Source organism: Pseudomonas sp. BF-R-24, assembly GCF_019947335.1.
Classification (GTDB): Bacteria; Pseudomonadota; Gammaproteobacteria; order Pseudomonadales; family Pseudomonadaceae; genus Aquipseudomonas; species Aquipseudomonas jessenii.
The window spans coordinates 1-57,671 of the sequence record NZ_JAGYGG010000016.1; the positions used below are offsets into that span (position 1 = coordinate 1).

At 60.0% G+C, this 57,671-nt stretch carries 46 protein-coding genes and 1 pseudogene (1 of these 47 running past the window's edge); 29 read left to right on the forward strand and 18 right to left on the reverse strand.

Annotation, left to right across the window (positions count from 1 at the left end; all coding sequences use genetic code 11):
* Positions 1 to 59: 59 nt before the first annotated feature.
* On the reverse strand, positions 60 to 1,100 hold the full coding sequence (locus KGA98_RS14495) for an Ldh family oxidoreductase (RefSeq protein WP_223502640.1): 1,041 nt from the start codon (positions 1,098 to 1,100) through the stop codon (positions 60 to 62).
* A gap of 234 nt (positions 1,101 to 1,334) precedes the next feature.
* On the opposite strand from KGA98_RS14495, the gene KGA98_RS14500 reads away from it, so the two are divergent.
* Together KGA98_RS14500 and KGA98_RS14505 are read left to right on the forward strand one after the other, a co-directional pair.
* Positions 1,335 to 6,167, forward strand: a complete 4,833-nt coding sequence (locus KGA98_RS14500) for a dermonecrotic toxin domain-containing protein (protein WP_223502641.1) — start codon at positions 1,335 to 1,337, stop codon at positions 6,165 to 6,167.
* 216 nt (positions 6,168 to 6,383) lie between these two features.
* Entirely contained in the window at positions 6,384 to 7,385 is a 1,002-nt protein-coding gene (locus tag KGA98_RS14505) for a FecR family protein (protein WP_223502642.1), read from the forward strand.
* 56 nt (positions 7,386 to 7,441) lie between these two features.
* Here the strand turns inward: KGA98_RS14505 and KGA98_RS14510 are convergent, their stop codons facing one another.
* The gene (locus tag KGA98_RS14510) at positions 7,442 to 9,790 is read right to left on the reverse strand and encodes an acylase (RefSeq protein ID WP_223502643.1); all 2,349 of its coding nucleotides are present in this window, start codon (positions 9,788 to 9,790) and stop codon (positions 7,442 to 7,444) included.
* A gap of 248 nt (positions 9,791 to 10,038) precedes the next feature.
* Here KGA98_RS14510 and KGA98_RS14515 point away from each other — a divergent pair, with 248 nt between their 5' ends.
* Entirely contained in the window at positions 10,039 to 10,410 is a 372-nt protein-coding gene (locus KGA98_RS14515) for a hypothetical protein (protein ID WP_057714705.1), read from the forward strand.
* An 8-nt stretch (positions 10,411 to 10,418) separates the two neighbouring features.
* Here the strand turns inward: KGA98_RS14515 and KGA98_RS14520 are convergent, their stop codons facing one another.
* Entirely contained in the window at positions 10,419 to 10,607 is a 189-nt protein-coding gene (locus tag KGA98_RS14520) for a hypothetical protein (protein WP_102670389.1), read from the reverse strand.
* 818 nt (positions 10,608 to 11,425) lie between these two features.
* Between KGA98_RS14520 and KGA98_RS14525 the strand changes: the two genes are divergently transcribed.
* The 8 genes from KGA98_RS14525 to KGA98_RS14560 all read left to right on the forward strand — a co-directional run bounded on the left by KGA98_RS14525 (position 11,426) and on the right by KGA98_RS14560 (position 17,677).
* Complete coding sequence (locus tag KGA98_RS14525) at positions 11,426 to 11,872, forward strand: DUF411 domain-containing protein (protein WP_150814035.1); 447 nt, start codon at positions 11,426 to 11,428, stop codon at positions 11,870 to 11,872.
* A complete protein-coding gene (locus tag KGA98_RS14530; RefSeq protein WP_154909127.1) occupies positions 11,872 to 12,306 on the forward strand; it encodes a YqaA family protein in 435 nt (144 codons plus the stop codon). Before KGA98_RS14525 ends, KGA98_RS14530 begins: the two co-directional genes overlap by 1 nt.
* Positions 12,307 to 12,391: 85 nt before the next feature.
* The gene (locus KGA98_RS14535; RefSeq protein WP_223502644.1) at positions 12,392 to 13,417 is read left to right on the forward strand and encodes an alpha/beta fold hydrolase; all 1,026 of its coding nucleotides are present in this window, start codon (positions 12,392 to 12,394) and stop codon (positions 13,415 to 13,417) included.
* A 13-nt stretch (positions 13,418 to 13,430) separates the two neighbouring features.
* Positions 13,431 to 14,384, forward strand: coding sequence for a D-2-hydroxyacid dehydrogenase family protein (locus KGA98_RS14540; RefSeq protein ID WP_223502645.1), 954 nt, complete (start codon positions 13,431 to 13,433; stop codon positions 14,382 to 14,384).
* A gap of 263 nt (positions 14,385 to 14,647) precedes the next feature.
* Positions 14,648 to 15,190: a tetratricopeptide repeat protein gene (locus KGA98_RS14545; RefSeq protein ID WP_057714697.1), complete on the forward strand. Its 543-nt coding sequence runs from the start codon at positions 14,648 to 14,650 to the stop codon at positions 15,188 to 15,190.
* A gap of 66 nt (positions 15,191 to 15,256) precedes the next feature.
* The gene (locus KGA98_RS14550) at positions 15,257 to 15,739 is read left to right on the forward strand and encodes an RNA polymerase sigma factor (protein WP_371318492.1); all 483 of its coding nucleotides are present in this window, start codon (positions 15,257 to 15,259) and stop codon (positions 15,737 to 15,739) included.
* Positions 15,739 to 16,500 (forward strand): transcriptional regulator, encoded by a 762-nt coding sequence (locus tag KGA98_RS14555; protein WP_223502646.1) that lies wholly within the window; start codon positions 15,739 to 15,741, stop codon positions 16,498 to 16,500. Before KGA98_RS14550 ends, KGA98_RS14555 begins: the two co-directional genes overlap by 1 nt.
* A gap of 130 nt (positions 16,501 to 16,630) precedes the next feature.
* On the forward strand, positions 16,631 to 17,677 hold the full coding sequence (locus KGA98_RS14560) for an RHS repeat-associated core domain-containing protein (RefSeq protein ID WP_223502647.1): 1,047 nt from the start codon (positions 16,631 to 16,633) through the stop codon (positions 17,675 to 17,677).
* 8 nt (positions 17,678 to 17,685) lie between these two features.
* On the opposite strand, the gene KGA98_RS14565 is transcribed toward KGA98_RS14560, so the two are convergent.
* Together KGA98_RS14565 and KGA98_RS14570 are read right to left on the reverse strand one after the other, a co-directional pair.
* Positions 17,686 to 18,987: an ATP-binding protein gene (locus KGA98_RS14565; RefSeq protein ID WP_223502648.1), complete on the reverse strand. Its 1,302-nt coding sequence runs from the start codon at positions 18,985 to 18,987 to the stop codon at positions 17,686 to 17,688.
* Between the two features lie 4 nt (positions 18,988 to 18,991).
* Complete coding sequence (locus KGA98_RS14570; RefSeq protein WP_223502649.1) at positions 18,992 to 19,693, reverse strand: response regulator transcription factor; 702 nt, start codon at positions 19,691 to 19,693, stop codon at positions 18,992 to 18,994.
* Positions 19,694 to 19,986: 293 nt separating this feature from the next.
* On the opposite strand from KGA98_RS14570, the gene KGA98_RS14575 reads away from it, so the two are divergent.
* The 10 genes from KGA98_RS14575 (at position 19,987) to KGA98_RS14620 (ending at position 32,166) form a co-directional block, all read left to right on the forward strand.
* A complete protein-coding gene (locus tag KGA98_RS14575) occupies positions 19,987 to 21,144 on the forward strand; it encodes an efflux RND transporter periplasmic adaptor subunit (RefSeq protein ID WP_057714692.1) in 1,158 nt (385 codons plus the stop codon).
* 15 nt (positions 21,145 to 21,159) lie between these two features.
* On the forward strand, positions 21,160 to 24,258 hold the full coding sequence (locus KGA98_RS14580; RefSeq protein WP_223502650.1) for an efflux RND transporter permease subunit: 3,099 nt from the start codon (positions 21,160 to 21,162) through the stop codon (positions 24,256 to 24,258).
* A 192-nt stretch (positions 24,259 to 24,450) separates the two neighbouring features.
* Positions 24,451 to 25,092 carry a DUF1345 domain-containing protein gene (locus KGA98_RS14585; protein ID WP_223502651.1) on the forward strand — a complete coding sequence of 214 codons (642 nt, stop codon included), beginning with the start codon at positions 24,451 to 24,453 and terminating at the stop codon, positions 25,090 to 25,092.
* A gap of 75 nt (positions 25,093 to 25,167) precedes the next feature.
* Positions 25,168 to 26,007, forward strand: a complete 840-nt coding sequence (locus tag KGA98_RS14590) for an AraC family transcriptional regulator (protein ID WP_223502652.1) — start codon at positions 25,168 to 25,170, stop codon at positions 26,005 to 26,007.
* 53 nt (positions 26,008 to 26,060) lie between these two features.
* Positions 26,061 to 26,669: a LysE family translocator gene (locus KGA98_RS14595; RefSeq protein ID WP_223502653.1), complete on the forward strand. Its 609-nt coding sequence runs from the start codon at positions 26,061 to 26,063 to the stop codon at positions 26,667 to 26,669.
* A gap of 132 nt (positions 26,670 to 26,801) precedes the next feature.
* Positions 26,802 to 27,827 (forward strand): LacI family DNA-binding transcriptional regulator, encoded by a 1,026-nt coding sequence (locus KGA98_RS14600; RefSeq protein WP_317848879.1) that lies wholly within the window; start codon positions 26,802 to 26,804, stop codon positions 27,825 to 27,827.
* Between the two features lie 182 nt (positions 27,828 to 28,009).
* Positions 28,010 to 28,792: a sugar phosphate isomerase/epimerase family protein gene (locus KGA98_RS14605; RefSeq protein ID WP_223502654.1), complete on the forward strand. Its 783-nt coding sequence runs from the start codon at positions 28,010 to 28,012 to the stop codon at positions 28,790 to 28,792.
* Positions 28,785 to 29,804 (forward strand): sugar kinase, encoded by a 1,020-nt coding sequence (locus KGA98_RS14610; RefSeq protein WP_223502655.1) that lies wholly within the window; start codon positions 28,785 to 28,787, stop codon positions 29,802 to 29,804. The genes KGA98_RS14605 and KGA98_RS14610 overlap by 8 nt, the downstream gene beginning before the upstream one ends.
* 70 nt (positions 29,805 to 29,874) lie before the next feature.
* A complete protein-coding gene (locus KGA98_RS14615; RefSeq protein WP_223502656.1) occupies positions 29,875 to 31,167 on the forward strand; it encodes an MFS transporter in 1,293 nt (430 codons plus the stop codon).
* Between the two features lie 21 nt (positions 31,168 to 31,188).
* The gene (locus KGA98_RS14620; protein ID WP_223502657.1) at positions 31,189 to 32,166 is read left to right on the forward strand and encodes a 2-hydroxyacid dehydrogenase; all 978 of its coding nucleotides are present in this window, start codon (positions 31,189 to 31,191) and stop codon (positions 32,164 to 32,166) included.
* A 168-nt stretch (positions 32,167 to 32,334) separates the two neighbouring features.
* Here KGA98_RS14620 and KGA98_RS14625 read toward each other — a convergent pair.
* The 5 genes and pseudogenes from KGA98_RS14625 to KGA98_RS14645 all read right to left on the reverse strand — a co-directional run.
* Positions 32,335 to 33,084 (reverse strand): annotated as a pseudogene (locus KGA98_RS14625) (pyridoxal phosphate-dependent aminotransferase); the annotation flags it as partial.
* A gap of 218 nt (positions 33,085 to 33,302) precedes the next feature.
* A complete protein-coding gene (locus tag KGA98_RS14630; protein ID WP_057714682.1) occupies positions 33,303 to 33,518 on the reverse strand; it encodes a hypothetical protein in 216 nt (71 codons plus the stop codon).
* A 352-nt stretch (positions 33,519 to 33,870) separates the two neighbouring features.
* Positions 33,871 to 36,078: an autotransporter outer membrane beta-barrel domain-containing protein gene (locus KGA98_RS14635; protein ID WP_223502658.1), complete on the reverse strand. Its 2,208-nt coding sequence runs from the start codon at positions 36,076 to 36,078 to the stop codon at positions 33,871 to 33,873.
* Positions 36,079 to 36,318: 240 nt separating this feature from the next.
* Positions 36,319 to 38,346 carry a hypothetical protein gene (locus KGA98_RS14640; RefSeq protein ID WP_223502659.1) on the reverse strand — a complete coding sequence of 676 codons (2,028 nt, stop codon included), beginning with the start codon at positions 38,344 to 38,346 and terminating at the stop codon, positions 36,319 to 36,321.
* A 258-nt stretch (positions 38,347 to 38,604) separates the two neighbouring features.
* Complete coding sequence (locus KGA98_RS14645) at positions 38,605 to 39,792, reverse strand: pyridoxal phosphate-dependent aminotransferase (protein WP_057714678.1); 1,188 nt, start codon at positions 39,790 to 39,792, stop codon at positions 38,605 to 38,607.
* Positions 39,793 to 40,207: 415 nt separating this feature from the next.
* On the opposite strand from KGA98_RS14645, the gene KGA98_RS14650 reads away from it, so the two are divergent.
* On the forward strand, positions 40,208 to 40,567 hold the full coding sequence (locus KGA98_RS14650) for a DUF6124 family protein (RefSeq protein ID WP_223502660.1): 360 nt from the start codon (positions 40,208 to 40,210) through the stop codon (positions 40,565 to 40,567).
* A 104-nt stretch (positions 40,568 to 40,671) separates the two neighbouring features.
* Here KGA98_RS14650 and KGA98_RS14655 read toward each other — a convergent pair whose 3' ends face one another.
* Positions 40,672 to 41,826: a glycerate kinase gene (locus KGA98_RS14655; protein ID WP_223502661.1), complete on the reverse strand. Its 1,155-nt coding sequence runs from the start codon at positions 41,824 to 41,826 to the stop codon at positions 40,672 to 40,674.
* Positions 41,827 to 42,066: 240 nt separating this feature from the next.
* Positions 42,067 to 43,188 (reverse strand): sugar diacid recognition domain-containing protein, encoded by a 1,122-nt coding sequence (locus KGA98_RS14660; protein ID WP_223502662.1) that lies wholly within the window; start codon positions 43,186 to 43,188, stop codon positions 42,067 to 42,069.
* A 170-nt stretch (positions 43,189 to 43,358) separates the two neighbouring features.
* Between KGA98_RS14660 and KGA98_RS14665 the strand changes: the two genes are divergently transcribed.
* The 3 genes from KGA98_RS14665 to rarD all read left to right on the forward strand — a co-directional run bounded on the left by KGA98_RS14665 (position 43,359) and on the right by rarD (position 46,967).
* Positions 43,359 to 44,669, forward strand: a complete 1,311-nt coding sequence (locus KGA98_RS14665; RefSeq protein ID WP_223502663.1) for an MFS transporter — start codon at positions 43,359 to 43,361, stop codon at positions 44,667 to 44,669.
* Positions 44,670 to 44,864: 195 nt separating this feature from the next.
* Positions 44,865 to 45,875 carry an aldo/keto reductase gene (locus KGA98_RS14670; protein ID WP_150814057.1) on the forward strand — a complete coding sequence of 337 codons (1,011 nt, stop codon included), beginning with the start codon at positions 44,865 to 44,867 and terminating at the stop codon, positions 45,873 to 45,875.
* A gap of 210 nt (positions 45,876 to 46,085) precedes the next feature.
* Positions 46,086 to 46,967: an EamA family transporter RarD gene (rarD, locus tag KGA98_RS14675; RefSeq protein WP_150814059.1), complete on the forward strand. Its 882-nt coding sequence runs from the start codon at positions 46,086 to 46,088 to the stop codon at positions 46,965 to 46,967.
* Between the two features lie 126 nt (positions 46,968 to 47,093).
* Here rarD and hppD read toward each other — a convergent pair whose 3' ends face one another.
* Together hppD and KGA98_RS14685 are read right to left on the reverse strand one after the other, a co-directional pair.
* Positions 47,094 to 48,170, reverse strand: coding sequence for a 4-hydroxyphenylpyruvate dioxygenase (hppD, locus tag KGA98_RS14680; protein WP_057714671.1), 1,077 nt, complete (start codon positions 48,168 to 48,170; stop codon positions 47,094 to 47,096).
* Positions 48,171 to 48,421: 251 nt separating this feature from the next.
* Positions 48,422 to 49,366 carry a DMT family transporter gene (locus KGA98_RS14685; RefSeq protein ID WP_223502664.1) on the reverse strand — a complete coding sequence of 315 codons (945 nt, stop codon included), beginning with the start codon at positions 49,364 to 49,366 and terminating at the stop codon, positions 48,422 to 48,424.
* A gap of 77 nt (positions 49,367 to 49,443) precedes the next feature.
* On the opposite strand from KGA98_RS14685, the gene KGA98_RS14690 reads away from it, so the two are divergent.
* From KGA98_RS14690 to KGA98_RS14700, 3 genes are all read left to right on the forward strand, one after another.
* On the forward strand, positions 49,444 to 50,316 hold the full coding sequence (locus KGA98_RS14690) for a LysR family transcriptional regulator (RefSeq protein WP_223502665.1): 873 nt from the start codon (positions 49,444 to 49,446) through the stop codon (positions 50,314 to 50,316).
* A gap of 112 nt (positions 50,317 to 50,428) precedes the next feature.
* The gene (locus tag KGA98_RS14695; protein ID WP_223502666.1) at positions 50,429 to 51,961 is read left to right on the forward strand and encodes an EAL domain-containing protein; all 1,533 of its coding nucleotides are present in this window, start codon (positions 50,429 to 50,431) and stop codon (positions 51,959 to 51,961) included.
* Positions 51,962 to 52,195: 234 nt separating this feature from the next.
* Positions 52,196 to 52,561: a histone-like nucleoid-structuring protein, MvaT/MvaU family gene (locus KGA98_RS14700; RefSeq protein WP_008051761.1), complete on the forward strand. Its 366-nt coding sequence runs from the start codon at positions 52,196 to 52,198 to the stop codon at positions 52,559 to 52,561.
* A 162-nt stretch (positions 52,562 to 52,723) separates the two neighbouring features.
* Here KGA98_RS14700 and KGA98_RS14705 read toward each other — a convergent pair whose 3' ends face one another.
* On the reverse strand, positions 52,724 to 53,242 hold the full coding sequence (locus KGA98_RS14705) for a DUF4946 domain-containing protein (RefSeq protein ID WP_150814066.1): 519 nt from the start codon (positions 53,240 to 53,242) through the stop codon (positions 52,724 to 52,726).
* A 144-nt stretch (positions 53,243 to 53,386) separates the two neighbouring features.
* Between KGA98_RS14705 and gloA the strand changes: the two genes are divergently transcribed.
* Entirely contained in the window at positions 53,387 to 53,908 is a 522-nt protein-coding gene (gene gloA, locus KGA98_RS14710) for a lactoylglutathione lyase (RefSeq protein ID WP_223502667.1), read from the forward strand.
* A gap of 495 nt (positions 53,909 to 54,403) precedes the next feature.
* Here gloA and ahpF read toward each other — a convergent pair whose 3' ends face one another.
* The 3 genes from ahpF to KGA98_RS14725 all read right to left on the reverse strand — a co-directional run.
* Entirely contained in the window at positions 54,404 to 55,966 is a 1,563-nt protein-coding gene (gene ahpF / locus KGA98_RS14715; protein WP_223502668.1) for an alkyl hydroperoxide reductase subunit F, read from the reverse strand.
* 139 nt (positions 55,967 to 56,105) lie between these two features.
* A complete protein-coding gene (gene ahpC, locus KGA98_RS14720; RefSeq protein ID WP_007975937.1) occupies positions 56,106 to 56,669 on the reverse strand; it encodes an alkyl hydroperoxide reductase subunit C in 564 nt (187 codons plus the stop codon).
* Between the two features lie 139 nt (positions 56,670 to 56,808).
* Positions 56,809 to 57,671 carry the 3' portion of a site-specific integrase gene (locus tag KGA98_RS14725; RefSeq protein WP_223502669.1) on the reverse strand. 76 nt of this gene lie beyond the right edge of the window, so only the last 863 of its 939 coding nucleotides appear in the window; the start codon falls outside the window, past its right edge; its stop codon occupies positions 56,809 to 56,811.

Sequence of the window (57,671 nt, forward strand, 5' to 3'; positions counted from 1 at the left end):
GACACACCGCCTTCGCGAGCAAGCCCGCTCCCACAGGGGGTTGCGGCGTATCTAACGGATCACTCCCCCGCCAGCTCCCGCAAGTTCGCCAGCGTCCGGGCATCCAGTTCAATGCCGTTGACCTGTGACCTGGCGCGTTGATGATGACGCCGGTCGCCCGGCAAACGCTTCAGGCCGACACCGTGCATTTGCCGCACCAGTTCCTGGCTGCGCTCGGCAAAGCTTTGCCCCGCCGCCTTGTCCGGATCGATCACGATAAGCAACTGGCCAGTCCAGGGGGTCTTGGCGCCAGGGTGGTTCTTCCAGTCGAACTCGAAGGAAAAATTGCCACCGGTCAGTGCCGCCGCGAGCAACTCGACCATCATCGACAACGCCGAGCCCTTGTGCCCGCCGAAAGGCAGCAACGCGCCGCCCTCGAGAATCGCCTTCGGGTCCGTGGTCGGCTGGCCGAGGCTGTCCACGCCCATCCCTTCCGGCAAGCGTTCACCTTCGCGGGCGGCAATTTGCACATCGCCATGGGCAATGGCACTGGTGGCCAGGTCGAAGACAATCGGCCCGCCCTCGGCCCGCGGTGCAGCGAAGGCAATCGGGTTGGTGCCGAACAGCGGCCGGTCGGCACCGTGGGGCACCACGCAGGTCATGCTGTTGACCACGCTCAATGCCACAAGGCCCTCTTCAGCGAAGGGTTCGACATCCGGCCACAAGGCCGCGAAATGGTGCGAGTTACGGATCGCCAGCACCGCGATGCCGGCACTTCGGGCCTTCTGCACCAGTAACTCGCGTGCCGCCGCCAGGGCCGGCTGCGCAAAACCGTTATTGGCGTCGACCCGCACAAACCCTGAAGCCACATCTTCGACCAGCGGAACGGCCTGGCCATTGACCCAGCCGCTTTGCAGCGTCGAAACATAACCAGGAATGCGGAACACCCCGTGACTGTGCGCGCCGTCGCGCTCGGCACCGGCGCAGTTTTGCGCCAGCACCCGGGCAACTTCGGCCGACGTACCGTGACGCAGAAAAATCTTCTCCAGCAAAGCGCTCAGCGCTTCGAGTGACAGGTGTGACGGGACCGCGGTAGAGGCGTGATCGTGTGGCGCAGACATCTGAAGCTCCAGACTGATTATTGGAGGGAACAACAGCGTACAAAGACCCGCCGATTAACAACGCGCGGCGTGCGAACTGTCAACCTTTCGCTCAGGGTCGATGAGGTCTATCCCTGTCACAAACGCCCGCGACCCGTGCGTTATCTATTTACCACCCGCGTCAACGCACCGGCTTTTAGTCTCGATGCTCAATCCACAGGCGCCATTGAGTGGCACCTAGAACGAGACTCGACGATGTCTACACCAGTAACTCCGCTATTGTTCCCCGAGGCGCTGATGTCGCGCGGTCTCTGGAGTGAACTTGGCCAAACCCACGGGCTGACGCGAAGGGACTTCGAATGGTTCAGCCATATCGAACTGGCCACCCAGGCACTGCGCGACAAGCAGACGCCGCCCATGCTGGCGAAGAAAATCCTGCTGAAAATCACTGGACTGGAACCCGTGGCGCTGGTCGGCAGTTTTTTGCTGACCGCGACGCCCGATGACAATGGCGTGATTCTCTACACCCCGTACGCGGGAATAAAAAAGTTCGCCGACCGCAGGGCCCTGACCGAACAGCTGGTGACGCAACTCAAAGCGGCCGGTGAAGACGACGACCTGCTGGCCTTCATGGCGCTGTCTCAACGCAAGGCCGTGGTGGGCGCCGCCGACATCGAGCTGGACTTTCAAACCATCGACGGTGACGTGTTCGAAGACCAGAGCAACACCCTCTCCAGCCAGCAGCAACTTAACGACCAGGCCCTACTCGACGAATTGAAAGCGCTGCCGTCCCTGACCTCGCTGCTCGACACATTGCTGAGTCAACGGCTGGCAGCGTCTTTCCCCGATCTGGATCAGAGCCGGACCCAAGTGAACTTCTACCTGTCTACAACGCCAGAAAAAGCGGGCGAAAGCCATCCGGCGCGACGCTGGGTCAACTCCCTTTCCCTGAGTGACGCGGTACTCCTGCACTATCGCCATCAGCGTTGGCCATCCGGGCAGTCCCATGAATTTTCCCATCCGGGAAAGTCCCCGGCAAAAGCCGACCAGCCACTCTGGGAAGCAGCCGTCACGACAATCTCGCGCCAACTGATCAGCCTGCTGGTCGGGCAGCTCGAAGGTTTCTGGGCTGCGGCGAGCACCGAAGGCGCATCGCGTCGCCAATTCTTCGGCCAGGCCATCGCCGACCAGGCGCGGGTACAACTGCTGCTCAAACGCGAAGCCGGGATCATCACCCCTGAGCAAAGCCAGGACTTGCACGCGTTGATCTCGACGGCCAGCCGGACGGACAAGGCTATGACTGTCGAAACCGTGCGTCTGTGGGAGTACCAGGCCAACTATGTAGAGTTGGCCGGCTCACTGATGGTCAGCGCCGGCAATGCGTTTCTCTACACGCCCACCGCAGGCCTGCAGGTGCTCGAGAACTATCTGGACTTGTGCGATACGGTGCTGAGCAAACTCAGTGCGGCCGGTCATGAGGATGAACTCTATGGTCTGCTGAGCCTGGATGAACGCCAGCGTTTCATTGGTTTTGACCGGCCGAATGTGACCGGGGAAGTGATTGGCGGCGCGATCTTCCCCAAGCTCTTCGACCGGATCATCAGCAAGCAACGGCAGAACATGGAATATGCCCTGCAGGTGTTCCGTCACAGTGACGGCAGCGTGGACATCCACGCCCTGTTCGACAAGGCGCTGGATATCCGCTCGATGATCAGCGAGCGACTGCTGACGCTGGATGCCGGCGGACGCTGGAGCACACGTCCCGTGTTATCCGGCAATCAGCATCCCTCCACAGTGCTGGCCGATACGGCGGCAGCTTTCGTCAAAACCTTCCGCGACATCGAAACACTGATCAACGCGGATTTTGCAGCACAACCGGTTGCGTCTCTGGCCTTGCAACGGGTCTATCTGGAAAACATGAAACCCCGCCTGGCCCATGCACTTGCCGTTGGCCTGCGTGGCGAGGCCAGCCTGCGGGTGCTTGGCGCAACACTGCGGGATGCGGATCGGGCCATTGTCGAAACAGTCTTCAACCCGGACCAGCCCGACCGGCAAAACCGCTTGTCACTCAAGGGTTTCCGCCCCGATGCCTACTCGTTGACGCTGGAGCGCTCCGGCCAGCAGGATGTCCTGCCCCTGGCCCATTGTGTGCTGGTGACCGAGCGTGGCGGACTCGATCCCTCGCATTCCGGCCGGACGATCCTGTGGACGCCCGCCGAGGGCCTGGAAGTCTTTGACACCATCAGTCGTGCACGGCTGGAACTGAACCGCCGCCTGCTCGAGCCGCAGCAACGCCTGGCGCTGCTGGAAAACCTGACCCCGGCCCAGCGCGTCTTTCACCAACGCTACTCACTGGGACCGTTGCGGCTGATTGAAGGGTCTGTATTGGAACGGGTCGCGCAATCGTCCATCGAGCATTTTTTGGCTCGCTGCGAACACGTACGTACTTTCGACCTGAGCGACACGAAGCAGAGAAAAGCCCTTGAAGACCTGACCACAACGGTCCTCAACACCAACCTGGGAAGAGCCACGTCGATTGCCCGTGCGATCAGCCAGCAGCAGTCCCTGCCCGCCTGGCTGGGAATGGCTCCGCTGCAAGAGCAGCGACTGCACCTTGAACTGCTGGAGCAATACCGCCACAGCGTTGTTGAGGACAAAGACTATTTACACGGGATCAAACCCCTCAAGTCGTATGTGCATGAAACACTGAAATCGTTGCTCGCCAGCCGCTTCCCCGCAACAGCGCCGGACCCTGACAATATCGAAATCACCCCGGACCTGGCCCTGGTCGGCCCCGCCCGGAGCCTCACCGAGTTCGCCTTGCAGCACGTCAACATTGCGCAAGGCACAGGGTTCAAGGTCGGGTCGGCAACCACTCAAACGCTGCCCCGGAATCTGGATCAGGCGGCTGTCCGCCAACTATTGCGATCACTGGACATTGCGCAGAACTACGCCAAACAGGTCACGGACAGCTTGTCGAATCAAGCGGCCGCCGTGGACAGCAGGATGTTGCGCTTCATCAAGCAACTGCCCTGGCAACTGCTGCAACACGCACACGAACTGAAACTGCAGCAACGGCTTTCCGACAGCGCTTTCGATTTGCTTCGGCAAGTATTCGACATGCCGGACGCCATCGCCCGGGCGACCGTAGAAGGTGCCCACGCCATTGCCCGACCATTGGAACTGATCAAGACAACCGGTGCCGCCGCCGTCAAGGCGCTGGGCCTGTACCTGATTGGCCCAGGCACGGGCAAGGCAGGCCCACAAATCCTCTATGCCCCTTACCACCCGAGTGGTTCACCCTTCGTTGAGTTCGACAATGAGGCCAGCGTTGTTTCGGCACTCAACACACCGGGGCCATTGCAGGACATGTTGATACGTCGCCTGCCGGACAGTGAGCAAACGGTGTTTCGCAACCTGTTGGAGTCCACCGTCGGCCAGTCGAGCGAAATCACCCTTGCGTCCAACCCCATCGGCGGCAACCTGCTCACCCATTTGTTCCATGACAACACCCAGCTGTTGGTGAAGATGCTCGCCAGCCAGTCACACGCTAGCGGTCAGTCGGACTGGGAGGCCGTCAAACACCTGTTCGGTGCCGGCATCGAGCGCATTTCAAGCCTGCTGCCGGGCAAACTCGCGTACGCGCAGTTTCTTTGGAAGGCCTACAAGGATGCCCTCAATTCGGCCGAAGCCTTGCAGGACCATCATTGGATGACCGCGTTGCGCGAGTTTATTGCCGGGGCGGCGCAAATCCTGTCATTGGGCCGGCTGTCACTTGAAGGATGGGGCGAAAGCGCTCAGGAAACCGGCGAAGCCGTTGCTCCACCGGTTGTCACCCCCGTGATCGCGCAACCCTGGTCGAAGATTCGGTCGACAGCAGCAATGCGCACCCGGCTGCAACCGTTCGAAACCACAGTTGAACTCAAGGACCTGGTGAGAAACAGCATTGACGGCACCTATCTGGACGCGGGCAGCAAGAAAACCTTCGCCGCCATTGCCGGAAAGGTGTACGGCGTGAACAAGAGCGGAGCGGTCTGGAGAACGATCAAAGGCGGGGAAGAAGGCCCCGTGTTAACGATTACTCCTGACAAACAATTGGTCATCGACCCGGATCTGCACACCGTTCACTTCGGCAAAGTCGTCTCGAAAATGCACAACCAGCTTGCCAACGCCTATGTTTCCCGGGCGGTCCTGAACATCGAGGCCCGGGGGATGGACGAAATCCGGGCAAAGCATCCCGCTAAAGCCCGCATGATCGTGCAGGCCATCGACATGGCTCGTTATTATGCGTTCAACAGCCTGCACAACCTGGTGCAACTGCGCAAACTCGTCCCGGGCACACGGCTCGATACGTTCCTCAAAGGGTTCTTTGGTGTGGGCCAGATCGATAACGGCCTGATCGACAAAATAAAACAGGCCATCGTTCCCATCTGCAACGCGCTGGTCGATCCCGATTTAGACTGGATGAACTCGCAACGTTTTGTCGTGGGTTCAAGCCGGGACCCGAGGGACGACATGATCGCATTTGTCCTGGGCAAGGATCAGCAGCACAATGTGCATTTCACCGAAAGATTCTTCGACCAACAACTCGACTGGTACAAATCCTGTTTAACCCAGCCCTTCAACGTCGACGGCCACAGCCAGGCCGCCACGTTGATCCACGAGTTCGCTCATCTGTTTTCCGGGGCCGTGGATATTGCATACCTTGAGGCCAGGCGACCGTTCAGCGATCTGGTGGCACCGATTACCGCCTATGGCGCAGCCATGAAACAGACGCAGCTGGACTTCCAGCGAGGAGCCTTGTCGATGGAGACGCCGAAGGAGGAACTTTTCGCACGCTGGCACAGTGGACTGCAAAAGTGGATCAGTCTGGATTCGATTCCGGGTTCTAAAAACACCGGTAAAGCGATTCTACGGCTGACGGGCAGCCAGACCATGGATAAGGCACGGGAAGCTTTTTTAAACAGGCAGGAATCGAAGTTCCGAACCGATGTCATTTTGCACAATGCCGACTCGATCGCCTTTTTGATCTGCGAAATGGGCCGGCAACTGGACCCGGTGCCGGTCACTCCGACCACTGGAACCTGACCGCGGCGTAACAACGCGCAGATCCGCGGGTCTGCGCAGCACAACGGTGTTTGACTTGATGTTTTTTTCACGCACCCTATGGATACTGTTTATTCGACAACCGATGTTCCAAAGGCGATGCGTTGAAAAAAAACAACACATTGATGGTTAAATGCCATGACTGATGTTCTCGCAGACTTCCCCCAAGGTTAGAATGCAGGAAATCAGGAAGGGCCAATGACCGACCACACACTTTCGGAAGCCGAATTCGACGCTATCACCGATGCTGCCGCGCATTGGTGCATGCGTCTGCACGCCAGTGACTGCACCGAGCAAGAGCGCCAGGCGTTCGAGCAATGGCGTGATGCGCATCCGCTCCATGCCTTCGAGTACGAAGCGATGCTGGAGATCTGGGATGTCGCCGGCGAGTTGCCTCGTCCCGAACCCGTCGTGCCGCTGGTTCGCCGCCAACCCGAAACCCCGTGGCGCCGCCTGGCCATTGCCGCGGCGGTATGTGCCCTGGCACTGCCTTTGGCCGGTTATGGCGGCTGGCACCTGGGCTGGGTACCGAACGCGTACCAGCATTTCGAAGCGACCGACAATGTTCGTACCGTCACCTTGAAAGACGGCAGCCAGGTGGAGCTGAACCTGGGCAGCGAGCTGACGTACAGCAACTACAAGGATCAGCGACAAGTCACGCTGGATAAAGGCGAAGCCTTCTTCAGGGTCAGCCATGACACCCGCCACCCCTTCGTGGTCAAGGCCGCCGAAGGCCGGATTCGCGTGACCGGCACCCAATTCAACGTCTGGATGTATGAAGACCAGGTCAAGGTCAACCTGATCGAAGGTTCGGTACTGGTCAGCAGCAACGCCGACCTGCAAGGCGACGGTTTGCGCCTTGGCCCGGCGATGCAGGCCAGTTATCGCCGCGGCGACTTCATTCCCCGCATCAGCCAGACCTATGACAATGACAGCTCGCTGGCCTGGCGCCAGGGCAAGCTGGTGCTCGACGATCTGGCCTTGAGCGATGCGCTGCCCTTGATCAATCGCTACCTGGACAAACCGTTGATGGTGGCTGACCACAGCACCGGCTCGATCCATATCGGCGGCATCTACAACATCAAAGAGATCAACGGCCTGGTAAGGTCCTTGCCGCGGGTCCTGCCGGTCTACCTGACCCGTAATCAGAACGGCAATCTGGTGGTCAACGCGATTCCGCAAATCTCCCCGAAAAGCTGAAAAGGCCACCACCCTTGCGGAGGCGGCCTTCAGCGTTCATGCAAAACTCCACTACCTTACTGCGCGGCCACTTTTGCATCCTGCCGGCGGATCGTCTGCACCTGATAGTCCGGATCGGACAGGATCTGTTGCTCGGTGAAAGGCAGCACGCTCCATTGCTTCCTGGAAAAGGCCTGCGTCTGGTCCCGTGAATACTTCGAGGCCGGGTCGCTGGACAACGAGAATGCCAGCAATCCTTTGGCCTGCGGTCCGTTTTGGTCAAAGGTCACCACTTGCAGGTAGCTCGTGCCGCTGACCACTTCGCGCTTGCCATCGCTGCGCGGTACGCTCTGGATCGCGTTGTAGACCCCCAACGTTCCCGGCCCGCCGTGGATCGGTGTCTGTTGTCCGCCGCTGCTGACCACCTGGATATCGCCCCAGCGACTGTCCGGCTTGAGTCCTGCCGCCTTGACCTGCTCAGCCGAAGCCAGCATCGCTGCCCGTAGCGCCTTCGCCACCTGCGGGTGATCGACTGCCAGACCCCGTGGGGTATGTTGCGGATCCCGCGGATCGAATGCCACACGCCATACGTCCGGCACCGACTCCAACGCCTCCATGACATTCTGGAAGTGCACAAAGCCCAAACCGCTGCCCAAGTTGGCGTTGCGGTCCCAGGCCTTGAGGCTGGCGCACAGTGGCGCGAGCGTTTTGGCATCGGTACCGAGATCAGCCGCGCAGAATTGCAACAGGTCCGGCATCACTAGACTGGCTTGATAAACCCGATCGTCCATGACCATGTGTTGCAAGTCCGCTGCCTCGACCTTGCCGGCCTGGGCCAGCGCGCTCAAACGGTCCAGGGCAAAGCGCGAGCGCAGCCCCAGTGGCTGACTGTCCTGGCTGATCAACGGCGAATAGCCGGTCAGCGGTTGCGCCGGGTTGGCCATCCATGCCGAGTCGTTGGAGTGCTGGACAAAGTCCTTGCGTAGCAATTGCGGCAACTTGTCCGCAGCATAGATACCCTGTTGTGCAGCCTGCGGGTCGATGTCCCAGGCACAGGCGCTGTTGGAGCCGTCTAGAGTGATCATCTGCAAGCCAACGCGCGGATCACTGCATTGCGCCAGCTTGTCGACACTGACGTTGGGCACCACCGAGAGGTTCATGTACAGCGTCTGCCCCTGATCGTCCGCTGCCAGCGTATTGACCCACGGAATGCCCTGGATCTCGTGCACCGAAGCCTGGAAATCCTTGAGGTTTTCAGCGCGGTTCATCGCGTACCACTGCTGCAGAACCCGGTCGTTATCCAGATTGGCGTCGCGCAGGCTGTAGGCGTATTGATGATCCCAATCCAGTTTTCCCGGCCATTGCACCACCGGACCGAATTTCGAGCTGTAGACCTCGTGGGAAATTGTCCGGACCTGCCCGTCCGCCTGCCTGACGTTGACGGTCACGGTCTGCTTGTCCATCGGCAAGGACTGGCCGTCGAGCAGGTAACGGGTCGAATCCTTGGGATCGAGTTGCAGGCGATACAGCGTGAAATGCCTGGACGAATCCACGGTGTGGGTCCAGGCCAGATGTTGATTGAAACCGATGTTGATCAACGGCAGGCCGGGCAACGCCGCGCCCATCACGTCCAGTTTGCCGGGAATGGTCAGGTGCATCTGATAAAAACGCATGCCGCCCACCCACGGAAAGTGCGGATTGGCCAGCAACATGCCGCGTCCGTTGAAGGAACGCTCGCTGCCGACCGCGACGGCGTTGCTGCCACGGTCCAGGGCAAAACGCTGCATCCGCGTAGCAGCCACCTGGAACGCCGCCTGTGCGCTCGACGCCCGGGCCAGGGTCTGGGGCGGCGTGGCACCGGCCAGGGCTTCGGCAAACTGGCCGACGCCACCTTCGACCAACAGGCGCCGGGTCAGCTTGACCAGATCCGACGTGGTAATGTCGCGCACCCAATCTCCCTGGCACTGCGGCGGCAATCCCTGGACGCGACGTTCGCTCAAGGAGCGGTTGTACCCCGCCACATAGCCTTCGACCAACTCACGCACTGGCGGGGTCTGGGCCTGCCAGAAACCGGCGACGGCTTGGGGAGTGTTCAGCCAGGTGAAAAATACATCGCTGACCAGGTTCTCGCGCTCTTCGACGGTGAACTGATCCGGCCCGAAATACCGCGAACGTTCACCGTTGACCGTAGTGATTTCGTTGGCCAACAGGCACAGGTTATCCTGGGCGTAGGCATAGCCGATGCCGTAGCCGAGCCCGCGCTCGTTGTCGGCGCGGATGTGCGGCACGCCGAAACCGGTGCGGCGGATCTCGGCGCTCGTTTGCGCAGGCGTATCACTCGCACTCGCCGCAAGGCTCAGCCCCAGGCTCAACCCCAGAGTCACACCCGCCAGGCTCAACCTGGTTAACTGGCTGGAAATAATCACGCTCGCTCCTGATCGAAAAAACGATGGTCACGGCTGCGCATACCCACGCGCACCGGGCCTCCCTGTAGGGACGAAGCTCACTACAAAAATTTTAGAGATTACTGCGCAACGCCCCATGGTCTGACAGGTTGATCACGCGATGGCGACAAAATTTCTACATTCGAGCCTTCATGATTCGGGCTGCTCATACGTCTAATGCTGTAAGAGCGCCCATTTTTTCCTGATCAGGCTCTGAAAGGAGTTTTGCAATGTACAACTCGCAACTGCCAACGGACGGTAGCAACGCGCCAAAGGGTACTTCCATGGGAGTCGGCGTATTCGAGCCGCGTACCGATCGCCACGGCAACGAGCGGATCAGGGTCCTGCTCAAAAGCTTTGGCCTTCGAACCAGTCTGATCCGCCTGAAAGTCATCGATGCCCTGCTGACGGCCGCCGAAAACGACCGCAGCCTTGGCGTGCGTGGCGTGCACAGCCAATTGCTGGACCTGGATATTCCCCTGTCCTTTCTCAGCGTGCGTGAAGTGCTGAAGCGTTTGTGCAGCGAAGGGGTGATTGTCCTCAACCCCGACAAGAGCTACAGCCTGCATCCCCAGGCTGCCGCCATTTTACGCAACCGATGATCGAATGATCAGAGTTTGACCTTGCGGCGCATCACGCCATTGATGACCACCACGACCACCGCCACGCCAATGGCGATGTACTGGAACAGTTTTTCGCTGATGACGCCGGTGTTCTGCAACCAGGAAAGGCCAAACATGATCCCCAGCACCACCAGAGAGATCAGAATCGAGTATTTCAAACGTTGCGACTGAGTCATTGCGGGTTCCTGAATCTGAAAATGTATCCGGTTTGTATCGACGCGCATGCCAAGCGCTTACCCTGTTTCGGGATAAGTGGCTACAAGCGGGGTCTCATGTTACAGCCGATGAAGAGTTTTGGCTTCATTGCGGCGATAACCATGGCGGACCAGGTTACTACCCACATCGTTAACAGCGGTTCAACGGCCTGAATCCTTTCGGTAAAAGTCATTGCCCGGCCGGGCGCTGCAAGCGGTCTTTGCGACGAATGCCACCGCTGGCCTGCGTTATCCGGAAGCAGTCATGAAACTGCTCGACCGGTAAGGGTCGCCGGCCCGTTCGATGAATTGAGCGGGCCGGGCAACTCCAGATCGCAAAAGCAAGATCAAAAGATCGTAGCCTTTGGCAGCTCCTGCAGGGGAACGCGTGCACCACCAAACAACGAGGCCGAGCGTCAGGGGCAAGAGCGTTTGGTTACTTTGCGCTTTTCAAAGTAACCCTGTAGGAGCGAGCTTGCTCGCGATGGTCGTCAACGATAACGCTGGTTGGCAGGCACCCCGCGGCGCTCTCCAGTCCATCGCGAGCAAGCTCGCTCCTACAGGTATCGGTGTTCCCCGGGATTGCGTGAAGAACCTTTTTTGAACCCGGGGATCACATAGACACGCACCTTCGGCGTTTCAACCTGACGATTTTGTAATGTGCCCCTCATCTGCCTGACAGCGTTGATCTACCATCATCGAACGGCGGATCTTTGTAGTACTTCGAAACACTCCTTGAACGCCTGACCGTAAAAAATGGTCAGAATGCGTTTTTTTGCCCGTTAGCCGAGACGAATTCCATGCGAAACCCTCTGCGACTGATCGCCCTGAGCGCCCTGTTCATGTCTTCCCTGGTCCAGGCCGCCGACCTCATTCCGATCGAGGTTCATCGCGACGCCAATTGTGGTTGCTGCAAAAAATGGATCACCCACCTGGAGGCCAATGGTTTCAAGGTCGAAGACCACGTAGAAGCCAGCATGAGCGAATTCAAGCAACAGCACGGCGTGCCGCCACGGCTGGCGTCGTGCCACACCGCATTGATCAATGGCAAATTCGTTGAAGGCCATGTCCCGGCCGACCAGGTCCTGGCCTTGAGCAAACGCGACGATCTGCTGGGCGTCGCGGCCCCCGGCATGCCCATGGGTTCGCCCGGCATGGAAATGGACGGCATGAGCGATGCCTATCAAGTCATCGGCCTGAAAAAGGACGGCACTGACGTGGTGGTTGCGGACTACCCCGCCCATTGATGTCCGGTGCGTATCTCGGGTTGTTTTTCGCGGCATTCGGTGCCGCCACGCTGCTGCCGTTGCAATCCGAAGCCGTGCTGGTCGGACTGCTGCTCAGCGATCGCTATTGGCTCTGGGCACTGCTGGCGGTGGCAACGTTCGGCAACGTTCTGGGCTCGCTAATCAACTGGTGGCTGGGGCGCGGGATCGAGCGGTTCCGCGACCGGCGCTGGTTTCCGGTGAGCCCCCGGCATCTGGAAAAGGCCCGGCTTCATTACCAACGCTACGGCCATTGGTCATTGCTGCTCAGTTGGCTGCCGGTGATCGGCGATCCGCTGACGCTGGTCGCCGGGGTCATGCGCGAGCCGCTGGGACGCTTCCTGCTGATCGTCACCCTGGCCAAAGGCGCCCGCTACAGCGTGCTTGCGTTGGCGACTTTGGGCTGGATGGGTTGAACCATCAGGGGCGGCGATTGCCTGTGATTAATACCGCCCTAATCGAGTCGATCCAACATAGGCGGATTTTCCATGGAGCTCTCCCATGTCGCGCCCCTTCTCCCGCTGGTTACCCAGCCTGTTGCTGACCGCCGCCCTGCCCGTCATCGCCCACGCCGAAGGGCCGCAATACGGCCCCGAGTTGCAAGGTTTCGACTACCCCTACACGCTCAAGCACTTCGCCTTTGATTCCCAGGGCCAATCCCTGCAAATGGGTTACATGGACGTCGCCGCCCACGGCAAGGCCAATGGCCGCAGCGTGGTGCTGATGCACGGCAAGAATTTCTGCGGTGCCACCTGGGACAGTTCGATCAAAGCCCTCAGCGACGCCGGCTATCGGGTCATCGCCCCGGACCAGATCGGCTTCTGCACCTCCAGCAAGCCGACGCACTATCAGTACAGCTTCCAGCAACTGGCGACGAACACCCAGCAATTGCTCAAGGCGCTGGGCATCCAGAAAGCCACCCTGCTGGGGCATTCCACCGGCGGCATGCTCGCCACTCGCTATGCCTTGCAATACCCCGAACAGGTCGAGCAACTGGCGCTGGTCAACCCCATCGGCCTGGAAGACTGGAAAGCCCTCGGTGTGCCCTATCGCACGGTTGATCAATGGTACGAGCGCGAACTCAAGCTCAGTGCCGAGGGTATCCGCAACTACGAACGCACCACCTATTACGGCGGTCGCTGGAAGCCTGAGTTCGATCGTTGGGTCGACATGCTCGCCGGCCTGAACAAAGGCCCGGGACATACGCAAGTCGCGTGGAACTCGGCACTGATCTACGACATGATCTTCACGCAACCGGTGTTTTACGAATTCCAGAACCTGAAGATGCCGACCTTGCTGTTGATCGGAACATCCGACACCACCGCCATCGGCAGTGACATCGCCCCACCCGAGGTCAAGGCGAAGATCGGGCACTACGACGTCCTCGGCAAACAGGTAGCCGGGATGATTCCCCAGTCCACACTGGTCGAATTCCCCGGCATGGGCCACGCGCCGCAGATGGAAGAACCGGCCCGATTCCACCAGGCCCTGCTCGCCTGGCTGAGCAAGACCAACCCCGTGCATTGAAGAGGAAAGGCTGATGCCTGTGCAGATTGCAGTGATCGATGATTGGCAGGATGTGGCGCGCAATGCAGTGGACTGGTCGGCACTGGACAGCGTCGGTGAGGTAAGTTTTCTCCATGACTACCCCACCGATACCTCATCCCTGGCCGAGCGCCTGGCCGGGTTCGAGGTGATCTGCGTGATGCGCGAGCGCACCCGCTTCGATGAAGACCTGCTGAGGCGCCTGCCCAAGCTCAAGCTGCTGGTGACCGGCGGTATGCGCAACGCGGCCCTGGACCTGAAAACCGCTGCCGCGCTGGGCATTCAGGTCAGCGGTACCGACAGCTACAAACACGCCGCGCCGGAACTGACCTGGGCGCTGATCATGGCCGCAACCCGCAACCTGGTGGTCGAGGCCAATGCCCTGCGCGCCGGGCAATGGCAACAAGGCCTGGGTGGCGACTTGCATGGCAAGACACTGGCCATCCTCGGTCTGGGCAGCATCGGCCAGCGAGTCGCGCAGTTCGGTCAAGTGTTCGGCATGCGTGTCATCGCCTGGAGTGAAAACCTCACCGCCGAACGCGCGGCGCAGGTCGGTGTGACCCGTGTCAGCAAACAGGAGCTGTTCGAACAGGCCGACGTGCTGTCGGTGCACCTGGTGCTCAGCGAGCGCAGTCGCGGTCTGGTGGACGCACAAGCCCTTGGCTGGATGAAGCCCTCGGCGCTGCTGGTGAACACCGCTCGTGGCCCCATTGTCGATGAAGCGGCGCTGATCAAGGCGCTGCAGAAACAACGGCTGGCCGGTGTCGCTCTGGACGTCTTCGAGCAGGAACCGCTGCCCGCCCACCATCCGTTCCGGACCCTGGACAATGTACTGGCGACGCCCCATGTCGGGTACGTGAGCCAACAGAACTACCGGCTGTTTTTCTCGCAAATGATTGAGGATATTCAGGCCTGGTCGGCGGGTGCTCCGATTCGTTTGCTGGGCTGACACTCCAATGTGGGAGCGAGCTTGCTCGCGATAGCGGTGTATCAGTCGACATCACCGTTGAATGACACTCCGCTTCGCGAGCAGGCTCGCTCCCACAGGGATCTTCGGCGCACACAATGCTGCGCTATGAGCTTTCCTTGAAAAACACCGCCAGGACATAACGAATAATTGTTCATGCTGCGGTGTTTTCGTCACATCAACCTTGCACTGCGTCTGGCGGGACGCGACCTGATCTGAACCCATGAAGCTCTGGAGCAAAGCCCATGAATATTCGTTTTGCTGTTCTGACGCCCCCTCTGTTGCTGGCCGTTGCGTTGTCCGGTTCCCTCGCCCTGGCCAACGGCGGTGGCGGGGACGACGACGCGCCCATCAGACCCAACTGCCCGAAAGGTCAGGTGTTCGACAGCAAATCGAAACGTTGCGTCCGGCAGACCAGTAGCCTGGTGCCGGACGAAGACCGTACCAACTATGCCTATCGACTGGCCAAGGACGGGCGTTATGAAGAAGCCCTGGCCCTGCTCGACACGCTGAAACAGCCAAATACCGCAAAAGCGTTGAACTATCGCGGCTACGCCACGCGTAAACTGGGACGTACCGACGAAGGCATCGGCTATTACCTGCAATCGGTGAAACTAGACCCGCAATATGCGCAGGTCCGCGAATACCTCGGCGAAGCCTATGTGGTCAAAGGCCGGCTGGATCTTGCACAGGAGCAACTGCGGCAGATCGAATCCATCTGTGGCAGTACTCAATGCGAGGAGTACCAGGACCTGGCCGAAGCCATCAACGGTTCATCGAAAACCTGACAACCCGAGCGGACGGAGGTCGCCATCGCCAGCGATCAGGCAATACGAACGGAACTGAACCAGCATCTGGCGCGTTTATGGCGCTACGGCCTGCTGCTGTCCCGGCAACGGCATGTCGCCGATGACCTGGTGCAAGCCACTTGCCTGCGGGCGCTGGAACGGGCCGGGCAATACGTGCAGGGAACGCGCATGGACCACTGGCTGCTGAGCATTCTGCATTCGATCTGGCTCAACGAAGTCCGCGCCCGGCGGGTGCGCCAGGGGCAGGGCCAGGTAGACGCCGATCAGGCCTTGTCGTTCGATGGAGAATCCGTGGCGCAAACCCACGTGTTGGCAGCGCAGGTCATCCGCCGCGTCGATGCCTTGCCCGAGGCCCAGCGCGAAACGGTGTTTCTCGCCTATGTCGAAGGCTTGTCCTACCGCGAAGTCGCCGAGGTGCTGCAAGTGCCCATCGGCACCGTCATGAGTCGCCTGGCCGCCGCTCGGGCGAAACTGGCCGAATATCCACCGTTGCACACGGTGCCCACCCCTAACCGAGGAGAACATTGATGAACGCGATACCCTCGGACGAACAACTGGTGGCTTACCTCGACAACCAACTCGATGCCGAGCAGCGCTCGCGCATCGACGCGGCCATCAGCGCCGACCCGATGCTCGGCCTGCGCCTGCAATGGCTGGATCGCAGCAGCCTGCCGTTCAAGGACGCCTACGATGAACTGGCCCGACAGGCGCCGGTCGATCGCCTGCAAACCATGCTCGCCACAATGCCCTCACCCGCCCGCCCCGGGCTCAATCGACGCTGGTTCCTGGCCGCCGCGGCCGGGCTGTTGGCCGGCGGCGTGCTGGCGGACCGTTTGTTCCTCGGCTGGCAAGCGAGCCGACAGTCACATAGCTGGCGCGGCCTGGTGGCCGATTACATGGCGCTCTATGTGCCGGAAACCCTGGATCACCTGCCCGGCGATGAAGCTGCCCAACGGGCACAACTGCGCACGATCGATGCGCGTCTGGGCCTCAACCTCGCGCCGGCAAAACTGAGCCTGCCCCGCGTCGAGTTCAGGCGCGCGCAAATCCTCGAGTACGACGGTGCACCCATCGCCCAGATCACCTACCTCGATCCGGCCCACGGCCCCATGGCGCTGTGTGTTACCCGCTCCAACAGCGGCAGCCGCCATTTCGCCCGGGAACAGCGGCGCGAACTGAACATCGTGTATTGGGCTGACATGGAACACGCCTGGATGCTGATCGGGCATCAGCCGATGGCGGACCTGGAGGAGATGGCGAAACTGTTGCGCGGGCGCTTGAGCCTGTAGCAAACGATGAACGCATCGAGGATGCTAGCGCTTGTTGAACTCAAGACCTAGCAGTTCTGATAGTGGGCAGCAACCGGGAAACAGTCGATGCTTGGGGTACGAATACTCAACCGTGCATGGAGCTCGGAAAATGCCTGCTTCCCCTCGCGAAACCGTGCTGTGCCGCTATCACTATGATGCGCTGGATCGATTGGACAACAGCGCGCCTGCGGTCATGGACAGCCTTCAACGGTTTTACTGCAAAACCCGGCTGGCCACCGAAATCCAAGGCTCGGTGCGCAACAGTATTTTCCAGCACGAAGATCGGTTGTTGGCGCAACAGCGCCATGAAAACACCCGGATCGACAGTTCGTTGCTGGCAACCGATCAGCAACGCTCAGTGCTCAATGTGCTCAACACCACGGGACCGCAACCCGTCACCTACACGGCCTATGGTCACCGCTCCCCGGAAAACGGCTTGCTCAGCCTGCTCGGGTTCAATGGTGAACGGCGGGACCCGCTGACCGGGCATTATCCTCTGGGTTTTGGCTATCGGCAGTTCAACCCGGTGACTATGCGATTCAACAGCCCGGACAGTTTGAGTCCGTTTGGGGACGGTGGATTGAATGGGTATGCGTATTGCGTGGGGGACCCGGTCAATCGGAGTGATCCGACCGGGCATTTTTCTGTTTTGCGCATTCTAATCGGAGTTTCTGGCACTGTTTCAGTGGGAGCCTATGTTGGATCGCTCGTCGTAGAGGACAAGACGGTTCGTTTTGTGCTAACAGGACTTTCATTTGCTGCGGGTGTAACTGCTGGGGGAGGCGTAGGATTTTTGAAGTATCAGTCACGGCCTCCGAGATTGCAGCGGAGCAATCTTGCTTCCCAACAAGGGGAAATCGCTCTGGGAGATGTTTCACCTGGTCGGAGGCGTGCCGACCCGCCACCGCCCTATCCTGGTAGTCATCGACTTCCCCAACCCGCTTCCAGCAGGCCCAGTGTCTCAGAACAGTTTGATGTCCCGCCTCCCAGCTACGAAGAAGCCGTCGGCTCAATAGATAGACTCCGCGCCCCTCAGAATTTGGAATCGCAACCTTCATTACCGCCACACCAGCCACCTAGACGCACTCTGAGCAGTAGAAGCTTATCGTCTTCGGACATTGGCCAAGAAGCCTGGCAAGTTCGCCGTTTAACTTAAAGCCAAGCTCAGGCCAACGTCGGCAACCACAAACGAAACCTCGCCCCGCCCAGCGGCGAGGCTTCCACCGTCAACGTGCCGCCCTGGGCTTCCAGTGCTCGGCGGCTGATCGCCAGTCCCAGTCCGAAACCACCCGTGGCGCGGTCGCGGCTGCGGTCGAGGCGGTAGAAAGGTTCGAAGATCCGCTCGCGTTCGTCATCCGGAATGCCGATGCCATCATCGTCGACCCAGATTTCACAGCCACTGGCATAGACCTGCACACCGATCTGAATACGCTTCTCGCAATAGCGCATGGCGTTGCGCAGCAGGTTTTGCAGGGCTCGGGCGGTCAGGCGCGGGTCCAGGCTGAAGCGTTCGAGCTGGCCGTGGAGCAACACGTCGATGACGATTTGCGGAGACTCCATTTCTTCGTCGACGCTGCCGAGAATGCTGTCGATGAATTCATCCATCGACACTTCGACCTGCTCCGGCAGCCGCGCCGGGTTTTGCAGGCGACTGTAGGACAGCAGCTCCAGCACCAATTCATCGAGTTCCCGAATGTGCGCCACCAGGCTTTGCAAGCGCTCGCGGCTGGCCGCCGGCAAGTCGTCGGACAGGGCCAGCGCCAGGCCGAAATCCAGGCGCGTCAGCGGCGTGCGCAACTCGTGGGACACCGCATTGAGCAGGTCTCGCTGCTGGTTGAGCAGGTTCTCGATGTCGCCGGCCATGGTGTCGAACACACTGGCCAGGCTACCGATGTTGGAACTCGGGGAAATTTGCGTGCGCTCGCCCAAGTGGCCCTTGCCAAAGCGTTCGGCGGCGCCCTTGAGGCGCTCCAGGTCACGCCAGTGCGGGCGCAGCCACAACAACAGGCACGCGAGCATGGTCGCGCCGATCAGGACGTTGATGCTCCAGTACAACAGATTGACGTCCAGCGGATCCGGTGGCACGACCATTTGCACCACGGTGCGCTCATTCAGCGGCGCGACCGCCAGCGTGCGCCAGCCCCAGTCGCCCACGCGCACGACGTTCTCACCGCGGCGCAAGCGCAGCTGTTCATCGGGCGTCAGGCTGCTGTCGTCATTGCTGCTGAGCACGATGTGCAGAGGCGAGAAGTCCTTGTCCATTTCAGCGGCCAGGGTCGGCCACTGTTCGGCCGGGACCCCCTGGAACTGTTTGACGATCAGCGTTTGCAGCCCTCGCGAGTAATCGAGGTTGTAGGTGACAAAGCGTTCCTGGAACACCTTGACCACCAGATCCGGCACCAGATAGATCGCCGCGCTGAACGAGACGATGGTCACCAGGTACAAACGAAAGAGGATTCTGAACATCGGCTCAGCATTCCCACTCGGAACGGCTGAACAGGTAACCCTTGCCCCACACGGTCTTGATCTTGCGCGCCTCGCCGGCGTGGTCGTCGAACTTGCGTCGCAGCTTGGAAATCGCCACGTCCACCGAACGGTCGGTGCCATTGAATTCGATGCCGCGCAAGCGTTGCAGGATCTGGTCGCGGCTCAACACCTCTCCGGCATGCCGGGCCAGCACCACCAGCAGGTTGTACTCGCCGCTGGACAATTCCACCAATTGCCCGCGCCAGGTGACGGTACGCTCGGACAAGTCGATGCACAGGTTGCCCATCAGAATGCGGTCGTTGGCAGTCTGCGGCTCGCTGAGGCTGCTGCGGCGCAACAAGGTCCGCACCCGGGCCAGCAGCACTCGCGGCTCGCAGGGTTTGGTGACGTAGTCGTCGGCCCCCATTTCCAGGCCCAGGACCTGGTCGTGGCTGTCGTCGCGGGCGGTGAGCATCAGGATCGGCAGGGTCGCCGAATCGGCGCGCAGCAGGCGACAGACTTGCAAGCCGTCGAGGCCGGGCAGCATCAGGTCGAGGATCACCAGGTCCGGCGGATTGAGCCGCGCACGTTCGCGCACTTGGTCACCGCGACCGATCACGCTGACGGAATAACCGTTGCGTTCCAGGTAACTGGCAATCAGTTCGGCGAGGGCGGTGTCGTCTTCGACCAGGAGGATGTTGGGCATGGGGTGTTTCCAGAAAGTACTTTGGCGTCTGCACCGGCCTCTTCGCGAGCAAGCCCGCTCCCACAGGGATTTGAGGTGACCACAAATGATATGAACACCACCGGCCACTGTGGGAGCGAGCTTGCTCGCGATGGCAATCTATCCGGCGCAATAGAAATCAAGGACTGCAGGATATACGCCCTCACGCACACCTGAGTAAAACCCTTACACAATTTCACACAGCACCAACAAAGCTTCACCGCTACCCTCGCCTTCGCCCAGTAGGATGCTGGGGGTCTTTATTGGGGTATTACATGTCGAAGAATCTGCTTGCCAGGCTCAGCCTGATTGCACTGGCGTTGACACTGGGCGCGTGTGACAAGTCCTCGAATGCCGAGGAACAGGCGCCGCTGGCCACGGTTCGCATCGAGACCATCGAAGCGCGGCCACTGACCATCAGCAGTGAACTGAGCGGGCGGATTGCCGCACCGCGCATGGCCGAAGTGCGTGCCCGGGTGGCTGGCGTTGTCTTGCAGCGCACCTTCCGTGAAGGCAGTGACGTGAAACAGGGCGAAGTGTTGTTCCGCATCGACCCGGCGCCGTTCAAGGCTGACCTGGACAGCGCCGAAGCCGCGTTGCGCAAGGCTGAAGCCAACGCGTTCCAGGCCAGATTGCAGGAACAGCGCTACGCCCGGTTGATCGACGACAAGGCCATCAGCGGCCAGGACTACGACAACGCCCGGGCCAACGCCCGGCAGACCGCTGCCGACGTCGCCGGCAACAAGGCGGCGGTGGAACGCGCCCGGTTGAACCTCGGTTACGCCACGGTCACCGCGCCGATTTCCGGGCGTATCGGTCGCGCACTGGTCACCGAAGGCGCACTGGTCGGGCAAAACGAAACCACGCCCCTGGCGCTGATTCAGCAACTGAACCCGATTCATGCCGACCTGACCCAGTCCACCCGCGAACTCAACGAACTGCGCCGAGCCTTCCGCTCAGGTCAGTTGCAGCAGGTCGGCCAGGACCAGGCCAAGGCCACGTTGATTCAGGATGACGGCAGCCTCTACCCGCTGCCGGGCAAAATGCTGTTCAGCGATATCACCGTCGACCCGGGCACCGGCCAGATCATCCTGCGCAGCGAGTTCCCCAACCCCGACCTCGACTTGCTGCCCGGCAGTTTCGTGCGCGTACGCCTGGAACAAGCGATCAACCAGCAGGGCATCAGCGTGCCGCAACGGGCCATCCAGCGCGACAGCGCCGGCATCGCCCAGGTGCTGCTGCTCGACGCCGAACAGCGGGTCGGGCAGCGACCGGTCGAACTGGGTGCCGTACAGAACGATCGCTGGATCGTCACCGGCGGCCTGAAGGCAGGCGACCGCATCGTCATCGAAGGGCTGCAGCACGCCCGCCCCGGCGAGAAAGTGCAGATCGACGACACCCCTCTTCCACTTGCCCAGGCGACTGGTCAGTAAGCAGGACGCTTTTTTATGCCGCAGTTCTTTATCGACCGCCCGGTGTTCGCCTGGGTGGTTGCCCTGTTCATCCTGCTGGCCGGTGCGCTGGCCATTCCGCAACTGCCGGTGGCGCAATACCCCGATGTTGCACCGCCACAAATCGAAATCTACGCCGTGTACCCCGGCGCCTCGGCGCAAACCGTGGACGAGAGCGTGGTCAGCCTGATCGAGGAAGAGCTCAACGGCGCCGATCACCTGTTGTATTTCGAATCCCAGAGCAGCCTGGGCAGCGCCACCATCAAGGCCACCTTCCAGCCGGGCACCAACCCGGAACTGGCTCAGGTGGATGTGCAGAACCGCCTGAAAGCCGTGGAGTCTCGCCTGCCACAAGCGGTCATCCAGCAAGGTTTGCAGGTGGAGAAAGTCTCCTCCGGCTTCCTGCTGCTGATCACCCTGACCTCCAGCGACGGCAAGCTCGACGACGTGGCGCTCAGCGATTACCTGGCGCGCAACGTGATGAACGAGGTCAAGCGTCTTGACGGCGTCGGCAAGGCGCAACTCTACGGCGCCGAACGGGCGATGCGGATCTGGATCGACCCGCAGAAGCTGCTCGCCTTCAACCTGACGCCGGCGGACGTCAACACCGCCATCGTCGCGCAAAACGCCCAGGTGTCGGCCGGCAGCATCGGTGACCTGCCAACCCGCACCACCCAGGAAATCACCGCGACCATTCTGGTCAAGGGCCAGTTGTCGACCCCCGAAGAGTTTGCCGACATCGTCCTCAAGGCCAACCCGGACGGCTCGACCGTACGCATCAGCGATGTGGCGCGGGTCGAGATCGGTAGCCAGGAATACCAGTTTTCCACGCGCCTGAACGGCAAACCGTCCACCGCCGTCGCCGTGCAACTGTCGCCCGGCGCCAACGCCCTGAACACCGCAACCCTGGTGCGGGCGAAGATGGACGAACTCAAGCGCTATTTCCCGGCGAACGTCGAGTACTCGATACCGTACGACACCTCACCCTTCGTCAAGGTCTCGATCACCAAAGTGGTCTACACCCTCTTCGAGGCGATGCTGCTGGTGTTCGCGGTAATGTTCCTGTTCCTGCAGAACATCCGCTACACGCTGATTCCGACGCTGGTGGTGCCGGTGGCGCTGATGGGCACCTTTGCGACAATGCTGGCGCTGGGGTTTTCGATCAACGTGCTGACCATGTTTGGCATGGTGCTGGCCATCGGCATTCTGGTGGACGACGCCATCGTGGTGGTGGAAAACGTCGAGCGAATCATGGCCACCGAGGGCTTGTCGCCCAAGGAAGCCACGCGCAAGGCCATGCAGCAGATCACCGGGGCCATCATCGGCATCACTCTGGTGCTGGTCGCGGTGTTCATTCCGATGGCCTTCATGCAGGGTTCGGTCGGGGTGATTTACCAGCAGTTCTCGCTGTCGATGGCCACCTCGATCCTGTTCTCGGCCTTCCTCGCCCTGACCTTGACCCCGGCCCTGTGCGCAACACTGCTCAAGCCGATTGCCAAAGGCGAGCACCACGAAAAGACCGGGTTCTTCGGCTGGTTCAACCGTCGCTTTGAGCAACTGACCGAGCGCTATCAGGGCTGGGTCGCCTATGCGTTGAAACGGACCGGGCGCTACCTGCTGATCTACGGCGTGCTGCTGATCGGTCTGGGCTTGGCCTTCAGTCGCTTGCCCTCCTCGTTCCTGCCGGTGGAAGACCAGGGTTACACCATCACCGACATCCAGTTGCCACCGGGTGCGAGCAAGAATCGCACGGTGCAGGTGGCCGAGCAGGTTGAAGCGCACAATGCCGGGGAACCGGGCATTCGGGACAGCGTGGTGATTCTCGGATTCAGCTTCTCTGGCAGCGGGCAGAATGCGGCGCTGGCGTTCAGCACGCTCAAAGACTGGTCCGAGCGAGGCAGCGACGACTCGGCGGCTTCGATTGCCGACCGGGCCAACGTCGCCCTCAGCCAGATCAAGGACGCGGTGACGTTTGCCGTACTGCCGCCGCCCGTGGATGGCCTGGGTACGTCCAGCGGATTCGAGTTCCGCCTGCAGGATCGCGGGGGTCTCGGCCATGAGAAGTTGATGCAAGCGCGCACCGAGTTACTCGCGGCAGCCGAAAAAAGCCCGATCCTGATGAACGTGCGCGAAAGTGCCCTGGCCGAGGCACCGCAGGTGCAACTGGTCGTCGACCGCAAGCAGGCCAACGCACTGGGGGTGTCATTTGCCGACGTCGGCAATGTGCTGTCCACGGCCGTGGGCTCAGCCTACATCAACGACTTCCCCAATCAGGGGCGGATGCAGCGCGTCGTGGTGCAGGCCGAGGGCGACCAGCGTAGCCAGGTGGAAGACCTGCTGAAGATTCACGTGCGCAACACCCACGAAAAAATGGTGCCCTTGTCAGCCTTCGTACAGGCCAGGTGGACTCAGGGCCCGGCGCAGTTGACCCGCTACAACGGCTACCCGGCGATCAGCATTTCCGGTGAACCGACCCCGGGCCACAGCACCGGCGAGGCCATGGCCGAGATCGAGCGGCTGGTGGCGCAAGGCCCGGCGGGCCTGGGCCAGGAATGGACCGGGTTGTCGTTGCAGGAACGGTTGTCCGGCAGCCAGGCGCCGATCCTGCTGGGGCTGTCGCTGTTGATCGTGTTCCTGTGCCTGGCGGCGTTGTACGAGAGCTGGTCGATCCCCACCTCGGTACTGCTGGTGGTGCCGCTGGGCGTGCTCGGCGCGGTGCTGGCCGTGACCTTGCGCGGGATGCCCAACGACGTGTTCTTCAAGGTCGGGCTGATCACCATCATCGGCCTGTCGGCGAAGAACGCGATCCTGATCATCGAGTTCGCCAAGAGCCTGTACGACGAAGGCCACGACCTGATCGACGCGACCCTGCAAGCGGCACGCCTGCGGTTGCGGCCGATTGTCATGACCTCCCTGGCGTTCATCCTTGGCGTGGTGCCATTGGCGATCGCGACCGGCGCCAGTTCGGCGAGCCAGCAGGCCATCGGCACCGGGGTGATCGGCGGGATGATCACGGCGACCCTGGCCGTGGTGTTCGTGCCGGTGTTTTTTGTGGTGGTGATGAAGCTGGTGCGCAAGCGCCATAAAGAAATTTAACAAACAACACCTACCCAATGTGGGAGCGGGCTTGCTCGCGAAGGCGGATGCTCAGTCGACATGGATGTTGAATGTGATGACCCCTTCGCGAGCAAGCCCGCTCCCACATTCGATTTCATTGGCCTAAGGATTGTGGTCACGATCGACCACGCTGGGCTATGGTGATTGCAAAGTACCAACCATTGAGTCCTCATGCCCTACCTCACCCACACCCACCCTCGCCTGTCCGCCGCCACGACGCTCGGTATCGCGGCGGGTATCCTGGTTCCGGCCGATTCGGTCATCGGCAAAATCCTCATCGGCTGGAATGCCGGGGTCTGGACTTACCTGATCCTGATGTCCTGGCTCGTCGTGCGTTCGAAAGCGACTGATGTGAAACGCATTGCCGAAATCGAGGACGAGAACGCCGGGCTGGTGCTGTTCGTGGTGTGCATTGCGGCAATTGCCAGCCTGGCAGCCATCACCCTCGAACTGGCCGGCGGCAAAGACCTGGAAACCACCCGCAAACTGCTGCACTACGGCTTCACCGCTTTGACGGTGATCGGCTCCTGGTTGCTGATCGGGGTGATTTTCAGCGTGCACTACGCGCGCCTGTTTTACACCTGGGAAGGCAAGGAGCCGGCGTTGCGTTTTGCTGAAGGCCTGACAACGCCCAACTATTGGGACTTCCTGTACTTCTCGTTCACCGTCGGTGTGGCGGTGCAGACTTCGGATGTTGGCGTGGCGACTAGGGACCTGCGCAAGATCGTGCTGGCGCAGTCGCTGATCGGTTTTCTATTCAATACGGCCATCCTCGGTTTCTCGATCAACATCGCGGCGGGACTGTTCAATTGATACGTGCACAAACGTTCTAGTCATGGCCCGCTCCACAGGCGTCAAATGACACGGTAACGACCTCGCAGGTGCGCCATGACTTCTCACAACTGGCTCGATCTGGCCAAGGACGCCGATACCGGCATCGAGACCCTGCGTGCGCATTTCGAGGGCCATGCCTACGATCCGCACTGGCATGACAGCTATCTGGTGGGTGTCACCGAGCAAGGGGTGCAGCAATTCAATTGTCGACGAGCCAGACACCAAAGCACGCCGGGAAAGGTGTTTTTGCTGGAGCCGGGCGACATCCACGACGGTGAGGCGCCGACCGCGGATGGTTTTACCTATCGCATGCTGTACCTCGACCCACAGTGGTTGCAGCGTGAGTTAGGCGCGGTGTTTGACAACGCGCCGGACAACAGCGAGTTGAGTTTCGCCAACACCCTGGCCAGCGATTCGCGCCTGACCCACGCCACCAGCCTTGCGTTTGAAACGCTGCACGGTGGTGAAATGAAGATCGTTCGCCAGACCGCGCTCGATGGCTTGCTCGAACGCCTCACCAGCCATCTGCACTGGCGCACTCGCTATGGCGAAGATCCGCGCCTGCCCCTGGTTGCGCAAAAGGCCCGGGACTATCTGCACGCCAACGCACAATACGACATTGGCCTCGACCAACTGGCCGCCGTCACCGGGGTCGACCGCTTTCGCCTGACCCGTGCATTCAAGGCTGCATACGGCATGGCGCCCCATGCATATCTGGTGCAATTGCGCCTGGCTACGGCGCGTCGAATGCTGGCCCGTGGTGATCAGCCTGCAACCGTGGCCATGACCTTGGGCTTTGCCGATCAGAGTCACCTGGGTCGCTGGTTCGTGCGCGCCTACGGTCTGACACCAGCGCTGTACCGCAAGCGTTGCTCAAATCTTCCAGACAGATAAGCGCCCGGCTTGTGAAGATCGACTTCAATGATCTTCACCGGAGTTTGCCTGCGATGCTGTCCTCTTTTCCGACGTTTCTGCCCTTTCTGCTGTTCGCCTTTGTGGCCTCGATCACCCCCGGCCCGACCAACATTCTGGTGCTGAGCAACAGTGCCCGGTTCGGCTTGATGGCTGCCGTTCCGATCATTCTTGGCGCCTGTGCCAGTGCGGCGATATTGGTGTTGTTGGTGGGCACCGGTGCCGGGACTTCGCTGATCGAATGGCCCGCGCTGCAAACGCTGATGCAGTGGGCCGGCGTGGCATGGCTGAGTTATCTGGCCTGGCAAATCTTCCGCGCCCCGGTTGCCGCCATTGCCGCCGACAATGCCGAGAAGCGCCTCGGCTTGCTGGGCGCGGCGAGCCTGCAATGGATCAACCCGAAAACCTGGATGATGGCGCTGGCGGTGGTCAGCGTGTTTGCCGGAGTGGGTGAAGACCGGTTTGTGCATGTGATGTATTTGTCGTTGGCGTTTTTCCTGATCTCGCTGCCGTGTCTTGGAGCTTGGGCAGTGCTCGGCGCCGGCTCCAGTCGCTGGCTGCGTTCACCTCGTGCGATGCAGCGCTTCAACCGCTGCATGGGCCTGTTGTTGCTGGGTTCGGCGTGGTTGAGCGTGCTCGCCTGAGCTCCATTGGTCGTTTTTTGTCGGCCTGTGATTCATCGAACACTTGACGACGGATTCATTTCTGGTGTCTTCTGAAACCGGTTTCAGCGCGATGCGCTCTGCCTTATAAATCCAATAAGAAGGTTTCAGACCGTGAACGATTTCTCCGCCGCCCAGCGCAGCCGCGTGACCATGCTCGACGTGGCCGAACACGCCAAGGTCTCCAAGGCCAGCGTTTCGCGGTTCATCGGCGAAGACCGCGCCCTGCTCTCCGATGCCATTGCCCAGCGCATCGAACAGTCCATTGCCGAACTGGGTTATCGCCCGAACCAGATGGCCCGCGGCCTGAAACGGGGGCGCACCCGCCTGATCGGCATGCTGGTGGCCGATATCCGCAACCCATATTCGATTGCCGTGATGCACGGGGTGGAAACCGCCTGCCGTCAACACGGCTACAGCCTGGTGGTGTGCAACACCGATCGCGACGACGAGCAGGAACGCCAGCACCTGGCCCTGCTGCGCTCGTACAACATCGAAGGCCTGATCGTGAACACCCTCGGCCATCACCGTGACGAGTTGCATGAACTGCACCGGGAAATGCCTCTGGTGCTGGTGGACCGCAAGGTCGAGCATCTTGAGAGCGACATGGTCGGCCTGGATAACCCGGCGGCTGTCGAGATGGCCCTTGCCCACCTTGAAGAGCGCGGTTATCGCGACGTGCTGTTGGTGACAGAGCCGTTTGACGGCACCAGTTCACGGATCGAGCGGGTCAGCAGTTTCAAGGCACAGATCGCACAGCGCCCGGCCCTGCGCGGCACGATGATCGAGACCGGCAGCGAACTGGCCGCGCACCTGAAAAATTTCCTCGACACTCCAGGCCCCGGTCCGAAAGCGCTGTTTTGCGCGAACGGGATTGCGGCGCTGGCCAGCACCCATGCCTTGCGTGAGCTCAAGTGCAATCTGTTTGAAGACGTGGGGCTGATAGCCCTGGATGACCTGGATTGGTATCCGTTGGTGGGAAGTGGCATTACTGCCCTCGCCCAACCGACCACCGAGATTGGCGCGAGTGCGTTCGAGTGTTTGCTCAAGCGGTTGCGAGGGGATGACGGGGCGGTGCGGACGCTGGATTTTTCGCCGCAGCTGGTTGTGCGGGGGTCGACCCTTGGCGTTTTCAGATGACTGGACTGGCCCCATCGCGAGCAAGCTCGCTCCCACAGGAATCGCTGGGGTACACAACATTTATGTACGACACAAAACACTGTGGGAGCGGGCTTGCCCGCGATGAGCCCCGAAAGAACAACACATCACTCACTGATATTATTTTGAACAAAAATGAAACCGGTTTCAGAGGTAGAAAAACAATGAATAAACCAGCCGTTTCCATCAGCCTGTCCAGCTACGGCGCCGACCTGGTGCGCCAACGCGGCCAGGGCAGTTTCATCGCAGTACTGGCCGCCGCCGGGGCCACGCGCATCGAATGGCGCGAAGAGCTGCTGACCTTTGAGAATCCCGAGCACCTGGCCGACGCGACTCAGGCCGAGGGCCTGGAAAGCGTGTACTCATCACCGATGGAACTGTGGCTGGCCGGTCAATCCAGACCCAATCCCGAATTGCTGACAGCACTGCAACGCGCCCAAATGTTCGGCGCCAAATGGCTGAAAGTATCGTTGGGTTACTTCACCGACAACAGCGACCTGCAACGCCTCGCCCGCATGCTCGGCGAAAGTGCGGTGCAATTGCTGGTGGAGAACGACCAGACCCTGCACGGTGGCCGCATCGAACCGTTCCAGCGTTTCTTCAATGAAGTCGAGCAACACAACCTGCCGATCAAAATGACCTTCGATATCGGCAACTGGCAGTGGCAGGATCAGTCCCCCGCCAGCGCCGCGCGGTTGCTCGGTCGGCACGTCGGTTATGTGCACTGTAAAGCGGTGACGCGACGTGCCGACGGCAAACTGGTTGCCATCCCACCCGCCGCCAGCGACTTGCAACAGTGGGAACACCTGCTGCGGCACATGGACCAAGGCGTTATGCGAGCCGCGGAATACCCGCTGCAAGGCGAAGACCTGGTGCAGCTGACAACCGAGCATGTCGCCGCCCTCGCCCACCTCGGCCAATCGTCGCTGGAGAACGCTCATGTCTGAGATCGATATCCTCTCGTTCGGCGAAACCATGGCGATGTTCGTTGCCGAGCAGACCGGCGACCTGGCCAGCGTCAACGCGTTCCACAAACGCATTGCCGGGGCCGACAGCAACGTCGCCATCGGCCTGTCGCGCCTGGGTTTCAACGTGGCATGGCTGAGCCGCGTCGGCGCCGATTCCCTGGGCCGATTCGTGATCGACACGCTGGAAAAGGAAGGCCTGGATTGCCGCCACGTCGACATCGACCCCGCGCACCCCACTGGTTTCCAACTCAAGTCGCGCACCGACGATGGCAGCGATCCTGTCGTCGAGTACTTTCGCCGTGGCTCGGCGGCCAGTCACTTGTCGTCGCATTCGATCGTGCCCGACTTGCTCAAGGCCCGGCATCTGCACGCCACCGGCATTCCTGCGGCGTTGTCGGAAACGGCACGGCAGATGTCCTTCGAATTGATGACCCGCATGCGCGATGCCGGGCGCAGCGTGTCGTTCGACCCCAACCTGCGCCCGAGCCTGTGGGCCAGCGAGCGACTGATGATCACCGAAATCAACCGCCTCGCCGCCCTCGCTCATTGGGTGTTGCCAGGGCTGAGCGAAGGTCGCCTGCTCACCGGCTTCGAAGACCCGGCCGACATCGCCGCGTTCTACCTCGACCAGGGCGCCGAAGCCGTGGCAATCAAGCTCGGCCCCCACGGTGCTTATTACCGCACGCATCTTGATCAAGGTTTCGTCGCCGGTGTACCGGTGCAAACGGTGGTCGACACCGTGGGTGCCGGCGATGGATTTGCCGTCGGCATGATCAGCGCACTCCTGGAAAACCACAGCTTTGCCGACGCCGTGCGGCGGGCCAACTGGATTGGCAGCCGTGCGGTGCAGAGTCGGGGGGATATGGAGGGGTTGCCCGGTAGATCCGAAATGTCCATTGAATTCGAGGCCGTCTTCGCGAGCAAGCCCGCTCCCACATTGGATCTAGGTCCGACACAAATCCCCTGTGGGAGCGGGCTTGCTCGCGAATAGGCGGGCACAGGCACTGAAGAACAAACCGTTACCTGCTGCGACAAAAACAACAAGCTCAGGAGCATCACCCATGAAAACCGCAACGCTCGCCACCCGCCGCTGGTGGTACATCATGCCCATCGTGTTCATCACCTATAGCCTGGCGTACCTCGATCGCGCCAACTACGGTTTTGCCGCCGCCTCCGGGATGGCCGCCGACCTGATGATCACGCCGGGCCTGTCGTCGATGCTCGGCGCACTGTTCTTCCTCGGTTACTTTTTCTTCCAGGTGCCGGGGGCGATCTACGCGCAGAAACACAGCGTGAAGAAACTGATTTTCGTCAGCCTGATCCTCTGGGGCAGCCTGGCGACGTTGACCGGGATCGTCTCCAACGCCTACTGGCTGATCGTCATCCGCTTCATGCTCGGCGTGGTCGAAGCCGCGGTGATGCCGGCGATGCTGATCTACCTGTGCCACTGGTTCACCCGTGCCGAACGCTCACGGGCCAACACCTTCCTGATCCTCGGCAACCCGGTGACCATGCTGTGGATGTCGGTGGTCTCGGGGTATCTGGTGCAGCACTACAGCTGGCGCTGGATGTTCATTGTCGAAGGTTTGCCGGCAGTGCTCTGGGCGTTCATCTGGTGGCGTCTGGCTGATGATCGTCCGTCCCAGGCCAAGTGGCTCAACGATCAGGAAAAACAGGATCTGGAAAGCGCACTGGCGGCCGAACAGGTCGGCATCAAAGCAGTGAAAAACTACGCCGAAGCGTTTCGCTCACCCAAAGTGATCATCCTCGCGCTGCAGTTTTTCTGCTGGAGCATCGGTGTCTACGGTTTCGTGTTGTGGCTGCCGTCGATCCTCAAGGCCGGCGCGCAGATGGACATGGTCGAGGCCGGCTGGCTGTCGGCGCTGCCTTATCTGGCGGCGGTGATCGGCATGCTGCTGGTGTCCTGGGGTTCGGACAAACTGCAAAAGCGCAAACGCTTCGTCTGGCCGCCGCTGCTGATTGCCTCGATTGCTTTCTACGGTTCCTACGCGCTGGGCGCCGAACACTTCTGGTGGTCGTACACCCTGCTGGTGATTGCCGGTGCGTGCATGTATGCGCCGTACGGTCCGTTCTTCGCGATCATCCCGGAAATCCTACCGGCCAACGTCGCGGGCGGTGCCATGGCGCTGATCAACAGCATGGGCGCGCTCGGTTCGTTTGGCGGCTCTTATCTGGTCGGTTACCTGAACAGCTCCACCGGTTCGCCCGGCGCATCCTATCTGTTGATGAGCGGTGCGCTGATGCTTTCGGTGGTGCTCACGATGTTCCTCAAGCCCGGCGCCAGCGACCGGGAGCGGCCCACGGTAGGGCGCCCCCTCACGGCTCATTCCTGAATTGAAGTTGAGATCACGAAGATGAAAAAGCAGGTCGTCCTGTACAAGAAACTCTCGCCGCTGCTCATGGCTCGTCTGCATGAGCACACCAATGTGACGCTGATCGACAACCTCGATGCCGAAGGTCTCGGCAAACTGCGCGACGCCCTGCCCCATGCCCACGGTCTGCTCGGTGCCAGCCTGAAACTCGATGCCGAACTGCTGGACCTGGCGCCCAACCTTGAAGCCATCGCCAGCGTTTCGGTGGGCGTCGACAACTACGACATCGATTACCTTACCGAGCGGCGCATCCTGCTCAGCAACACGCCGGACGTGCTCACCGAAACCACCGCCGACACCGGTTTCGCACTGATCCTGGCCACTGCGCGGCGCGTGGTGGAATTGGCGAACATGGTTCGCGACGGCCAGTGGACCCGCAACATCGGCCCCGCACATTTCGGCAGTGACGTACACGGCAAGACCCTGGGCATCATCGGCATGGGCCGCATCGGCGAAGCGTTGGCCCAGCGCGGGCATTTCGGCTTCGGCATGCCGGTGATCTATCACAGCCACTCGCCGAAACCGGCGGTCGAAAAACGGTTCAACGCGCAATACCGCAGCCTGCCCGAACTGTTGCAGCAAGCGGATTTCATTTGCCTGACCTTGCCGCTGACGGCCGAAACCGAAGGGTTGATCGGTGCCGAGGAATTTGCACTGATGCGCCCGGAAAGCATCTTCATCAACATTTCTCGAGGAAAAGTCGTGCATGAAGCGGCGTTGGTCGAGGCGTTGCGCAGTGGGCAGATTCGCGCGGCGGGGCTGGATGTGTTTGAGCGCGAACCGTTGAACCTTGATTCGCCGTTATTGCAATTGAACAACGTGGTGGCGACGCCGCACATGGGCTCGGCGACTCATGAAACACGGGAAGCCATGGCCCGCTGTGCGGTGGACAACCTGCTGGCGGCGCTGGCGGGTGAGCGGCCGGAGAATCTGGTGAACATACAGGTGTGGAAAGCCTGAGAGATTTGTTGCCTGTAAGTAACCATCGCGAGCAAGTTCGATCCCACAGGATATCTGTGAGCGCCGCAGATCAAATGTGGGAACGAGACTGCTCGCGATGAGGCCAGAAAAGGCAATGCAAATCCGTCAGGCCCACCGCGCCATCAACTATTCCGAGAGTTCCCGCTAATCCACCACCAACCCGAACGAATATGCGCCATCGCGCTCGCCCCCGAACGCCTCACCGGCCAGTACCGACAAGCAATAACCTACCAGCAGCCGCTCCGCGAAGTGCTGGGCAGACGACTCGATCTGAAGCACATCGGCCATCACGAACATACCACCAACCGGCTGAATCGCCCGGATACCCGGATAATGGTTCAAGTTCGCACACACCAGATCACGGCGCTGGCGATACTCTTCGCGCATCAACGCCACTTCCGGCAGGTTTTCATCCAGGCCCATGTACGCAGCGTTCTGAATGAAATCCGGAATGCCGAACAGAATGAAAACGACAAATTCACCAGATGCTCGGATATAGTTTTCGGTCCGATCACCCATCCCACTCGCCAACCGCTCATGGTGTGGGATTTCGAAAGGTTATTGATCGTCGCCATACGCTCGGCCATTCCCGGCAAACTCGCTGGGCTGCTGGACCTCATATAGCAATTCGCTGTAGACCTCGTCGCTGATTAGCCACAGGTCATGACGAATTCACAGCGACGCCAATCCCAACCAGACCTTCAGCGGAAAATTGGCGCCGAAAGCATTGTTCGGACTTTTGAGCAAAATGGCACTGGCCTGGGGGGGAGTAATCAGTGCCACCACGTCCACCGAGGCGACCTGAAAGCTGTTCTCCAGACGTTCCGCCACCGGCACCACTTTCGCTCCGCAAGTGCCGATCACTTCATCACCCAGATCGAGCAGGGCTTGCACCAGCATTTACAGCGTGCAATGCACCCTCGGGAACGCAAGGCAACCCGACTGTCGTCCACGGAAAACACCAAACTACGAAACGCCCACTGAATGAGTTACCCACCTGTTGCATCGGCCAGGCAGACTCTCAAAGTGCAAATACACCCTGGCATCTACGCTGCGGCAATCAACCTGAGGCCATTTGCCTAAGGAAGGTAGGATCGTTCAATGGGCGTTTTTTTTCAGTCGATGTTGAGATTCTTCAGTCGAGCCAATCCCTGTTTTATATGACCCGCGTTATCACCAATTGCCTCCAATGCTCCTCGAACATTCCCTCCGATCTCAGCTGAGCCCCGCTGCTCCACCCAGACTGTCAGCTCCATCAAAGCCGCCTCTAAGGCCAACTGGTTGTGGTAAATCCTTTCAAGAACTTCCAATAATGAATAGTCTTTCGCCATAATTTCGACTCCTTCGAAAAATTCAAACATAGCAGCAGCGCTTGCTTGAGTAGCCAACAGAATGGGGACGCCCCAGCGGCCGTGTTTTACAAGAGCCGCTATTCAGTACCTTTTCTTTTCATTGCGCGTGGTTTGCTAGTAAACCGCACGGTCTGATCCTTTCGGGAGGTATAGGCCTTCATAGCTCGCTGGTGTTGTGCTTCGCCAAGTGCCAGACACAGGAAAAAAAACTAGCCGCCGAGGTCCGACCGTTCAATGAAAACTCAACCTCGCATCGCAGGCTGGTTACTGTCACTCAGACATTAGCCGGCCGGTGGATTAGTTCTTTGCACGCCACACTACCGGCGCATGATCACCATTTATAGCGCGCTCCCATATTGGCTCCCCACGATTGTTCGATCTTGTCGCCATTGCTGTAATCAAGGTCCAAATGCATGGAAACCTTGTCAGTCACCGCCATGGCCACGCCCGCGCCCAACTCGCCACGAGAGCCCGACAGGTCGGTACTGAAACGGTTGTCATTGACCTCGACATCGCTGTTCTTGGCAAACTCGTGTACGTACGCGGCACGCAGGTACGGCTGGACCGTTTTACCCTGCGCCCAGGTAAAGTTGCGACCCACCGTGGTACCGACTTTACCCAGCAAGGAATGAACACGATCACCTTTGGCGGCCAGGCCGTTGTCCAGGTCGTAATCGGCGCCATCGATCATCACACCGGACAGTTGAGCGTAGGGCTCGACAAAGTAGTCATCCGCCAGCTTGATGTTTCGCCCAAACTCCAGCGACGCACCGATGCCGTCAGTGTCGTAATTGCCCTTGGTTTTCTTGCCGTCGCTGAGTCGAACGTCGGATTCGTTCTGGAACCGGTTGTATTTGACGACACCGTCGAAGTAATAGCCGCTCTGCGCGTCCAGCCAGGTCGTATAGGCACCCAGGTAGTAGCTGTCGACTTCACCGCTCGTGCCACGGCTCATGTCCAGGTCGGACTGGCTGTAACCGCCCAGCACACCGACCAGCCATTGCCCGTCGCCCATGGGCAGCGGCGCATCGGCACCGAACGAAATGCCTTGCTGGTTTTGCTTGTAGGCCACGCCGGCGCTGTCACTCACGTTGTATTTATTGCCATAGGCACGGATCCAGCCACCGGCCTTGCCCTGATCCATGCGCACCTCGCCCATGCGGGTGCGCAACGTGCTGAGTTCACCGTACCAGACCGTCGGGGCCGCGTTGAACAACGCCATGACCGATTGTGTACCAGGGCTGATCGCCCGTGTGGCCGTGTCCAGGACCCACTCGTTGTCGCCTTGCTTGATCAGGTCGTAGGAAAACGCCCCGAGGTCCACGGCACCACCGGCCAAGGCAAAGGTGGCGTCACCCGAGCCGATACTCACCACGGCCTTGGAGCCTGCCCCTACCGGTTCAGTGCCCTGGCTGTCGAGGGCGACAAGATGGTTGCCACTGGCATTGCCAGACACGGTCAGGGTATCCACCTGCCCGGTGGTGAAGTCGTTGTGCATATAGAACGTTCCCCCCGTACCCGACAGGGTTTCCACGGAGAGATTGAAATACTGCCCCGGGTTGCCGAACTGGACGCCACCGCCGTTGAGCGAAAGGTTTTTGACACTGCCGTCACCGACCATCACCCAGCGTGCATCGTTGTTGACGGTCAGGTTCTCGACGTTTTCCAGGCGCCCGGTCAAGGTTGCGGCGCGGTCCAGCAGCACTTCGGCGCTGCTGCCGTCGGCCACGACGATATCGCCGACGAGGTGACTGTTGTTGACCGCGAAGTTGGCCGCCGCGCCATTGAGCACTTCCAGCAATATGCCGTTGCCACCTTTGAGCGTGGAACCATTATTGACCTCGATATTGACCTGCTCACTGTTGGTCTGGTTCACGCCTTGTATAACAATCGCCGAGCCATTGACTCCCTCAACATGGCTGTTGTTCAAAACCAGCGCATCGTCGGTAATCAAATCATTGCTGAACAGCCTGACCCCATTGAGCCCACCCATGACGGTGCTGTCAGTGGCGGATATTCTGCTGCCAAACGCTTCGATGCCGATGCTGGCGGCATTGGTACCGATGACGCGTGCACCGGATTGCAGCGTCAGTTGGCTCTCGGCGCTGACGGTGGCGCCACGGTTACCACCGACGATTTCACTGTCGCTGACCGTCGCACTCGAGGCTGACCTGCCAGCACGTATCAGACTCAGCCCGGTGCTGGCGCTGACCACTCTGCTTTTATTGGCAATAGTCGCCTCGCTCCCGGACAGCCGAACGCCATTGGCGGTACCCGTTGCATTGACCGCCGTGCCGTTGAGCGTCACCTTCGAACCGGTTTGCGCGCTAATTTCCCGGGTGGTGGCGCCATTCGCCGTCAGGCTGGCCGCGTTGATCAGTCGATACTCATCAGCCGCAACAGAGCCGTCGATGGTTTTGCTCCGGCCATCAATCAAGTCCGCCAGCGCGCTTGGGGCAATCAGGAATAATGGCGTCAACGTGGCCAGTTTGAACCAGTACGCAAGCGGTGTGACGGGAAATGAATGAGTGAGTCGCATAGGGTCGCTCCTGAATACACCAACGGACTGTAAATTCGCGCCGACAGGATGCCGTTGAACCGGGTCGGGCGGTTTAGGGACGGCGATCCTAAGTAAAATGCGTACTTGCGGTATGTAGGATTTATCCTCAAAACGCTTGGCACCGCTCAACGGGCCGTTTGGTTTGAGTGTGAACAAACCTGCCGCCGGATCCGGGTCGATACGAACCGAAGCAGTCCGTGCCGACCCGGCATCATCAAGCTAGGGGCCCGTAATCGGGCAGGATCCCGTCGGTGTGCCGAACGCTGTGCGCACGATCCACGGCTCCGATTCAATGTCTTCGGTGCCGTCATTGAAGAAATACTGAATCTTCAGGCGACCTACACGACTTGGGTTTTCGTCGTAAAGCGGCAGGATATGTTTATCGTACGGCTGTACTAGAAACGTGAATCCCGTCACCGGGAACCCGGTGGTACCGAGCGTAAAGTCAGCCTCGAACTCCGCGCCGATAATCGGATCCTCGGCGGAGCCCAGGTTGCCTCTCATGGGTGTGACGATGACACTGATCTTGTCCCCCGACACAAGCAAACCGGTCAGGTCCGGTATATCCGCCTTGAGCGATCCATCGGGTTCCAGAGCGCTACAACGCGGGAGGCCATCGGCAAGGGGAATGGTGGGAAAACTCGCACGGGGCAGTTCTACTGCAATCGCATTGACCACGACATTCGTTGTTGGCGAGTACAGATCGTTCACCAGGCCCGGCGCGCTCACCCGGTAGTGGACGGGCACCGGATTACCGTTGCCGCCTTTCTTGATGTACGACCAGGGAATGTCGACCTGGTAAGGACCGCCCGGCACATGCTCGGGATCGGCATCGTCAAATTTGACCTGAGCCTCGACCACACGCTCGCCGTTCCAGTAAAAGTCGATGATGTGGCCATTCTTCGCGTCGGCGTACCAATCGAAGTGGTAGGTGGCGTCCTTGTCCTTATCGGCCCGGGTCAGTTCATTGGTCCGGCTCGCATCGAAGTTCTTGACTTCACCTTCGAGCAGGCCCGGGTGGATCGGGTTGGGCCAGTCTACCGGCGGCCATGGGTCGGGCCATGGCACAGCCACCTCAAAGTTGACGTCAAAGTCGTCACCCACTGGCCCGAACAAGCGTCCCTGGCGAACAACGTGGTAGCTTACCCGCGTTGATTTCACCCCGGTCGTCGTCCGTCCATAGTCTTCAAGCATCAGCTTGTTGGGCAACACGTGTATTTCAATATCTGAGGGTGGAACGCTTCCCAGATCGTGGTCGCCCAAGACCTGAGCTCCCCACTGCAAACGAATGCGATCCCCGCCTTTGGCGTTGTCAAACCTGAAGATCCATGTACTCACACCGTGAGCAACATGCTGCATGTTCAAGGGGCCGGGGTTGGCTTGCGGCACACGCGGCGCGAACAAGTTGGTGGGCAACGGGCCGAACGTGAGGCTGACTTTTTTGTAAAGGGCCGGCGGGCTGTCGTTGAACGCTTTATCGCGCAAGGCATAGGTAACCAGCGCCTTGGCATCACCAAACGCGCGGATCTTGTCTGCGTCAATGTCGACTTTGCTATCGGTGACGCCCGGTGCGGGCGCCGGCCCGACATAAATCGGGGGGGTAGTGGTGGGGTCTTCCGGGATGTTGTCTTCATCAACCAGGTACACGGCAATTACATCAGTGGCTTGCCAATCCCCGTAGCCAGGGATGGTCATGGACAATTTGCCACCGCCCGGCAGCAACACATCGTCGAGGTAGTCCCCTGCAAATACCGGCGCCTTTGGCGCATCGTGTTTATAAGGCGGCAGTCGATCGCAAATGACCGTGGTGATCAAGGAGTCAAATTCGTCCCCCGCAAAATCAAACAGTTTGTAGCGCAGGTGGCACGTCGCGTCATCCGGCAGCGCATTGGTCGGGATTAACATGTCAAACGGGAAGGTTTCGGGATACGTGCCACCATCGGTTGGCATCGTGAACACATGAGAGGCTACTGTTGAAAAGGTGCCTGAACCAGGGTCAATCTGCAGTTCGACTGTTTCTTCCATACCAGCGAATGGCGCCTTGTTTTCCCACTCCGGGACTTTGACCTTGAGCCCGCCATTGTCCTTCAGTCTTGGCCCATGGAGGAGCTTGGTTGCGGGGTCCGCAAAAGCGTCCGAGGCAATAATCAACTCCATGTCGGCAAGCTTTGCCCGATACTTGGAGCGCATTTTCAGATAGGCGCTGTTCGCTTCCTGTTGCGCCCGGATGTCCTGATCGATCGACATGCTCTTACCCTCCTGTCACGCCATTTGAGCCATAGGCAGCGCTACGGCTGATCCATAGGTCAACAGCGTGGGCGTTGCGGGCAAGCCAAAAAATGGTCCAGCGCAGCAAGCCAAACTGACCTTGGGCGGATTAAACGCTCATGAAAAGAAAAGCGATACTGTCAAAGTTGACAGGTGGGTACCGATTCCCTGCGCAGGAAGGATGGGGGGCGCAGGGTTCAAAACGGTGAAGAAGAGCTCAAGAGCGCGACGAAACAATCAGGCCCGCCGCCCTTCAAGCATGTTCGTCACACACATCACGATACGTCGGCAGGCGTCTGCCAGCTTCGGCCGATCCACCACAAGGCCGATGCGAATGTGCCCCGCAGCACTCGGCCCGAAGGCTTCGCCGGCCAGCACCGACACGCCATAACCGTCCAGCAGCCGCTCGGCAAAATGCTGGGCGGACAACCCGGTCTGGCGCACGTCGACCATCACGAACATGCCGCCATCGGGGCGAATCGCCTGGATGCCAGGGCACAGATTCAAACTGGCGCACACCAGGTCGCGACGCTGGCGATATTCCTCACGCATCTGCGCCACGTGCGGCAGGTTTTCATCCAGCGCCAATTGCGCGGCGTTCTGGATGAAATCCGGAATACCGAACAGCATGCACAACGACAGATTCACCAAATGTTCACACAGCGATTGCGGCCCGATCACCCAACCCACCCGCCAGCCACTCATGGCGTGGGATTTCGACAGGCTGTTGATCGTCGCCGTGCGTTCGGCCATGCCCGGCAAACTCGCGGGGCTGATGTGCTCGCCCTCGAACAGCAGCTCGCTGTACACCTCGTCGCTGATCAACCACAGGTCATGGCGAATGCACAATGCGGCCAGCGCTTTCCAGGCCGTCAGCGGCAGGCTGGCGCCGGAGGGGTTGTTCGGGCTGTTGAGCAACATCGCGCGGGTGTTCGGCGTGATCAGTGCCGCGACATCGGCCGGATCGACCCGAAAGCCGTTCTGCGAGCGCACCGGCACCGGCACCACTTTCGCCCCGCAGGCACCGAACACGCCTTCGTAGGTCACGTACATCGGCTCGGCGACGAGCACTTCGTCCCCCGGGTCGAGCAGGCATTGAGCAACCGAATACACCGCGCACTGCGCCCCGGGGAATACGATCACGTGCTGCGCATCCACGGCCTGGCCGCTGCGCCGGCGATGATGGCGGGCGATGCTGTCGCGCAGGCCTTGGCTGCCGCGCACCGCCGGGTAGTGCGTGTCGCCGGCCAGCAAACTGCCAATCGCGGCCTGGACGATGGGTTGCGGGGTGTCGAAATCCGGGTCGCCGATCGATAGCAGCAAGACATCGACACCCTGCTCGCGCAGCGCCAGCGCTCGATCGTGAATCTGCCAGGCCGCCGCTCCGTCACCGGCGATTCGTTGGGTCAAGGCTGAGTAGCGCATGGCGTTCTCCTGTCGCGCGTATTCCTGGCCACAACCCTATCTCAAATCGCGCAACACGGCACCTCGCGAGCGCGTGTTTAATGGTGTTTAAGGTTACTTCATGAAAGCCACAGGACCTTGCGCCGTTGCCTACGCTTACGCCAGAATCCGCCGGCTTGTGCGCCTGGGGGGCCATCGGTAACTTGATTCGCGTCACTGCTCATCAGTGATCGGGTTTAGTCGCCCGGTGGTTTTCTAGTGAAGTGCATAGGCGCTATCAGTCAGGCATTCCCATGTCTGCACTCGATGGTAGCTGTGCGCAGGACGCCTTCGGGCGCGCCGGTTTACTAGATCCCCGGTCTGCTAACCTGCATACAGCTGCCTCCTCTTTCGTTTAGCAGCAAAAGGGATGGCACTCCATATAAGGATCTAGTTGATGTTCAAGGTCACACCAAACCCGCCGGGCACCGATCCGGTTTCCCCGTACGAGCCCGATTCAAAAAAACTCAACGAAGCCGCCGAACGCGCCCTCGCCTTTCACTTCCCCTCGATCGCCGATATCAAAGCCACGCCGCGTACTCCCGGCACACTGTTCACCGTGAACCCAGAAGCCACGACCGAAACCCTAATGGTTTACCTGGTGGAAACGCTGGCCTCAGTCGACGTGATGGTTCACCAGTTGGTGGATCATCTGGACGGCGGATCGCGCAATGCGCTGCTGGGGATTTCCAACAGCGTGATGCTGGCGGAGATCACGGCGAACCGGGTGCTGGATCAGATTGATCCGCCTGAATAACGGGAATCCTGTAGGAGTGAGCTTGCTCGCGAAAAACCAGAGAATGTCGCGGGGTGTCTGACTGGGCGCGTTACCGTTCACGACCATCGCGAGCAAGCTCGCTCCTACAGGGGGGGCGGCGTTGTACGAGCAGCCAGCTGCCAAACCCGCGCCACATCGGTCGCCCGCTCACGCAACAAGCGCGGCGCTTCGGCACAAGCCTGCTCCAGGGACATCGGCCCGCTCGCCAGGGCAAACGCGGCGTCGATACCGTGCTCGTACAGTGCCTGATAGCCCTCGCCCAACGTGCCAGCGATGACAATGACCGGCACGCCGTGTTCCCGGGCGACCCGCGCCACGCCAAACGGCGTCTTGCCGCGCAGGGTTTGCGCATCGAAACGCCCTTCACCGGTGATCACCAGATCGGCGCCTGCAACGGCGTCGGCCAGCCCCACCAGTTCGGCAACCACCTCGACCCCGGCCGTAAATTGCGCACCGAGGAACGCCTTGGCGGCAAACCCCAGGCCGCCCGCCGCGCCACTGCCCGGCTCGTCGCGCACGTCGTTGTTCAAGGCTTGCGCGCAATGGTCGGCAAAGTGCCCCAGGGCGCGGTCCAGTTGCTCGACCTGCACGGGCGAAGCGCCTTTTTGCGGGCCGAAAATCGCGGAGGCACCGTGGGGGCCGCATAGCGGGTTGTTGACGTCGGCGGCGATGTCGAAGCGCACCTGGGCCAGGCGCGGATCAATCTCGCTCAGATCGACGCGGGCCAACTGCCCAAGGGCGAGGCCGCCCGGTGACAGCGTCTGCCCCTGAGCGTCGAGCAATCTCACGCCCAAGGCCTGCATGGCACCGGCGCCGCCGTCATTGGTCGCACTGCCGCCAATCGCCAGGATCACCCGTTGTGCACCGGCATCCAGCGCGGCGCGGATCAATTGCCCGGTACCGAAGGTACTGCTGATGCACGCATCCCGTTGCGCCACCGGGACCAACTGCAAACCGCTGGCTTCGGCCATTTCGATGATTGCGGTGTGGCTCTGGGGCAACCAGCCCCAGGCGGCTTCCACCGTGGCCCCCAGCGGCCCGCGAACCAGGGTGCGGCACTGCTGGCCTTCGCACGCGGCCAGGATCGACTCGACAGTCCCTTCCCCGCCGTCGGCCATCGGGCATTTGATCAGTTGGGCATCAGGCCAGACCTGCGCCAATCCCAATGCAATGGCATCGGCCACGCCTTGAGCGCTGAGGCTGTCCTTGAACGAATCGGGGGCGATCACGATTTTCATGGGAATTCTCCAGTTCCAATGCCCACATGCTGCCAGCCGCCATGAACAATAACGCCGGGCCGCTGCACAAGCGGTGTTGAGGATTATTGTTCATTTCCACAAAACCCGAGGCAGACGTTTCACCTGTAGGAGCGAGCTTGGTCGCGATGGAGGATAACGATGACGCGGGAAATCAGACTTACCGTGGCGTCCTCTGGTTTTTCGCGAGCAAGCTCGCTCCTACAGGGGGATTTTTGTCGCTCACGAAATTGAGTCTGACTCGGGCAGCAGTTGCACCCCCAGATACAACGCGAGCATGCCATCGAGACGCAGTGGATCAACTCCGCTGAGTTCGGCAATCCGCTCCATGCGATACCGCAGGCTGTTGCGATGGATGCCCAGTGCATCGGCGCAGGCCTGGCTCTGGCCGTCGTGTTCGCACCAACTGCGCAGGGTGGCCAGCAACTGGCCGTTGCTGTCTTTGGCAATGACCTTGCGCAGCGGATTGAGCAATTCGTCGAGGGCGTCGTCGTTGCGGTGGCGCCAGAGCATCACCGGCAGCCGATAGCGGTTGAGCGTCAGCAATCGGGAGCGCGGCAGCACTTCGCGCCCGTAGGCCAGCAAGTCACCGACCCGGCGATAGCAGCGACGCAATCCGGAAAGTCCATCGGCCTGCCCACCCACGGCAATGCGCAGGATGTTCCAGCCCAGGCCGTCGAGTTTGTCCAGCAAGCGCTCGTTCTCGACCGACTGGCTGGCCGGCCGGCACCAGAGCAACGAGGTTTTGGCCGAGCTCACGCACCAACTGTCCGGATGACGGCTCGTCAACCAGGCACTCAGTGCCTCGACGGTTTGTCCTGGTGCGTGCTCCAGGCCCAGTTCGAACAAGTACGGCACTCGAGTCATTTGTGGTTTGAGGCCCAACTGCTGCGCTTCATCGACCAGTCGTGGAGAATCCCCGGCTTCGCTCAGCAGCAGCGCCAGCAAGTCATCGCAGCGCTGGCGCCGCCATTGCTGTTCGGCCTGCTGGTTGCGCTGGCCCACCAGCATTTCGGCGGTCATGCGCACCAGCTCGGCGTAGGTGCGCAGTTGCTCGGGTTCGCCGGTGATGCCCAGCACGCCGATCAAGCGCTGGTCGAGCATCAATGGCAGGTTGATGCCCGGTTGTACGCCCTTGAGATGAATCGCCGTCTGCGCATCGATCTCCACCACCCGGCCATTGGCCAATACCAGTTGCGCGCCTTCATGCCGGGTGTTGACCCGCTCCGGTTCGCCGCTGCCCAGGATCAAGCCCTGGCTGTCCATGACGTTGACGTTGTACGGCAGGATAGCCATCGCCCGGTCGACGATGTCCTGGGCCAGGTCGTGATCGAGTTCGAACATGCAAGTGATCCTTGAAGACAGTGATGGAACGGGTTGTTCACCCGCACAGGCCTTGGTTGCAAACCCTGTGCTCAGGCACAAAGACAGCCACCCTGAGGGTGGTCGAGACTCTCTGGGCGATCAACGTTACCCTTTGCATCGCAAAAAATCATAATAAAGAGAGAGCCGCCATGACACAGAGCGCCGTAGCGTCCCAGGCCATCGCTGACGATAAAAACGCCGTCTACAAGCGCATCACCCTGCGTTTGATCCCCTTCATTTTCATCTGCTACCTGTTCAACTACCTCGACCGGGTAAACGTTGGATTTGCCAAACTGCAAATGCTCGACGCGCTGAAGTTCAGCGAAACCGTGTACGGCCTCGGCGCCGGCATCTTCTTTATCGGTTACGTGCTGTGCGGCGTGCCAAGCAACCTGGCCCTGACCAAATTCGGCCCGCGGCGCTGGATCGCGCTGATGATGATTGCCTGGGGCACCCTGTCGACCTGCCTGCTGTTCGTCTCCACACCGACCGAGTTCTATACCCTGCGCCTGTTCACCGGCGCGGCCGAAGCCGGGTTCTTCCCGGGCGTGGTGCTGTACCTCTCGCAGTGGTTCCCGACCTTCCGCCGTGGCCGCATCATGGCCTTGTTCATGTCGGCGATCCCGGTATCCGGCCTGCTCGGCAGCCCGTTCTCCGGGTGGATTCTCAACCACTTCGCCGCCGGCCAGGGCGGTCTCGCCGGCTGGCAGTGGATGTTCCTGCTGCAAGGCATTCCCACCGTCATCCTGGGTGCGCTGGCTTACTTCCTGCTCAGCGACAGCTACGCCAATGCCAAGTGGCTCACGCCATTCGAGCGCTCGGTACTCGAAGCCGACCACGCGCAAGATCTGGCCAACAAACCGAAAACCACGACCGATTCGCTGCTGGCGGTGTTCAAGAACCCGGCGATCTGGGCCTTCGGCCTGATCTATTTCTGCATCCAGAGTGGCGTCTATGCGATCAACTTCTGGCTGCCGTCGATCATCAAGAACCTGGGCTTCAGCGATAACCTGGTGATCGGCTGGTTGAGCGCGATTCCGTATCTGCTCGCCGCCGTATTCATGCTAATGGTCGGCCGTTCAGCCGACCTGCGCAAAGAACGCCGCTGGCATTTGGTGGTGCCGATGCTGATGGGGGCGCTGGGGCTGCTGATCGCGGTGAACTTCGCCGCCAACCCGGCCATCGCGATTCTTGGTCTGACCATCGCCACCATGGGCGCCCTCACCGGCCTGCCAATGTTCTGGCCGGTGCCGACTGCCCTGCTGAGTGCCGGCGCTGCCGCCGGTGGCCTGGCGCTGATCAACTCGATGGGGCAGATGGCCGGTTTCCTCAGCCCGTACCTGGTGGGTTGGGTCAAGGACAGCACCGGCTCGACCGATGCGGCGCTGTACCTGCTGGCGGGTGTGATTGTCTGCGGCAGCTTGCTGGCGTTGCGCATGACCCGAACCCTGCGCACCTGATCAACACAAATCCCCTGTGGGAGCGGGCTTGCTCGCGAATGCGGTGTATCAGACGACATATATGTTGACTGGCACTGCGCTTTCGCGAGCAAGCCCGCTCCCACATTCGATCTGCGGTGTTCGATATTTCTGTTTGATCCATGCGACTGTTCTGGTATCTGATTGAGCCTTTCCCACTGGTAAAAGGATTTGCTCATGAGCTACCGCACGCTGGGTCATTCGGGTCTGCAGGTGTCCACCCTGACCCTGGGCACCATGATGTTCGGCGAACAGACCAGCACCGAAGATTCCCTGCGGATCATCGACAAGGCCTGGGACCAGGGCATCAATTTCATCGACACCGCCGACGTCTACACCAACGGCCGTTCCGAGGAAATCGTCGGCGAGGCCATCGCCAGCCGCCGCCATGAATGGGTGCTGGCCACCAAGGTCGGCTTCGGTCCCGTGGACGGTGTTCCCAACCGCAGCGGCCTGAGCCGCAAGCACCTGTTCAATGGCATCGATGCCAGCCTGACGCGCCTGGGCACCGACTACCTCGACATCTATTACCTGCACCGCGAAGACCACAATACGCCGCTGGAGGTCACGGTATCGGCCATCGGTGACTTGATCCGCCAAGGGAAAATCCGTTACTGGGGCCTGTCCAACTACCGTGGCTGGCGCATCGCCGAAGTCATTCGCGTCGCCGACAAACTGGGCGTTGACCGGCCGGTGATCAGCCAGCCGCTGTATAACATCGTCAACCGCCAGGCTGAAACCGAGCAGATCACGGCGGCGCAAAGCTACGGGCTTGGCGTGGTGCCCTACAGCCCGCTGGCGCGCGGCGTGCTCAGCGGCAAATACGCACCGGATGTAAAACCTGATGCCAACAGCCGTGCCGGACGCCAGGACAAACGCATCCTGGAAACCGAATGGCGCGTCGAATCCCTGCGCATCGCCCAGCAAATCCAGCAATACACTCAGGAACGCGGCGTCGGCATCGTCGAGTTCGCGATCGCCTGGGTGCTGAACAACAGCGCCGTCACCTCAGCCATTGTCGGGCCGCGTACCGAAGCGCAGTGGGACGCCTACACTAAGGCGCAGGCAGTGAAGATCACGGCAGAGGATGAGGCGTTCATCGATTCGCTGGTGACACCGGGACACGCGTCGACACCGGGGTTCAATGATGTGAGCCACTTTGTATCGGGCCGCAGACCGCTTAACTGAAGAAACATAAACCCCTGTAGGAGCGAGCTTGCTCGCGATGGTGGTCAACGATAACGCGGGGAGCCTGCCTGCCCGCGGTGTCTGGTCGTTCATCGCGAGCAGGCTCGCTCCTACAGGGGATGTTGGAAATATTGATCATTCGGACAATATTCAGCACAAAAACCACGTATCCTCCGCCCCCCGTTTCACCTTCAACCTCGCGAGGACAGCTTGTCTAAAGGTATCGCTCTATCGGTTTCAGCCTCGGTGCTGTTTGCCGTCATGTACTACTACACATCGCTGCTCAGCCCCTTGAGCGGCGTGGAAATCTTCGGTTGGCGCATGCTGCTGACCGTCCCGTGCATGACCGTGTTCATGGTGGTGTCCGGGGAGTGGAAGCGCGTGCTGGAGATCGTTCGGCGCGCCATGGCCAATCCGAAACTGATGGGCGCGCTGATCGCCTCCTCTGCCCTGCTCGGCGTGCAATTGTGGCTGTTCATGTGGGCACCGTTGAACGGCTACAGCCTCGACGTATCACTCGGCTATTTCCTGCTGCCGCTGACCATGGTCTTGACCGGTCGCCTGGCCTACGGCGAGCGCCTGTCCTATCTGCAAAAAGTCGCGGTGGTGTTCGCCTGCCTGGGGGTGGTCAACGAGGTGTATCAGGTCGGTGGTTTTTCCTGGGCGACCTTGCTGGTCTGCGTGGGTTATCCGGCCTACTTCGTCCTGCGCAAACGACTGGCGGCGGACAACCTCGGTGGCTTGTGGCTGGACATGGCATTGACGCTGCCGGTGGCGATCTGGTTCGTCCAGAGCGGCGCGCAAGGTTTTGGTGTGTTTGAACAGCATCCATGGTTATCGCTGCTGATCCCGATGCTCGGCGTGATCAGCGCATCGGCCCTGGTGGTCTACATCATTGCCAGTCGCCTGCTGCCATTCAGCCTGTTCGGCTTGTTGAGCTATGTCGAACCGGTGTTGTTGCTGGGCGTGGCGTTGCTGCTGGGAGAAAGCATCAAGGCCGGGGAATGGCTGACCTACATCCCGATCTGGATGGCCGTGCTGGTGCTGGTGTTTGAAGGGTTCAAGCATCTGGTCCGGCAGCGCAGACCTTAAGCACACGCAAAACAAAATGTGGGAGCGGGCTTGCTCGCGAATGCGGTGTGTCAGTCACTATTCAAGTAGCCTGATACGACGCCTTCGCGAGCAAGCCCGCTCCCACAGTTTTATCGGTGTAACGGCTTAGTCGGTGGAGAGAACACCACGACGCACCTGGTCACGCTCGATGGATTCGAACAGCGCCTTGAAGTTGCCTTCGCCGAAACCGTCGTCGCCCTTGCGCTGGATGAACTCGAAGAACACCGGCCCCATCAGGGTTTCCGAGAAGATCTGCAGCAGCAGACGCTTGTCGCCCGACTCGGACGAACCGTCCAGCAAAATGCCCCGTGCCTGCAGTTGGTCCACCGGCTCGCCGTGGTTCGGCAGACGGCCTTCGAGCATTTCGTAATAGGTCTCCGGCGGCGCGGTCATGAAGCGCATGCCGATGCTTTTCAGGTGGTCCCAGGTCTTGATCAGGTCATCGGACAGGAACGCAACGTGCTGGATGCCCTCGCCGTTGAACTGCATCAGGAACTCTTCGATCTGCCCGGCGCCCTTGGACGACTCTTCGTTCAGCGGGATACGGATCATGCCATCGGGTGCGGTCATGGCCTTGGAGGTCAGGCCGGTGTATTCGCCCTTAATGTCGAAGTAGCGGATTTCGCGGAAGTTGAACAGCTTCTCGTAGAAGTTGGCCCAGTAGGCCATGCGACCGCGATACACGTTGTGGGTCAGGTGATCGATGATCTTCAGGCCGGCACCGACCGGATGGCGGTCGACGCCTTCGATGAACACGAAGTCGATGTCATAGATCGAGCTGCCTTCGCCGAAACGATCGATCAGGTACAGCGGTGCGCCGCCGATGCCTTTGATCGCCGGCAGGTTCAGTTCCATCGGGCCGGTTTCGATGTGGATCGGCTGGGCGCCGAGTTCCAGGGCACGCTTGTAGGCTTTTTGCGAATCCTTGACGCGAAACGCCATGCCGCACACCGACGGACCATGCTCGGCCGCGAAATACGAAGCCACGCTGTGGGGTTCGTTGTTGAGGATCAGGTTGATCGCGCCCTGGCGATACAGGTGCACGTCCTTGGAACGGTGGGTCGCCACCTTGGTGAAGCCCATGATCTCGAAGATCGGCTCCAGGGTGTTCGGGGTCGGCGATGCGAGCTCGATGAATTCAAAGCCCATCAGGCCCATTGGGTTTTCGTATAAATCTGCCATGGTCGGCGCCTCATCATTTTTTTATCAATTAACAAAGGTTAGTTGTAAGCAATGCTGAGACCGGTGGGTGGCGCACAGGAGATGCCCCGCACACTGCGGGCGAGAAAGTCACCGTAGATCAGTTGAAACCCAAATATCTTCATTTTCGACCCAAGGCTCTTGCGGGCGAGGCTTCTGCTGCCAGAAGACGATTATTATTGTATGCGTAACCCGATTCTACACAGCGTAAATCAGTTTGTCCGCCTTCTGTATCAAATCCCCTTTTTCCATGCCCGCGCAAGCGGTTTGTTGCAGAGGAAAATCCCCGCCAGTATCAGCCCGCCACCCAGGCACATGGCCAGCGTCAGCGGCTCATCCAGCAGCAGCGCGCCAAGGATCACCGCCGTCAACGGGTTCAAGGCAATGAACACCCCGGAACGGGTCGCGCCGATTTTGCGAATGCCGTCGTAGTATCCGATGTACGCCAGCGCCGACCCCAGCACGCCCAGGTACAAAAGGCTCAACCATTGCTGCGCACCCAGCTGGGCGATCGCGACGACACTCACCTCGCCGCGCACGATGCAGGTCATCCAGAGCATGACGGTGCCCAGCAGGATCGAATAGGTCACCGTTTGCACCGGGCCCAGGGTGTGATTCAGCTCTTTGGAGAACAGCGAGTAGACACCCCAGCCGAGGACGCAGCCGAAAATCAGCAAATCGCCGAGCCAGACATCGGCACCGCCGGCCAGTAGTTGCGGGTCGCGACTGACGATCACCATGCTCGCGCCCGCCACGCAGATCGCAATGCCGACGACTTTCGCCCGATTCAAACGCTCCTTGAACAGCAACCAGGAAGCCAGGCCGATCACCGCCGGATTCAGCGCCACGATCAAGGATGCCCGTGAAGCGTTGATGTAATGCAGGCCATAAAAGAAGCACAGGTTGTAAAAAAATATCCCGAAAAAGCCAAGCAATGACAATTGCAGCCATTGCCGGGGGCTGGGTCGGACCAGCGGTGTGCGTGCCATGCGTATAAACAGCAGCAACGCCACGCTGGCCAGCAGAAACCGCAGGCTGGCAGCCAGTAGTGGGCTGAGGCCAGCGGCCAGATAGCGTCCGGCAACGAAGGTGCCACCCCACACCATGGTGACCGCCGCCAGTTTCAGATACACCGGAAGATCCGATGGTTTTGACAGGCTTTGCTCGCAGATCGTCATAGATTCCAGGACCGGATGTCGGAGAGATGCCGTATCATTCGGTTAATACCCAGTCATCGTAAAATGAGCAAACACTCATGACCCTCACTCAACTGGAGGTTTTCTCCCTCGTGGCCGAACTCCACGGCTTCACGGCAGCGGCCAATCGCCTGGGTATTTCCCAATCGGCGGTGTCCCATGCCTTGAAGTCTCTGGAGTTGGAGTTGGGTGTCGAACTGCTGCGCCGGCATCAATCTCAGGTCGAACTGAGCGACATTGGCCAGCAGTTGTTGCTGCGCGCCCGGGCGATGCTCGGCCTGGCCAACACCCTGCGCCAGGAAGCGGCCGATGCCAGGGGCATGAAACGCGGCACGCTGCGAATCGGCTCCTTCGGCCCGACTTCATCGATCAAATTGCTGCCGTTGATTCTGCAGCAGTACCGCGCCGCCCATCCCGGCATCGAGGTGCATATCGACGAGGGCCCCGACCGTCAGGTACTCCAGTGGCTGGAGGAACGACGGATCGACATTGGCTTTGTGGTATTGCCCGAGGAGCGTTTCGACACGGTTGCGCTGATCGAAGACCAGATGGTCGCGCTGCTGCCCGCCGACCATCCGCTGGCGGTTCACGACAGCCTGAGCCTGAAGGATCTGTGCGACTTCCCGTTCGTGCTGACCGAGGCCGGCTCTTCGGAGCTGGTTTCACGTCTGTTCACAGTGGCCCGACTGACGCCCAATATCCGTTATCGTTGCTCGCAGTTGATCAGCACCCTGGATGTCGTCGCTCGTGGCGACGGGGTGACGGTGGTTGCCGAAGGTTCATTGCCTAATCAGATTGACCGCCGCTGCGTGAAAAAACCGCTGTCGCCGGCGGTGTTGCGCCAGGTCGGCCTGGCGGTGCTCGATCGACGCCAGGCATCACCCGCGACGCTGGCCTTTATCAGGCTGGCCGAAAGCCTTGATTTGCGTTGAGCGGCATAACCGCCAACGGCCAACTATCATGGCCCATACCCGAACTCTTCATGGGAGGCGTTTTGCCCCGCCATCAATTGAGAGCCTTACATCTTCGTGACAGGACTCGCGAATGCCGCTGAAAGCCAAAACCCGCAGTCGCAGCACAAGAATTGCCGTCACTCTGATCAGTGGCTTGCTCCCGGTGCTGCTGGGGGCCGCCATTCTTTACATGCAAGCCGGGCGTGCGCTCAAACAAGACGCCGAACAAACCGCCGAAGAAGCGATTCGTCAGTTCGACCTGATGCTCGACAACAACGCCCAGGCTGCTCGTGAATTGCTGCCGCTGGCAGGCCAGAGTTGCGGTGAAGTCACACTGGCGCTGCGCGAGCAGGTCACTCGCCGCCCCTTCGTGCGTTCAACCAATCTGGTGTGGGACAACAACCTCTATTGCAGCTCTCTGTTCGGCGACTACCAGGAGAAGGTCAACCCCGGTGACTACACCCAGGGCGCCTTATGGCTCTTGAGCGGCAATCAGGTAACGCCCAACACCGCCGTGCTGGTGTACCGGCTGAGCGAAGGAAAAAAAGGCGCACTGTCGACCCTCGATGGTTATCACTTGATTAATACCCTGCGCCTGATCGGTCGCAATACCTTGCTGGTGCTGCAAGTTGGCCCGGACTGGATATCCGCCGATGGCAAGGTTCATACCGGCACTGCGCCTGACCTGCCCGTTGCGCAAAGTCGCTTGAGCTCCGGGCGCTATGCTTTTGCCGTGGAAGCCGGTTTTCCCAAAGGCGAAACCTGGCGATACATACGCAGCGAATATCCGCCGCTGCTCAGTCTGCTGATTTTCTTCGGTGTGATTGCCGGGGCTATTGGTCACGTCCTGCAAAAGCGCTCCTCGGCACCTACCCAGGAAATGCAGCGGGCACTGGAAGCTTCAGAGTTCATTCCGTATTTCCAGCCCGTGGTGCATGGCGACAGCAAAAGCTGGTCCGGCGCTGAAGTGCTGATGCGCTGGCAACATCCAAAGGAAGGCCTGGTGCGTCCGGATCTGTTCATTCCGTTTGCAGAGCACTCCGGGCTGATCGTGCCGATGACCCGCTCACTGATGCGACAAACCGCCGCCCTGCTCGCACCGCAATCGGCCAGCTTCAACAAGCCGTTTCACATTGGCATCAACATCACCGCCAGCCATTGCCAGGACCTGGAACTGGTCAAGGATTGCCGCGAGTTTCTCGATGCGTTCGAGCCAGGCTCGATCCATCTGGTACTGGAACTGACCGAGCGTGAATTGATCGAGCCCACGGCCATCACCCTGCAACTGTTCGAACGACTTCGCGAACTGGGCGTGAAAATCGCCATCGACGACTTCGGCACCGGCCACTCAAGCCTTGGCTACCTGCGGCAGTTCAATGTCGATTTTCTGAAAATCGACCAGAGTTTTGTCGCCACGATCGGCGTCGACACACTGTCGAGCCACATCCTCGACAGCATCATCGAACTGGCGGTCAAACTCGACCTTGCCCTGGTGGCCGAAGGTGTCGAAACCCGCGAACAGAGTGATTACCTGAGCGCTCACCAGGTCAACTTCCTGCAAGGTTATCTGTTCGGCAAACCCATGCCCGGCGTGGAATTCATTAGTGCATTAAGCGACCATTAACTCGCGAATTCAATCGCTAAAACAAACGATTACCCGCACCAATTTGAATCAAAACACTTCTGACGTTACATGAAGAAAAAGACAGGATTTACTCTTGGTCAATTAACTACTACAATTTTTGATGCCTGCGCTAAATTGGCAGGTGAGCCACTATCACCGAGTCGCTTCAAGGCTCTTGGCTTATAGCTTTGTTTGCGGTTGGCATCAACCAAACACACTATTGGAGTAAAGATATTGTCCAGACTCGCTGAATTTCGTGCAGCCGAAAAGGCCCTTCAAGAACAGCTCAAGCAGTTGGAATCCCTGAAGAACGATGCCGGGCTCAAGAAAGAAATCGAATTCGAAGAGAAGCTCCAGGGCTTGATGAAAACCTATGGCAAGAGCCTGCGCGACATCATCGCCATTCTCGATCCCAACCCGGCAAAATCCGGCCTGCTGCAGGCAGCCGCCCCTAAAACCCGCCGCGCCCGTGTGGTCAAGGTTTATCAGAACCCGCACACCGGCGAGCTGATTGAAACCAAGGGCGGCAACCACCGCGGCCTGAAAGCCTGGAAAGAACAGTACGGTGCAGCCACCGTTGATTCCTGGTTGCGCGGCTAACTCTCGCGGCGACAAAAAAGCCCTGCTTATGCAGGGCTTTTTCATGGGCTATCTAAATGCCCGGGGCCGGCATCCGACAATTACTAACTGCCATCAACTTTGTGCTTAATCCATTTGGATATCTAAAATATTTTTCATGCACCGAAAAAGCACTGCCGCTTACTAAAGTTTCAAGCTGTTACGGGCAGCGTCTATTTCATCCTGGCTTGCCTTATAAGCCTCGGCCTGCCCTGCGTAGGAAAGAACATAGGCCTTATCGGCATCCACCGCGGCCACCAATGTTTGAGAAAGCACATGCCTGCCGTTTTGCGTGATGGTGCAGGTTGTTTCCAGCGCGGCCAATCGACTCAACGTAGTCGAATGAATGCGCGTGCAGACACTTTGATATCCGCCCTGAAAGAAGTCTTTTTGAACCGACTTGCGCATTTCCAGCAGTACGCCTTCGAGGTTTACCTGGTGATCGCTTTGCACCGGGCTCATGGTCAGTTCCATCACCATGAGCGGCGATCCATCCTGATCATTTTTCACCGCCCGCTGGCGACTGACCCCCGACGCCGATTCAGGCACGTCTTCGACCTGCCAGCCTTGCGGCCAGGTCACCACTGGCGCATCGGCGCGAGCAGCGCCAGCCAGCGAAAGCACGCTTAGCAGGATGAACAGCACGTTACGGAGTCGAATCATTGCAATGGGCACTCAAGGTTCAAGCCGTAAAGTCTGGGCCCAGGCCGGCTGTCAGGCAATAGCCGACTGTTTGGGTTTGGTGATGTCCGAACCCTTGCGTATCATTGTCGCCATTCGTTAGCCCACATATTTCCCGGAGGGCCCATGAGCCTGCACGAATTGAACACCTTCCCCGGCGTCACCGCCCAACCGGACGCCGCTACACAGAAATTTGTCTTCAACCACACCATGCTGCGGGTCAAGGACATCACCAAGTCCCTGGATTTCTACACACGCGTCCTGGGTTTTACCCTGGTGGAAAAACGCGATTTCCCGGAAGCCGAGTTCAGCCTGTATTTCCTGGCGCTGGTGGACAAGAACCAGATCCCGGCCGACGCCGCCGCGCGCACCGAGTGGATGAAATCGATCCCAGGCATCCTGGAGCTGACCCACAACCACGGCACCGAGAACGATGCGGATTTCGCCTACCACAATGGCAACACCGACCCGCGCGGTTTTGGCCACATCTGCATCTCGGTGCCGGACATCGTCGCCGCCTGCGAGCGCTTTGAAGCACTGGGCTGCGATTTCCAGAAACGCTTGAGCGATGGCCGCATGAAGAGCCTGGCGTTCATCAAGGATCCGGACGCCTATTGGGTCGAGATCATTCAGCCAGCACCGCTGTAACCCGCATAACAGATCCCACATTTGGAATGTGTGAAACACAAAACCCCATGATCAATCATGGGGTTTTGTGTTTTCAGAGCCGGCGCCGATACCCCTTTGTAGGAGCGAGCTTGCTCGCGAAAAACCCGAGAACACCGCGGGGCACCTGCCAACCAGCGTTATCGTTGACGACCATCGCGAGCGAGCTCGCTCCTACAAGGTTGTGTATTTGCAGCGCCGGCGCCGATACCCCTTGTAGGAGCGAGCTTGCTCGCGAAAAACCCGAGAACACCGCGGGGCACCTGCCAACCAGCGTTATCGTTGACGACCATCGCGAGCGAGCTCGCTCCTACAGGGTTGTATATTTGCAGCGCCGGCGCCGATACCCCTTTGTAGGAGCGAGCTTGCTCGCGATAAACCCGAGAACACCGCGGGGCACCTGCCAGCCAGCGTTATCGTTGACGACCATCGCGAGCGAGCTCGCTCCTACAAGGTTTTTTGTTTTCAGCGTCCGATTTATGCCGGAGCCGAGGTCCGGATCAAGTGATCGAAAGCACTCAGGGAAGCCTTGGCGCCCTCGCCCACCGCGATCACGATCTGCTTGTACGGCACCGTGGTCACGTCGCCGGCAGCGAACACACCCGGTACCGACGTTTCACCGCGAGCGTCGACGATGATCTCGCCACGGGGCGACAATTCGATGGTGCCTTTGAGCCAATCGGTGTTGGGCAACAGACCGATCTGCACGAAGATCCCTTCCAGTTCCACACTGCGCAACTCATCGCTCTGACGATCCTTGTAGCGCAGGCCGTTGACCTTCTGGCCGTCACCGCTGACTTCAGTGGTTTGCGCACTGGTGATCACGGTAACGTTCGGCAGGCTGTGCAACTTGCGCTGCAATACCGCATCGGCTCGCAACTGCACATCGAACTCCAGCAGCGTGACATGGGACACGATACCGGCCAGGTCGATGGCCGCTTCGACGCCGGAGTTGCCGCCGCCAATCACCGCCACGCGCTTGCCCTTGAACAGCGGGCCGTCGCAATGCGGGCAGTACGCCACGCCCTTGTTGCGGTATTGCTGCTCACCGGGAACGTTCATTTCACGCCACCGGGCACCGGTCGCCAGAATCACGGTCCTGGCCTTCAACGATGCGCCGCTGGCGAAGTGAATCTGGTGCAGCTCGCCATTCTTGCCGGGTACCAGTTTGTCGGCACGCTGCAGGTTCATTATGTCCACGTCGTACTGCTTGACGTGTTCTTCCAGGGCCACGGCCAGTTTCGGGCCTTCGGTTTCCTGCACCGAGATAAAGTTCTCAATGGCCATGGTGTCCAGCACTTGCCCACCAAAACGTTCGGCCGCGACACCGGTGCGAATGCCTTTACGGGCCGCGTAGATTGCCGCCGAAGCACCGGCCGGGCCACCGCCGACCACCAGCACGTCAAAGGCTTCTTTGGCGCTGATCTTCTCGGCCTGGCGTTCGATGCCGCTGGTGTCGATCTTGGCGAGGATTTCTTCCAGGCCCATGCGGCCCTGGCCGAAGTTCACACCGTTAAGGTAGATGCTGGGGACCGCCATGATCTGGCGCTCATCGACTTCAGCCTGGAACAGCGCGCCGTCGATGGCGACGTGGCGAATGTTCGGGTTCAGTACCGCCATCAGGTTCAGCGCCTGGACCACGTCCGGGCAGTTCTGGCAGGACAGCGAGAAGTAAGTCTCGAAGTTGAACTCGCCTTTGAGCGAGCGGATCTGTTCGATCACATCGACACTGGCCTTCGAAGGGTGGCCGCCGACTTGCAGCAAGGCCAGCACCAGCGAAGTGAATTCGTGGCCCATCGGAATGCCAGCGAAACGCAGGCTGATATCGGCACCCGGGCGATTGATCGAGAACGATGGCTTGCGTGCATCGTCACCGTTGTCGAGCAAAGTAATCTGGCTGGAAAGACTGGCAACGTCTTTCAGCAATTCAAGCATTTCCTGGGATTTCGCACCGTCGTCGAGGGAGGCAACGATCTCGATCGGCTGGGTGACCCGTTCCAGGTACGATTTCAACTGGGCTTTAAGATTGGCGTCCAACATACGGGCGATTTCCTTTTGACTGATTCATTTAGAGCAGGCATAAAAAAACGCCCGAGCGAATCTCGCCCGGGCGTTTTTATTGGGCGGTGCAGCTTACCGAGTAGGTGCGGAGTTCCGCCCTGATGGTGCGATCACTGACTTAGATCTTGCCGACCAGGTCCAGGGACGGCGCCAGAGTGGCCTCGCCTTCTTTCCACTTGGCTGGGCAAACCTGACCTGGGTGAGCTGCGACGTACTGGGCAGCCTTGATCTTGCGCAGCAACTCGGAAGCGTCACGGCCTACACCGCCGTCGTTGAGTTCAACGATCTTGATCTGGCCTTCAGGGTTGATCACGAAGGTGCCACGGTCAGCCAGGCCTGCTTCTTCGATCAGTACGTCGAAGTTGCGGGAGATGGCGTGGGTCGGGTCGCCGATCATGGTGTACTGGATCTTGCCGATGGCTGGCGAAGTGTTGTGCCAGGCAGCGTGGGCGAAATGAGTGTCGGTGGAAACGCTGTAGATCTCGACGCCCAGTTTCTGGAATGCGTCGTAGTTGTCAGCCAGGTCCTCCAGCTCGGTCGGGCAGACGAAGGTGAAGTCGGCCGGGTAGAAGAACACCACAGACCACTTGCCTTTCAGGTCTGCGTCCGAGACTTTTACGAAGTCGCCATTTTTGAATGCGTCAGCTTTGAACGGTTTAACTTGGCTGTTGATGATAGGCATCGTTGACTCTCCGTCAGGGGGTTAAGAAGTTGATGGAAAGAACTTTACTCACTCGACGAACGGAAGGCTCATTGGCAAACCTGATGCCGCTGATTGGCTTTCGCTATTAGCCAGCTGTATTAATAGAAGAAAACGGTATCTAGGGTGAGACGGGCTTTTCCGTGATACGCGCCATGCCGAGAAACGGACTGGCTTCGATGTAGCGCATGGCCGACTTCATGTCCTTCCAGCCCACATAGCTCATCAGCGACTTCAGATCCCAGCCACTTTGATGCGCCCAGGTGGCAAAGCCGCGACGCAAGGAATGACTGGTGTAAAGCTCGCCGGCGATACCTGCTCGCGCCAACGCCTGACGCAGTAACGGAATCACGCTGTTGGCGTGCAAGCCCTCCTCGCCCAGATGCCCCCAGCGGTCGATGCCACGGAACACCGGCCCACGCACCAGTGCCGCCTCGGTAATCCAGTCGATATAAGCCTGCACCGGACACAAGCGTTGCAAGGCCGGTGTCTGATAGGTCTTGCCAAGGTTATCGCGATCACTCTTGCTACGCGGCAGATAGAGACTGATGCCGGAACCGGCGCTGGCCTGCACGTGTTCCACCTGAAGCCGGCACAACTCATCACTGCGAAAGCCACGCCAGAAGCCCAACAGGATCAGGGCCATGTCGCGCCTTGCCCGCAGCAAACCCGGTCGGTCGCCTGTGGCACTGGCGGTCTGCACTTCTTGCTCCAGACAACTGACCACCTGTTCCAGGTGCTGAAGCTGCAAGGGTTCCGCCTGTTTTTCCTGGGCCGGGTGCAGCGCGCGAATGCCCTTGAAAACCTTGCGCACCACCGGCGCCTTGGTGGGATCGGCAAAGCCCTGGCTGTTGTGCCACTGCGCCAATGCCGACAAACGCAGTTTCAGCGTGTTGATCGACAACACGCCGGCATGGGCCACCAGGTAGCGCGCCACGCTGTCGCCGGTTGCCGGCAGAAAACCGCCCCACGTGACTTCGAAGT

Coding starts and splice junctions, on each gene's coding strand:
- KGA98_RS14605 (WP_223502654.1), top strand. CDS start 28,010: ATGAATAAACCAGCCGTTTCCATCAGCCTGTCCAGCTACGGCGCCGAC.
- KGA98_RS14590 (WP_223502652.1), top strand. CDS start 25,168: ATGACTTCTCACAACTGGCTCGATCTGGCCAAGGACGCCGATACCGGC.
- KGA98_RS14610 (WP_223502655.1), top strand. CDS start 28,785: ATGTCTGAGATCGATATCCTCTCGTTCGGCGAAACCATGGCGATGTTC.
- KGA98_RS14530 (WP_154909127.1), top strand. CDS start 11,872: ATGTCCGGTGCGTATCTCGGGTTGTTTTTCGCGGCATTCGGTGCCGCC.
- KGA98_RS14495 (WP_223502640.1), bottom strand. CDS start 1,100: ATGTCTGCGCCACACGATCACGCCTCTACCGCGGTCCCGTCACACCTG.
- KGA98_RS14705 (WP_150814066.1), bottom strand. CDS start 53,242: ATGATTCGACTCCGTAACGTGCTGTTCATCCTGCTAAGCGTGCTTTCG.
- KGA98_RS14555 (WP_223502646.1), top strand. CDS start 15,739: ATGAACGCGATACCCTCGGACGAACAACTGGTGGCTTACCTCGACAAC.
- KGA98_RS14585 (WP_223502651.1), top strand. CDS start 24,451: ATGCCCTACCTCACCCACACCCACCCTCGCCTGTCCGCCGCCACGACG.
- KGA98_RS14520 (WP_102670389.1), bottom strand. CDS start 10,607: ATGACTCAGTCGCAACGTTTGAAATACTCGATTCTGATCTCTCTGGTG.
- KGA98_RS14580 (WP_223502650.1), top strand. CDS start 21,160: ATGCCGCAGTTCTTTATCGACCGCCCGGTGTTCGCCTGGGTGGTTGCC.
- KGA98_RS14670 (WP_150814057.1), top strand. CDS start 44,865: ATGAGCTACCGCACGCTGGGTCATTCGGGTCTGCAGGTGTCCACCCTG.
- KGA98_RS14665 (WP_223502663.1), top strand. CDS start 43,359: ATGACACAGAGCGCCGTAGCGTCCCAGGCCATCGCTGACGATAAAAAC.
- KGA98_RS14620 (WP_223502657.1), top strand. CDS start 31,189: ATGAAAAAGCAGGTCGTCCTGTACAAGAAACTCTCGCCGCTGCTCATG.
- ahpF (WP_223502668.1), bottom strand. CDS start 55,966: ATGTTGGACGCCAATCTTAAAGCCCAGTTGAAATCGTACCTGGAACGG.
- KGA98_RS14500 (WP_223502641.1), top strand. CDS start 1,335: ATGTCTACACCAGTAACTCCGCTATTGTTCCCCGAGGCGCTGATGTCG.
- KGA98_RS14570 (WP_223502649.1), bottom strand. CDS start 19,693: ATGCCCAACATCCTCCTGGTCGAAGACGACACCGCCCTCGCCGAACTG.
- KGA98_RS14690 (WP_223502665.1), top strand. CDS start 49,444: ATGACCCTCACTCAACTGGAGGTTTTCTCCCTCGTGGCCGAACTCCAC.
- KGA98_RS14540 (WP_223502645.1), top strand. CDS start 13,431: ATGCCTGTGCAGATTGCAGTGATCGATGATTGGCAGGATGTGGCGCGC.
- KGA98_RS14515 (WP_057714705.1), top strand. CDS start 10,039: ATGTACAACTCGCAACTGCCAACGGACGGTAGCAACGCGCCAAAGGGT.
- KGA98_RS14615 (WP_223502656.1), top strand. CDS start 29,875: ATGAAAACCGCAACGCTCGCCACCCGCCGCTGGTGGTACATCATGCCC.
- KGA98_RS14575 (WP_057714692.1), top strand. CDS start 19,987: ATGTCGAAGAATCTGCTTGCCAGGCTCAGCCTGATTGCACTGGCGTTG.
- KGA98_RS14505 (WP_223502642.1), top strand. CDS start 6,384: ATGACCGACCACACACTTTCGGAAGCCGAATTCGACGCTATCACCGAT.
- KGA98_RS14565 (WP_223502648.1), bottom strand. CDS start 18,987: ATGTTCAGAATCCTCTTTCGTTTGTACCTGGTGACCATCGTCTCGTTC.
- KGA98_RS14695 (WP_223502666.1), top strand. CDS start 50,429: ATGCCGCTGAAAGCCAAAACCCGCAGTCGCAGCACAAGAATTGCCGTC.
- KGA98_RS14645 (WP_057714678.1), bottom strand. CDS start 39,792: ATGCGCTACTCAGCCTTGACCCAACGAATCGCCGGTGACGGAGCGGCG.
- hppD (WP_057714671.1), bottom strand. CDS start 48,170: ATGGCAGATTTATACGAAAACCCAATGGGCCTGATGGGCTTTGAATTC.
- KGA98_RS14535 (WP_223502644.1), top strand. CDS start 12,392: ATGTCGCGCCCCTTCTCCCGCTGGTTACCCAGCCTGTTGCTGACCGCC.
- ahpC (WP_007975937.1), bottom strand. CDS start 56,669: ATGCCTATCATCAACAGCCAAGTTAAACCGTTCAAAGCTGACGCATTC.
- KGA98_RS14630 (WP_057714682.1), bottom strand. CDS start 33,518: ATGGCGAAAGACTATTCATTATTGGAAGTTCTTGAAAGGATTTACCAC.
- KGA98_RS14560 (WP_223502647.1), top strand. CDS start 16,631: ATGCCTGCTTCCCCTCGCGAAACCGTGCTGTGCCGCTATCACTATGAT.
- KGA98_RS14650 (WP_223502660.1), top strand. CDS start 40,208: ATGTTCAAGGTCACACCAAACCCGCCGGGCACCGATCCGGTTTCCCCG.
- KGA98_RS14595 (WP_223502653.1), top strand. CDS start 26,061: ATGCTGTCCTCTTTTCCGACGTTTCTGCCCTTTCTGCTGTTCGCCTTT.
- KGA98_RS14660 (WP_223502662.1), bottom strand. CDS start 43,188: ATGTTCGAACTCGATCACGACCTGGCCCAGGACATCGTCGACCGGGCG.
- KGA98_RS14640 (WP_223502659.1), bottom strand. CDS start 38,346: ATGTCGATCGATCAGGACATCCGGGCGCAACAGGAAGCGAACAGCGCC.
- KGA98_RS14545 (WP_057714697.1), top strand. CDS start 14,648: ATGAATATTCGTTTTGCTGTTCTGACGCCCCCTCTGTTGCTGGCCGTT.
- KGA98_RS14635 (WP_223502658.1), bottom strand. CDS start 36,078: ATGCGACTCACTCATTCATTTCCCGTCACACCGCTTGCGTACTGGTTC.
- KGA98_RS14525 (WP_150814035.1), top strand. CDS start 11,426: ATGCGAAACCCTCTGCGACTGATCGCCCTGAGCGCCCTGTTCATGTCT.
- gloA (WP_223502667.1), top strand. CDS start 53,387: ATGAGCCTGCACGAATTGAACACCTTCCCCGGCGTCACCGCCCAACCG.
- KGA98_RS14685 (WP_223502664.1), bottom strand. CDS start 49,366: ATGACGATCTGCGAGCAAAGCCTGTCAAAACCATCGGATCTTCCGGTG.
- KGA98_RS14655 (WP_223502661.1), bottom strand. CDS start 41,826: ATGAAAATCGTGATCGCCCCCGATTCGTTCAAGGACAGCCTCAGCGCT.